We start from the raw sequence: 57671 nt of genomic DNA, 5'->3' as shown, positions 1-57671 counted from the left end.
TTTTTATGGCGTGGATTATTTTGCTCCTTTCCGGAGCGCTCGAAACCGTATGGGCAGCAGCCCTCGAAAAATCCGAACATTTTTCCAGGCGCGGGCCGGTCGCGGTCTTTCTCCTGGCACAAACACTCTCCCTGCTCGGCCTGGCCTGGGCCATGCGCGAAATCCCCACCGGCACGGCCTACGCGGTGTGGGTGGGCGTGGGCGCGAGCCTCACGCTGGTCTACGGCTGGCTGAGCGGCCAAGAAAGCACCTCGCGCGCTCGCGTGCTGCTGCTTATTGTGCTCGTCGCTTCGGTGGTGGGACTCAAGGTGGTGAGCTAATGGCCTGGGCGATTCTGGTGGGTTCCGGTATTTTCGAGGCAATATGGGCGACGGCGCTCGGCGATTCGCGCGGGCTCAGCCGCCCGCTGCCGGCGCTTGTGTTCGGCGTGGCGCTCATTGTATCCATGTGGGGGCTTTCCCGGGCGCTGCGCGAGATTCCGCTCGGCACAGCTTACGCGGTGTGGACGGGGACCGGCGCGGTGCTCACCGTAGCAATCGCGGCCGCGCGGGGAGTGGAGGAACTCAGCGTGCTGAAAGTGGTGTTCCTGTGCGGGGTCGTCGGCGCGGTGATCGGGCTGCGGGTGGTGGAGCGGCGGGAAGAGTTGGGCAAGAATGAAACGCGGGCGAAGCCAGAAAACTAGGTGTCAGGTCCGTACCGTGACAGGTGCATATTGTGAGATCATGAACACATGATTTCTCGTGATTTACACTCGCTGGGTTTTGACTTCCCCGAGTGGGAAGATCTTGTTCGAGCGGTTATTGATACACATTTCCCTACGATCATTCGCGAGGGTTCTTTTGCGGCCGTAGGTCTCTACCAGGATACTGAGGGTGCGGGGGTGCTCGTCACGCGCTATTACGACGGCGCCACTTACACTTTCCCGGCTCTGCGGGGTACTCCGGGGCATGACGTGGCCGCGGTGCTGGTAGATGACACCACAGCACTCTTCGAGCTTTACTCGCCCGACTATCCGGATATTCCGGCCCGCACCCTCATCGCATATGTGGATGATCCCTTCATGTATGACAAGTGGGAAAATGGTGAAGACGAAGAATATACCGGGTATGAGGACTATCGGTTGAGTGCCGTTGCTAAAAAAATGGCGGTGTATTCCTCCTGGGAGGAGTGGAACGGCGGTCGCGAAGTTAACGATAACGGCGTCATGCGGCCGGTGGCGAAGGACGATCCTCTTGTGGGTGAGCAACTGATTCTCAGTGTGAGTCTTGCGATACATGGTGAGGAACTCGAGGCTGGCGAGGTAGATAACCTCACTCCGGATATTATCCTGCGCGGAACGGTCCGTACCGCGGAGCTGGTCACTAATGCCTTAACCGGTCAAAAATGGTGGCGCTGCGAAGTGGATTGTGGATTCCTAATCACGCTCGCCCTGCCGGAGGATATCGATCCGGCACCGGCGCCTGGCAAACTCGTCGATGGTCAGGCGATCCTGCTAGGGTCCACGGGCTTTTGGGAGGATAAAGAGCCTGGCATCTACCAGCGGCGCGGCTAGGGTGAACTGTGAAGTGGTGTCCCTCGACGAGCGAAGAAAATGGTAGGCCCCGTGGGATTCGAACCCACAACCCTTGGTTTACTTGCTTGGCTCACCCCACCCTTTTTAAAATAATGCGACATTTTCACCACGTTCGCTAAAAGTGAACTATAGGGCGGAGAAAAGTTCAATCTTTCCGCCTAGCCATTGAGGCAAAACTGAAAAATGTACGCATGAACAAACTTAACAAATGGAACGTTCCCGCAGGATGGGAAGAAGCACTTTGCGATTGGGGAAAGACTCAAACTCTCGCTGGGCACCGCGAAAGTTCTCGCGCGTACCGCACCGCAACCCTGAGAAGCTTCGCAAGAACGGTTGATAAGCCGCCGAATGAGGTCACTGAACAAGACATCATCGACTGGGCAAGCGGCAAAGAAATAGCCCCCGAAACCCGGCACGGCTACTACATCGCGGTAAGAGCTTTCTTCGACTGGTTCTCCAAAGGAGGCAGCCCAGCAAAAGTGCTCGGGCCTGTGCACCGGCTACGAGCAACGGCACGGCCGACACCGGAAGCCGTATATGAAGACGCGCTCGACGGCGCGCCTCCCCGAACCCAGCTCATCCTCCGCCTCGCAGGTGAGGTCGGACTAAGAGCCAACGAAATTGCCCAGATCAAAAAAGAACACGTCGGAAAAGACCTCCTTGGATACTGCCTCCAAGTGTGCGGCAAAGGAGGAAAAACCCGCATGGTTCCCCTCCCCACAGATATCTATCTAGAGATGGAAGAAATGCTCAACATGACCGGAACATGGCTATTCCCAGGAAGCAAGAATGGACATCTCTCCGCAGCGTGGATCGGAAGACTCGCCCGCCGGGAACTCCCCGACCCCTGGACTCTCCACACTCTCCGGCACCGGTTCGCAACCCGCGCTTATCTTGAGGGCCACGACATTATGGCCGTGAAAGACCTCCTCGGGCACGAATCAGTAGCAACGACCCAACGCTACGTCGGTTCCGATCCCCATGCGATGCGAAACGCAATGCTCGGCGCGCGTCAAGACCGCTACAAATACTGTGCCCCGCTGCCAGCGGATACGGCAATGCCAGCGGGTACGGCAATGCCAGCGGGTACGGCAATGCCAGCAAATGCGGCCACGCTGGCCATGCCAGCACCAACCCACATCCCAGGACTATAGAGAAAGAAAACCAATGATTATTGCTATCTGTAACCAGAAAGGTGGCGTCGGTAAAACGACGATTGCCACGAATCTCGCACACCGCCTCGCGCGCGCCGCCGGTGCCCGCGTGTTGCTTGTGGATGCCGATCCGCAAGGGAGCGCGACGACGACGCTCGGCGTCGAAGTAGATGCCGATACTTTGACACTCAATGACGTGCTCGCAGCGACCGCCGCCGGCGCGCCACCCGAAACCGCCCGCCAAGCAATCCTGCCGGTGTCTGGTTGGGGTATTGACCTACTCCCCGCCGATAGAGCTTTGTGGGATCGGGAAAATGACACCGCCTTAGGGCGGGAATATAGGCTGAAGGCAATCCTCGCACCCCTAAGCGATGTCTACGACGTGATCGTGGTGGACTGCCCACCAAGCCTCGGGATGCTCACGACCGGCGCGCTCGTCGCCGCAGATACCGCGTTGATCGTGACGACCGCGCGGGAAACTGCCTGTGGTGGGGTTGCGGAGATGATCACCACCATCGCCACAATCAAAAACCTCTACAACGGTGGTCTGGAGCTTGCTGGCATCCTCGTGAACGCATACCAACGAGGCCGCCTCGACACCCGGAAATGGCTCACCGAGCTAGAAGCAACCTACGGAGACTACCTTCTCGCTCGGTATATGCCGGCCAGGGAAGCGTTCCCCCACACCGCAACTAACCACACGCCAATAAATGGCGGTGACCCGTTGATTGAGGAAGCATTCAAGACCCTACAAGCCACACTCGCCGGCAACGCCGTATCCGCTGGCGCTGCCGCACCTGCTGGCGTGGCCGTATCTGCTGGCAATGCCAGCAATGCCAGCAATGGCAGCACCGCTCTGTAAGGAGACCGCCATGAAAATGACGAAGAAAACCTTGCTCCGCCTGCTTACCAACCCCCACGACATCAACTTCCGGAACATGATCGCAAACGATACCGTGACGCTCTGGCACGCAGCAGCATCAAACGCAACCCTGCTCGAAATGCGCCTGGACTCCGACCCCTGGAGAATGTCGGGCAACGACATCATCAAACACGGCAGCGACCAGCAGCTCGTTGATCTGTACTTCACGCTCAACGAAACCTACGCCCAACTCGAACGGGCGATCAAACACCTCGACAAAGTCAAAGACACGCACAAAACAGAAACGGAAGAACAGTAATGAAAAAGCCTGACACCGCCGCTATGCAAACGCTCAAGAAAGCACCGATTACGAACCCTATCGTTGCGGGTGGAGAAGATATCATCCTCGCTGGCACCGCTGGCACCGCTGGCACCGCTGGCACCGCTGGCACCGCTGGCACCGCTGGCACCGCTGGCACCGCTGGCACCGCTGGCAAGGCCAGCAGCCAGCAGACCGCGAAAATCACCATCCGCCTCCCCCGCGAAGACGCTGACCGCATCCGGGGCGCTTGGCTCGCCGACTGCGCCACCGGCAACCGCATCTCACTCTCCGAATGGATAACCGCGATTCTCAACGCCCGCGTAGAAAAGTACACGAATGTCGTACCGGTTGTTGCCGGTGCTGCGCCCAAAGGCAACATCTAAACCCAAGACTGAAAGGAAAACCACCATGTACTACCTAGATCAATCCTCGAAGCTAACCACCCACGACGTGCGCTACGCGGTCCGGCAAGCGGTGATCAAAGCCGGGCTGGAAAGCCTGGAAAAGCAAGGGTTGAACGAGACCGACTACGACATGGATGAGGTGATCGGGAAACTAACCAGCGATGCCGACGCTGTTTTCGAGGCATGGACCGCTCGTATTATTACCGCCGCGCGTGAAGACCTAGCAGGCCAGATGCTTTCTCGTCTTTCCTGTAAGAGCGAGGAATACGACCGCGAAGCGGGTTCTGCCTATGAAGAATATGAGGAAGCCCGAGAAGAGTTCGACTACAAGCACGACGAGAGTGCCCCTGTATGGGATGCTTACGCGGAATACCAGCACCTAAAAGGCATGGACCTCGCCTGCGAGAAACACAAGACCTACATCCGCGAAATCCTCGCCAAAGTACCCTCTCTGGCTGACCTCGTCGTCCCAGACGACCACCCGAGCAACGCCGCCACGGTGGAGGAGGCTGAATAAATGCAACCAGAAGAAAACCTTGCCGGCAACGAGACAATTGCCGTATCTGCTGGCAATGCCAGCACCGCCAGCCAAGCTGGCATGGATCGCAACGCCGGTTGGGACATGCTCGCCAGCTTCATGAACCGCATGAAAGAACACGAACGCAACGGGACCTGGCGTAGCTACAGACCCGGTGAGAAGGAACCTGAAATAGGTGAGGAGGAGTGATGCAGTTATCTAAGGCTGATACCGCGCGGTTGGAAGCCGCCGCGAGCATGGCACTCCATGCCCCAATCACAATCAACCTCGACAACGGCGCGGTCGCCGTTGTCTCCCCGGGCGGACATATACGGATTGACGGCCAGGAATGGAAACCGGAAACATCCTCCGTGCCAGCCGTGCCAGCCGTGCCAGCCGTGCCAGCCGTGCCAGCCGTGCCAGCCGTGCCAGCCGTGCCAGCCGTGCCAGCAGTGCCAGCCGTGCCAGCCGTGCCAGCCGTGCCAGCCGTGCCAGCCCTGCCAGCCGTGCCAGCCCTGCCAGCACCGCCGGCCGATGCGGCCATGGGGGAGGGTGCATCGTCGTCAGAAGTCCCAGTACACTCGGAAACTACTGATGCCACTCCGCCCGCCCCTGTGGGCACGTTAGAAGATGGGCGTTTGCGTCTCCTTGAGCGGGAATACGCCAGCCTGCTCCTAGAAAAGCGAGCTTTGGAGACAGAGTGTGAAACCCTTAGAAACTCCCACGCCATTGACGAGCATGAGAGCGATTATTTAGTTGCTCAGCTTGATGGTCTGCAAGCCAGCCTTGAGAGTGCTCAGCGTGCAGCAACACAAGCCGAAGAACAACGCGACGGCCTTGAGTTAGAGGTTCGTCAGGTCCGTCAAGAATACTCAGACCTCCAAGCCGCCTATGCGAGCGAGCGCACTGTGTGGGAAGAACAAGTAGCCGCACATAACCTTGCTTTACAGCAGGCCCAGGCCGCTAGCTCGGCACTAGAAACCGAACTAGCCGCGGCGCGTAATGAACTGGACGCGGCACAACTGCGGGTAGGTGAACTTGAAGAACAAAACCGAGCCTTACAGCAATCGCTTGGCGATGCCGAGGTGACCCGTGAAGCCCTCACTGCCTGCCAGCAAGATCTAGCCCAAGCAAAAGAAGAAAACGAGAAACTCAAGACCGCCAACAGTGGTCTTGCGGGGCAGCTTGAGCAAGCCCAAGTCCAGGTATCGGTACTTTCGAGGCGGCTTGAAGAAGAGACCACCCGGGCAAAGGCGCTAGAAACCCAACAAGGAGAAGGCCGTGAGAAATTGAGCGATGCTCTCTTCCAACTCAAGCAAACCCAAACCGCACTGGTAGAGAAAACCACGGCCCTCCAACAGGCCGAGCAAGACCTGGCCACAGAGCGAGACGCGCACGCAGCCGAACGCCAAGAGTTAGAAGCGCTTCGGCGTGAGATAGAGGAAGGTACGCAAGAGGGTGAACAGGCTGAGGCTATGCGTCTTGAGCTTGCACAAGCCCGTGAAGAACAAACCCGACTCAGTCAGGTGTTAGACGAGCGCGTCGAATACGCACAGACGCTTGAGGCGGATAAAGACCGCTTGAAGCGCGAACGCAACACGGTGGCTGGTCAGGTGCGGGATCTACACACGGAGCTTACGGCTGCTGAGCTTGCCCTCGAGAAAGCCAAAATGCGAGAAGCAGAGCAAACCCGCATTCTTGAAGACTTACGGGCAGAAAACCAGCGCTTGAGCAATCAACTCCGCTCGGCACGCCTAACGGACACGGTGAGTTTGCCGGTGGTTCAGCGCCCACCCACCACCCCACCGGCGGAAGAAAACGCTACTTCCGGTGATGACAAGGAGGGCGACAGACGCTCCCGTGTCCTAAAATTCTTGGCTGCGATTGTTGCTTTGGTCTTGGCGTTAGCGGCTGGATACCTCGCACACCTCCTCCTAACCAGCACCGACGATGTGGCCGATCCTTCCCCAGTCGTGCCTAGTGTTACGGCAACGCCGCACCCGCGGAGCACTCCGTCCGAAGCGCCTTCGCCAGCCTTGCCGGCAACGCCAGCCGTGCCAGCGCCGCCAGCAGATACAGCACCCCCGCCGCCCCCGGTGAGCGAGGGCGGGAGCGCGCCTCAAGGCGGGCATGAAGAGCCAGTAGAGCGTCAACCGGGCTACCAGCCTCCAGTAGAGGAAGTGCCCGCGCCCGTACCCGCGCCTGAACCGGCACCGGTCCCGGAGCCGGCCTTCGTCACCGACCTCTCCGCCGGCGCTACTTCTAGCGGGCGTTCGGTCACCATCAGCGCGAACGTGAGCACGACCGGCGCGGTCCCGGTCTCGGTCTACGCGACCGTCGGCGGACGCTCCCTATCACTCGGATCCCAAACCGTCGCCGGTAGTGGCTCCTTCGAAGCCAGCATCACTATGGAACCTGGCACCTATTCGTGGTCTGTGAGCGCTGACGGGCTTGTGAATTCCGGGACAATCACCGTCTACTAAGAGGAGCCTTTTCGTGAAAAGCACTATCTATATAGGCGCAGCCGCACTCCTTGCCTTGCTTGCCCCGCTCATGATTATCCTGCTGGGCGGCGATAGCAAAGGCAGCGCGAGCCTTACTGGGGCTGCGAGTAATATCCCACCCGAATACGCCGCCGTGGTCGCACGCGCCGGTGGTATCTGTGAAGGCATCACCCCGGCTTTGCTTGCGGCGCAGATTGAAGCCGAATCAGCCTGGAACCCGAGCGCGGTATCTAGCGCGGGTGCCCTTGGTATCGCGCAATTCATGCCAACCACCTGGGCAGGCGCTGGTAAAGATGGCGACGGGGACGGAGTCGCCGATGTCAACAACCCGCAAGATGCTATCTGGAGCCAGGGGCATTATATGTGTGACCTCCTTGCCAGCGCGCGGGGCCTTGTGGAAGGAGGCCATGCGAAAGGTGATCCCGTCGATCTCGCCCTGGCCGCATACAACGCCGGCCTGGGCGCTGTCCAGTCGTTTGGTGGTATCCCGCCCTACCCGGAAACCATGAACTACGTAGAGAAAATCAAGAATCTAGCGGTGACCCGCTACGCACCCGCCGCTGCGGGTGGCTCAAACGCAAGCGTTGTTGCTTGGGCTATCTCCCAACGCGGCAAACCCTACCGCGGGGAAGGCAGCGGGGCGTGCGGGAGCATGGGACCCGATTGTTTCGATTGCTGCGGGCTAGTGTGGGCCGCATATAAGAACGGACGCGGCATTGACCTACCCATGTCTATCCCTGGTGAGACACCGGCCCGGCGTAAATGCGAAAACGCACTCTACAGCGCCACCCAGTTTGGTGGCACTTATGTGCCCGCCGACGTCGTACATCTCCAGCCCGGCGACATCCTCGCTTTCCAATCAACAAGCGTCGACCCCGATGTTGATTACATCACGCATGTCGCGCTCTATATCGGTAATGGCGAATTTATTGACGCAGCCCCAGGATACGGTGTGAATACCTACCCACTCGGGTGGGGAGAAGCCTCCGACCGCATGTTCCCGCAAGCACTAAGGATCCCATAATGACAACACAAAACAGAACCATCGGTTTATTTGCGACGCTGGTGCTTGTGGTGGCCGCTGGCTGCACCCACCCCGAACCAGACACAGCACCGACCATGCCCGCTCCGGCGTCGCCGGCCGCAATGATGCCACGCTGCCTCACAAACGCACCGACCGTCAACGAGGCGGATGCGGAAAGCGTCGCTGACACCGTCGCGCTCTTGCTTTCATGCCAAGACTCCCGAACCGATACCAGCCCGCTCGACGCTTATAAGCGTGCGAGTCCCTATCTCACTGAGTCTCTCCAACCCAGCGAAGAAGCACAGGTGCGTGGGGGAGCGGCCTGGGAAACCCTCAAAACAAACGACGCATACACAAGCGTTGCCGTCGAGCCACTGTGGGGACAAACCCCACCAGCCGCAGCCGTCGATGTCGCTTATGCCGACCGCCAAGTAACCATCACCCCGACGAGCGAGAGCAGCTGGAAAGGAAACCCCACGACGGCGTTCTACAACTTCCGCCTTGTCAAAGACAGGGAAGTATGGCGAGTTGGAGCTATTGCAACCACGAAATAGCAGGTAGGAGCAACCCCACAAGCCTATTGTAGTATAGTATCACAACCAGCCTTGGGGAGAGGGGAAATAGAAAAATGAGCCAATCAACCAACACCTACCCGCCACTACCGCCAGACCTGGCATACGGGTACCCGACCTACGACGCCAGCGTCTACATTCCAGAGCCAGCCCGCCCGAGGAGCCGAATCATGCGCACGTTTTCGTGGATTCGGCGCCACTACCGCACCGGCTTCCTGTTTACTGGAATATTGTTCGCGATCATGGCGCCTTTCTCCATGCCCGACCAGTACGGGTCGAGCTGGGGATGGTACTTCGTGTTCTTTTTCCTTGTATTCGGCTACCAGATTTACATGCACGGCATCTTCTTCGGGATTTTGCGGGGGATTATGTGGACCATCCTGTTCCCCATCCTGATCATCCTCATGTTCACGCCACTCATTGCAGCCGCGGCCCGCAACCCCTAAAACGGAAAAGCCGGTGTGCTTTGCACACGCACTAACTAGTGACCCCAAAAAACAATTCCCGGGTAGCGCCCGGGAGGATGGAGACACTTAGCTATGGTGCGACGCACAGTTGTTTCGAGTGGGCAAGAAGCCCTCTTCGACCTGACCTTCTACCTCAACACGACAACCACTACTCCTCAAGGAGACTCTCATGGGCAAGGAAACCCGCCAGAATCTGGAAGCGAACGTCAACGAAGCGATGCTGGAGACACAGAACACGCTCGAGCAGGCGCTCTTAGCGGCCTACCCGCCAGCCAGCGAGAACTGGGTCGATCAAGTAGCGGCCCGGCAGACGGCAGCAGCGACAGCCCGGATGGAAGCAGCATACGAGCGGGCAGCGATCATGGACGCTTACGAGGAGGAGGAATCCTTGGCGATTTGGAAGAGTCAGGACCTTCCCGAACCCTTGCCGACAATCCTCGCCAACGAATGGATGACTCAATACTGGGATATGTCGGACTGGACACTACGCGGGGATCAGCTGGAGGACCCGGAAGCGATAGCCGAGATGAGAGCCGAAATGATCGAGCAGGCCGAGATGCGGGTCGAGGAAGCGGCTCGCGATTGGTTGAACCGCCTAGTCGACGAGGTGATGGGCTTCGAGTCCAAAGAACTCCAAGCGACATTCACCCTGGCCTACCTCAAGGACGCATTCAAGAATCAACACGAGATGAACGACCTCGACCCGTTCATCCTGAGCTGGGAAGCGGTGGAGAAAGTCTTGATAGAACAAGCACCGTTCTACCTGAAAACCGAGTATTACCATCCCCAACCCTGGGCGGTCGAGCTGAAAGAAGCCGGCCTGCTTACCAACTAACCAACCAGCCTAGTCCGCGCGGTGAGAAAGCCCGGATAGAAGCGAACCTCGCCGCGCTAAGCCTCCTTACCCAACTAGAAGATCGCACCCCGAGTAGCTCCGAGCAGGAGGTGTTGGCGCGGTTTTCCGGGTGGGGAGGCCTCTCCACGCTTTTCGATACTCGTACCGACACTTACAAGCACGAACGCGAAGCTTTACAAGCCCTCATAGACGAAGACTCCTATAAGAGGGCGTTACAGTCCACAGCGAATGCCCACTACACCAACCCGACCATCGCCCGCACTTTGTGGGGCGCGCTGAGCAACCTCGGGCTGGTAGAGGGCGCGCGGGTGGTGGAACCCGGCTGCGGTGTTGGGATGTTCATCGGCACCGCGCCAGCAGCGGTGCGGATGGTGGGTGTTGAGATCGACCCGACCCCTGCCGCTATCGCCGCCAGGCTCTACCCCAACGCCGACATACGAGCACAGTCTTATACGGACACTGACCTTGACGAAGGCGGTTATTTCGACGCGGCTATCGGGAACGTTCCCTTCGGTAATTACCGCCCGTATGACCCGGTCTATAACCCCGGTGGCCACACCGTCCACAACTACTTTGTGAGTAAAGCGCTAGCGCAGGTGCGGCCCGGTGGCATCGTCGCCGTATTAACGTCGCGCTACACGATGGACTCGAAGAACCCGGGAGTGCGGCGCGAACTCTACGCTAGGGCCGACCTTGTGGGTGCTGTCCGTTTGCCGGCCGGCACGCATGAGGCAATGGCCGGCACTGATGTCGTCTCCGACATCTTGATCTTCCGGCGGCGGGAAAAAGGCGAAGAACCTCAGCCTTTCGATTGGGAATACACCCACCCACTCACTATTGGTGCGGGTGAGTTTCCTGTGAATGAATACTTCCACACCCACGCGGAGCATGTCTTGGGGGAGTGGGAAGAAACCACCAACCAATACGGCCCGGCGCTTAGCGTGAGTGGGAATATAGATGCGCTGGAGGGGCAACTTGCCACCACCCTCGCCACAATCACCTCCCAAGCAAGGGAGGCCGGTCTTGTATTCGCCCCACGACAAGACGCTTACGAGGGTGAGATTGAGTTGCGCCCGGTCGACCAGGAAAAGCTCGGCCGCATCACCAAGACCGAGGCTGGGTTCGAGCGCTACACCGCAAGTGGTAACAAGCCTGTGAAGGTTGCGAAAAACGCTACCGCTCAACTCACGACGTTGCTTGATTTGCGTGACCAAGTGCGGGCGCTGGTGGAGTTTGAGTCCCAAACCCAGGAAAACCCACCCACACTCACCCAAGCGCGCAACCGCCTCAAAGCCGCATATGAAGCGTATGTGGCCAAGTATGGTCCACTCAACTCCCAGCGGGAGCGTTGGTATACGGACCGGAAAACCGGGGAAGAAAAACTCTCCTGGGTTGACGTACCTGCGGTGCGGGTCTTCCGCTCTGACCCGGACGCGGCCTTGACCATGGCTATTGAAGTTTTCGATAAAGACGCCCGCACGGCACGCCCGGCCGGGATCCTTGAGCGCCGCCAAATCGGCATCACCTTCAAACCCCTGGGTGCCGATACTATCGAAGACGGCTTGGCTATCTGCATGGTTGAGAAAGGCCGAGTCGACACCGAATACATTGGCTATCTCACCGGCTTGGCCGATGAGGAAGTCACGGCCGGCTTGCGCGAGCATACCTTCTTCGACCCAGAGACTGGCGAGCTGGTAGAGCGCAGCGCTTATCTGTCGGGCAATATCCACGCCAAGGTGGTGGCCGCCCAAGACGCACTCGAAACCGATGCCCGCATGAGCGAGAATATCGCGGCTCTCAAGGCTGTCATGCCCGAACCACTCGCCCTATCGGATATCGAGATCAGCCCGGGGGCGCCGTGGATAAGCGTAGCCGACCACCACGCCTTCTACTCCGAGGTCGTCATGGGGTGGCACCAACAGCGCGTCGGGCAGGTTGGCTATAACCCGGTTACCGGTGCTTGGAAAGCCGTCCAGGACGGCTACCAGCCTTCCGCAAAGGCCCGCCGCATATGGAACACGGAACGCCGTAGCGGCACTCAGATTTTTGAGGCGCTTCTCAATCACACCCCTATCACGGTGAAATCTAAAACCATTGACGGTGAAGAATTCATCGACCGCGCCGAAACCGCCTCCGTCGCCCAGAAAATGGACGATATGGCCACCGCTTTCACCGAATGGGCCTGGGCAGACGGCGAGCGCGCCGCACGGCTCGAGGCCCGCTACAACGAGATGTTCAATTCATATCTGCCCCGCGACTACACAGGCATGGGCGAAAAACTCACCCTCCCGGGTCTGGCGAAAGACATCACCCCGTATTCACATCAACGCTCTGGCGTGGCACGCATGATCTACCAAGAATCCGTCGGGCTATTCCACCAGGTCGGGGCAGGCAAGACAAAGACCATGATTATGGGGGCGATGGAACTAAGGCGCCTCGGACTCATCCACAAACCCGTCATCACGGTGCCAGCGAACGTGCTTTACCAGTTTGCCTCGGAGTTTCAGCAAACCTACCCCGCAGCGCGTGTGCTCACCGCTACCTCGGATGATCTGACCAAAAGCGGGCGGCGCGAGTTCGTTGCGAAAGTCGCCACCAACGACTGGGATGCCGTCGTCATGACCCACGAGCAATTCAAGGCATTGGGCTGCTCAAATAAGACCCAAGCAGAATACATCGAGGCGCGCATTGATGAGCTGGAAGAAGCGATTAAGGCCAGCGATTCTTCCTCCACAATCAACGAAATGACCAACCAAATCAACTCGCTGGAAGGTACCTTGAAAAAGGCACTCGATCACCCCACCGACCCCGGTATCTCGTTTGAGGAAACCGGCATCGACTACATCATCGCCGACGAAGCACACCGCTACAAAAACCTCAAAATCATCACGAAACTTGAGGGTATCGGTACCGGCGACGGTAATGCCTACACGGCCGATTTGGACATGAAACTCCACTATCTGAGAGCCAAGAATCCGGGTGGGAGGATTTGCACCCTCGCCACTGCCACCCCCATCTCCAACTCCCTGGCCGAAGCACATACCATGATGCGATACCTCGCACCTAGCGTGCTCAAAGACGCCGGTATCGAGCCTTTCGACGCGTTCGCGGCGACCTTCACCCGCTCGGAACGCAAAGCTGAAATCTCACCCTCCGGGGGATTCCGCATGCGTACCCGCATCTCACGCTTCCACAACCTCCCCGAATTCCTGAGCCTGTGGGGTATCGCCGCCGACGTCAAAACATCGGCCGAACTCTCCCTCAACATCCCCCTGCTTGCGCCAAACGCGGATGGTGAGCGCGCCCCGCAAATCGTCTCCATCGACGGCGGAGAAAACATGAAAGCCTTCATGGACGATATCGCGAGGCGTGCTGATCGCATTGCCGCGGGGAGCAGCGGCAACGACAATATGCTCGCCTTGAGTACTGACGGGAGGCTTGGTGCGCTTGACCTTCGGCTGCGCGGCCGCGAACCTATCGACCACCCCGTCAGCGAAGTTGCCGCCCGTAACATCTACCGGATCTGGGAACAGACTAAAGACAACCGCTATAGCGGCATCGATGGTGAAGAATCCGCTATCCCGGGGGCGTTGCAGCTGGTCTTCTGCGACTACGACACACCCAAGCCTGGGTGGAATACTTACGATGCGCTCCGAAGCGAACTCTATGAGCTGGGTCTGCCGGAAGGCTCGGTGCGGTTCATCCACGAAGCACCCAATAATGCAGCAAAAGAAGAATTGTTCCGGGATTGCCGTGAGGGGAGGGTTGCGGTTTTGATTGGCTCAACCCAAAAAATGGGCACGGGTACGAACGTCCAAAAACGCTGCATCGCCACCCACCATCTTGACGTGCCGTGGCGGCCGACCGACATTACCCAGCGCGACGGACGTATGGTCCGCCAAGGCAATGAAAACCCGGAAGTCTACAATTATAGGTATGTGGTGACGGGTTCGTTTGCTGCCTATATGTGGCAGACGAATGAGCGTAAGGCGCGCTCGATCGCGCAGATCATGACCAACAAGACTGGTACGCGCTCTGTCGAGGATGTTTCGCCGGAGGAGATGGAGGCCGGGCGTGCGAAAGCAATCGCTACCGGAAACCCGCTCCTGCTCGAGAAATGCGAAGTGGACGCAACCCTGCAAAAATACAAGGCCCTGCACTCGTCTTGGCAGAGGACTCGTAACCGGGCCATCGACGACACCCGCACCCTCGACCTGCGCATTCGGGCGAGCGAGAAAACCATCGCCACGTTGGATCACCTCCAGGGCTACATACGTGATACGAGCGGGGATCGGTTCTCGATCCGTATCGACCTAGGCACCTTTACGGAGCGGACCGCGGCCGCCCAGGCCCTCTCACGGGCCGTCTCCGCACGCATATCGCCCTACATCATCGAGAACGTACGCCGCACGGGCGGCACGTATTCCGTGCCCCGGGGCGTGAGAATAGAACTCGGTGGCATCGAACTTGATATCGCCCGCGTTGAGGCCGACAGCCGCCTAGGCACGGTCTCCGATGTCTCTATCATCTTCACACCCGTGGACCTGAAAGAAGTGCGGTATGGGCCACGGGCCGGTATCCCGCTCTCTATCTTGCAGCGCGGCCAAAGTGGTCTCATCCAACGCCTAGAAAACCTCGTCGCTGGACTTCCCCAGCGTCTCGAGGAAGAAAAAGAAAACCTCGAGTTCCTACGGGAAGAAGCCCAAAGCGCCCAAGAACTCTCCACCAAAGCCTTCCCACACGAGGCAGAGTACGCGGCCGTGCGTACCCGTTCGAAAGAAATCACTCTTGCCCTCGAAGACCAAGGAGACACCAAAGCCCACCGCGAACAAGAGGCGCGTTTCCGGGAAGGCATTAAATATGAGGAACACGAGGGATTCTTCGAGGGGCTAGCCGGCTGGCCGCGTATCCCCCTCCCACCCAAACCAACCCCGATAGACACTATCGAGAATTGGAAAACCCTCCCGGCCGTCGCTAGATATGAGTCACGCGAATACACCTGGGAGGTGTTGGGGATTGTTGCCGGCAACCAAAACGGCCAAGCCCTCACGCGCCTAACAAGCAACGCGCAAACACACCTGTTTGTCGCGGACCTTCTCGAGCTGGAAGCCATGGCCGACCCACTCACCCACGCACCGGGCACGGTGGCGCAGCCACTCGTCCACCGCACCCCACTCGACGAGGGCCAAGGGGAAAGTAAAACGCTAGCGGCCACCGATAACCACAGCGAGCAAAGAGAGCTAAGCGATGCGGTGGAGGTGACTGGCGACGTCGCCGATCATGTAGACGACGAACAGCCAGCGGCCACGATACGACCGAGCATCCCTACTCTCTACGACGGTGTCGAGCGCAGCGCGCTCACTGAGGCCGCGCCCGGTGTATTCATTGCGAAGTACGGTGAGAGCGTCGTTACTTTCCTTGACGAAGAACGCAACGAGCAAGTCGGCTTTCCGTATCATAGGATCTTCCCTGAACCCGGCGAACCCGCCTTGTATGCCTACCCAGACCTGGATATTGAGCACACCGGCAACATTGCGGGGAGCGGGCAAGTCGCCCGTGCCTTGCTCCTCGACTCGCGCCAAGACGCCGCCTATCTCGACGAGGTAGCGCCCGGGTGGAGCGCCGACGTCGATGCACAAACCGAACCCGTGGCGCGTGATCTTGAGACCGCAGACGCGGATGACGTCACCAGTGAGGAGAGCGTGAACGTGCGGTATGTTCCACCTATCTACCGGGGTGAAACACCCGAGCGCGTGGAGGTGCTTGCCCCGGGTATTGAAACCGCAACCTATGAGAGCGCGGGAACGATAGTGTTCCTTGATCCTGAGGTGGATGCGCTCCTTCCGAGCCGTTTTCGCGCGTCCTTGTTTGCGTATCCCGGATCCGAAACAAGCGCTGCTTACCGTGAAGACCGACCACGCGAAGCACAGCTACGTGGCAGTGCACAACTGGTGCGCGCACTCTTGTTAGGCAGTAGGGAAGACGCACGCTACTGTCACCAAATTGACCCGGCATGGACCGACGACGCGGCGAGTGTGCGGGCCGAGTATCGGGCGTATTGCGCGGCGAACTATAAGCGCCAAGCGGCCGCTCCGATCTTCACTGCGGTGAGCCGAGCGGTAAACGCAGCACGCACTCTTAGCGCGCGTGAAGCAAGCGATCCGCGCGAGCACGGCAACGCACTCATGTAACTATCGCGTTGCTAAAACGCGAGACGGGCGGGACACCCACATGCACGGGGTCCCGCCCGCCGTGCATTTCGCAACGAACTACATCGCGCCACCTTGTTCGCTACTTGTTTGCTCCACGTTGTGCGCGTCTGCGCTCGCACTAGTCGTGCGTTTGGCGCGCGGCTTTTTACGCGGTTGAACCGGCGCAGTTAGCCCATAGTTTTTTAATTCGCGCTCACTCCACCCGGACTTCAAAGCCTGCGTCCACGCACCCCGATACTCACCCTCAAGCACGCGCAAGCGCGCCGCTATTTCTTGCAAACGCACACCTGCCCCAAGGCGCTTGGTGAAGCGTTCTTGCTCGGCCGCACGCAACGCCTCCACCTCTTTACTCGCGCATCCAGCGCTGCTTGTCATCGCGTTAGCGTCCATGTTTTCGTCCACGAAAATTCTCCTTACATCACTGCGCCGCTCTTTTTTGCGGTGCTACTAACTAGGGGGCTTTGCACGCACACGACCCCGACAAGAAACTTGGCAACAATTCGCACTGCCCACGCCACGCGTTACCCTTCCCCTGGCTGTTTGCGGGTGGGGTGAGGCTCTGCCTCACACTCCGCCAGGGGCACGGGTGCCCCTGGACCTCCGAGGCCCGTGCCAACAAAGTTGGCACGGATGAGAACGCGCCACCCGGCCCCTCTGCACACCCAATCCACCACCCGCCCAACCACACCCAGCGGCCCCGCAGGCGCGCGCCCAGGGCGCGCGCAAATCGGAGCGCCCGGCCGCTACGCGGCCACCCGCCCCGGCCAACCCGCTCAGCGCTGCGCGTAACCTCCACGCCACGAGTGGCGTGGAGCAAGCTAAAGATTCGTGTGCACGAATCAGCTTGAGGGGCTATACTAGCCACAAGGCCCAAGCAGAGTTCCGCGCTTTGCGCCCGGGCCGGGCCTCATTGTGAGCGAGGGAGGTGGAGCGGTGGCGAGCAACACGGAGTCGGTGCGCGCGCCGATCACGTACGCCTCGACCGCGCCGAAAGACGACCCGCGCCGCTCCTTCCACCTCAAACTCAAGCACTCTCAATATGAAGAACTGAAAATGAAAGCGGCCGGCGCGCGAGTGTCCATGTCGGACTACCTCGTGCGCTTCGGATTGGGCCGGAAGGTTGAGCAAGTCAGCGCCGGTGAGATACGCGAAGTGCTCGCTGAGCTACGCAAACTGCGTCGGCAAATCCAAGGCGAAGCCACCAACATTAACCAGATCGCACACTGGGCAAACAGTGAACAAGCCTTCCCCGCGGAGGCACGTGAAGTCGCTGCGCAACTGCGCTCCCAAGTCAACGCGATCAACTTACTGCGCATTAAGTTGGTGGAGCTTTTATGATCCCGAACATCATGCGCGGCGGAGATATCGGCGGCTTAGTGCGTTACTTGTTTGGGCCGGGGCGCGCCAACGAACACAGTGATCAGCATATTGTTGCGGGCAGTGAAGACATCGCTTCCGAGTGGGCTTATGGCGGGCGCGTCCTCGAGCAAGACGAAAAAAGAATCGTCGCGAAACTCCTCGACCAAAACCGCCTTGAGCACGGCACTCAGATTCTCGGTGAAGTCACCCGCTGGGACTATAAAGAAGAACGTGCTATCCCCGTGTCGAAAGAAAAAACACCCGCCCACGTCTGGCACTGCTCGCTCTCCTTGCATCCGGATGAAGAACCTTTGAGTGACGAAACATGGGCGAATATTGCGCGCGATTTTGTGGAGGGAATGGAATTCGACAACCGAGCAACAACCTCGAAGTCGCCGTGCCAGTGGATAGCTGTGCGCCACGGATTCACCAAGAACGGTGGCGACCACATTCATATCGCGCTCGTGCTCGTGCGTGAAGATGGGACCAAAGGCAATACTTGGCTCGACTATAAGCGCTCCCAAAAACTCTGCACGGCTTTGGAAGAAAAATACGGTCTCGCGGTCCTCGAATCACGCAAACACAACTACGCTTCCCGGGGCTACAAAACCGAAGACAACAAGGAGCTGCGTCTCGATTTAGAGGCAGCGATGCGCCTGGCAGCCGGTGCGGCCTCTACCGAAAGCGAATACCTCGAAGAACTCACGCGCCACGGCATACAGTTCCGGCCCCGCTACGCCAAGGGCCAAGGCGTTGTCGCCTACACCGTCACCAAAACCGAGCCCGGTAAACGCGCTATCTGGATTGGCGGAGGACGTGTGGCCCGCGACCTCACCCTCACCCGCCTACGCGCCCAGTGGAACGACACCCTAGAGGAGCGTCGCAAGGCAGCTGACCTATGGAACCCGCTCAGAGACCCGGCACCGCATACGCCCGCGCAAGCACGGATGCTTGAAGAAAAAATCCGAGACATCGCCGGCAGCGTCGCCAGTGAGAGCGACTTCGCCACCCGGTTGCGTGCATCGGGCCTGCTCGTATCCGCACGCCTCAACGACGAAGCAAGTGAAGCAATCTCGTATTCGGTGGCCGCTAAACCCGAACCCGGACACAAACCCACCTGGTACTCTTCAAGCCGTATGTCGGCCGACGTCGCTTTGTCGGTGTTGCGCGAGACGTGGTGGGACAACCCGCTTACGCGATCAAGCGCGGTAGCGATCTGGAAACCCGCCTCCCGCACACGTGACAATGATGAGGCACAGGTATGGAGTGAGTTCGGAAAAGCACTCACCCAAACCATTACCGACATTGAGCGCGCCGACACCAGCGATTGCATGGCAGTGGCCGATAGCTGCGCTCGTGCATCCGCACTCTTCGCCGGCCTCGCAAACGCCTACGGCCCAGAACAAGGCCGCGCCTTCGCCCGTGCATCCCAAGTCCTAGGCCGGCGCGCCCAAACCAAACACACACCTGCGCCTCATCGCTACTCGCCCGCGTTTACGAGCGGGTTGCGGGCGCTCAGCGCTTTGAGCCGGCCGCGTAGCCGCGCCGCATGGGTCAGCAACCAAGTCATGGACTCAATGGAACGTATCGTCACCGGTATTAACCGGCTCCAGACCGCCCACGGCGAACTAACACTCGCCCGCCGCACGCTAAAAGAAACCAAGACCGCCCTCGCAACACTCGCCGCGCCCGAACCACGCACCGACGCCGGTAGTCGGCTTCCTGGAGTGGAATACGGGCAGCCCGATTGGAGTGGGCTAACGCTGGATGGACAGATAGACCTGCGTAAAGGTAAGGGAAGCGAAGCTAGTTATGGAAATGCGCCAAGTCTCGGAGAAGGAAACTGGAATGCCTAAGGTTGCACGCCTGGCATGGTCGTTTCCAGTGACGCTTCCCCTTTACGAATATGGTGGTAACGCTAAGATTGCAATCAAGAACAGGAGGTGGCAACAACGATGAGTCAGCTAGCGGACATTCTTGCTCTCGCGCGTAAAACCAATAAGAAGATCACGCAACCGGTACGCCTCGCCACCCTGCTTTATGAGGGGATTGACGCAGCCTTTATGGAGGTCGACCCCGGAGCGCTCCAGCCATGCCAGATAGAGCGCGAACAAGCCACCCGCGATATTACTACCTGGCAAGAGCGTGGCATCAATATCCTCTCGGTCTTAGATCACGACTATCCCCAATACCTCGCCCAAGCACGCGATGCTCCCTTGCTCATCTACTACGAAGGCGAGATCAATCCTGTAGACCGAGCGGTCGCTATTGTTGGCTCACGCCAAGCCACACGAGAGGACTGTGAGCGCGCGCGAGTGATCGCCCACCTAGTGGTTGAGCAAGGCTATAGCGTCGCCAGCGGACTCGCGCGCGGTATCGACACCGCAGCTCACGAAGGCACCTTGGAGGCTGGTGGGCGCACCATCGCCGTCATGGGAACCGGTATCGACATTACATATCCGCCCGAGAACGGGCAGTTACGTTCGAGAATTGTTGAGAGTGGGGGCCTGGTTCTCACCCAATTCGAGCCAGGCGCTCCGCCAACCAAGGTGTCGTTCCCGATGCGCAATGCCACCATGTCCGGATATTCCCAAGCGACCATAGTGGTGGCCGCTGGCGAATACTCTGGAACCCGCAACCAAGTACGCGCCGCACTAGCGCACGGGCGCAGCGTTATCCTGCTCGCGCCCGTCGTTCGTCAAACACAATGGGCAAGCAAGCTCGCGGATAACCCGGGCGTGTATATCGCGTCGACCATGAAGGAAATTCGCCAGGCATTGGAGAATATCGCGCGTGCCTACAACCTCTTTGCCCTGACATGATTACCCGGCAGGAACTCTCCCTTATCTGGGCACAAGCCGGCCCGACCATTGGGAACCTTGACTATATTTCCGCTGATTTAGAACCATACGTATGTGCGGTGTGCCGCGGCCCTCTCGACCCTCGATACAAGTACTGCCCGCGCTGCCGTCACTACCCAAAGCTTATCGACGAGACTGGCTTTTGTACCTACGTATCTAAGGGTGGCCAGCTCTTGCGCTACATGTATGACTACAAGGCACGCGGGAATCAGATCAAGCAGGGCCTGGCACGACCAGCACTATGCATGATCCTGGGCATCCAGCTAAACAATCATCTAGATTGCACATGCGGGAAAATAATCCGAGGCTACGATGCCTGGACACTCGTTCCCTCAACTAAACGCGCTCCAGAAGAAGGCACTGCCCACCCCCTTTACCACATCCTCACCAACACTATCCGCCTGAATGAAGACCTTCCCTACCTGCCTATCCGAAGCCTCGACACCGGCAGCGATCCACGCCAAGTAAGTCCAAACAGATACGAATTCGCTATACGCCCAACCCCGCCGAGAGTCCTCGTCATCGACGACACCTGGGTATCCGGTTCCCATATCTTCTCGGTCGCAGCACGCCTGCGTGAATACGGAACCCGGCACGTCTCCACATTGTGTCTTGCACGCATGATTAATCCCGACTTCTATAACGGGAAAACCATCCTTGAGACGGCCGAAAAGACGCATATCGGCCACGCCGTTCACTACTGCCCATGGCTATAAGTTAAGTGAGGAGAGGATTTTCATGCCCGGAAAACAAAAATTCAAACCCATGTATGCCGATGAATTCGCTTTCTTCGAGAAATGGCTCGCCCCAAACTACCGCCGCTCCATCACCACCGGCTGCGTATGGTGCCCCTTATGGTGGGACCACCCCGAAGCTAGAACCCGGGTTAGGGCCATGTGGGAAGCCTGGGAAATCTACCGCTTCGAGCGGCCCGTAGGCGGCCTCGCGGCATGGTTCACCGACGTCGCAGACCCGATGATGCGCGTCCTCCTCGACCCGAACAACGTTTTCAAAGGATGTACCGCAACGACGCACTACGCACGCTCGGGCAGGGACCTTTCGTTGCCGTTCGTTTCTTTCACACAGGAAACAGGTGAAGAAATAGCAACCCGGCGCGAAAATGTTCCCGGGCAAAGGGAAACGGCACCAGCTATCTACTTTCCGGTAATGAGCTAGATCCGTCCTCGCGGTGCCGGGGTTCCTCGACCTATTCTTTCCCCTACGAAACCTTACAGGCAGTATGGATCCAAAGTAGCGGCTCATATTGGTTGGCTACTTAAAATGGTTCATCGCAAGCAATCACCATTTAGAAAGGCCAAAAATGATCGCCTGGGAAAACTTGCTCACCGGGTTCGGTTTTAAATTTCGAACCCTCGTAAACCTTGTGGTTTCGTCTTATCTCCTGGCTTCAATCTTGTCGTTTTTCAGATTCGGGGAATCCGGATTTTCTAATTTCGCCGGCGTTGCGCGTTCCTTTCAACTTGTCGCACTGGGAGACTGGATTGAGAACACTTACCAATCACTCAAATCTGAAATCCCCGAATCTGCGCTGGAGTTTGTTTTTACGATATGGCTCATTTTGATATGTTTTTCTTTTGTAGCTGATTACAAGAATGGAGCTCCATCAAACTTTGTACCGAATTCTGCTTTCGCAGCTGCCTGTATTTGGGCTCTCTGGGTCGATTTTATCTCCCCTGGGACAGCCTGCATTTATGCGCTGGGAGGCATTAGCGTGGCCCTCTACGTGCTTTTTCGGATAGACGGGGGAGAAACTCTATTAATGGCGATCATCGGAATCTTGGTTACTTTTGTCTACGTAGTACTGGCATTCCCGCTGTGGTTTGCAGGATCAGATGCAGCAAACCACAGCGGCGATTTCGAGCGCGGTTTCAGAGCTGGGCGCTCGCTTTCGGCTCGAAATCGAACGTAGGCTACTCCTGAGTGGCGGCTGACTCATCTCCTCCGTCTTTGCGTGAAAGCATTGCAGTTTGACCGTTTTCCTCGTTTAGGTCATATGCGAGATGGGTGTAGTAAACCAGTGCTTTATTGGTGTTTTCGGTGAAATGCCGGGTCGCGTAAGGCGTCAGCTGCGCCGTATGCATGACAATATTACGCAACGGCGATATCTTGCATTGAAAATCGTCCGTAACGCAGGAGTCTTCAAGCGAAGAAGAAGCTTCTTTCAGAAGGTCGGTGAATCCGAGATAGTACAGGTCTTCTTGCGGTGTACGACACGGTTCTACGTAGCCGGCATCTTTTTCGTTTTTCTTTTCCTGGTTGCGGTACTTTTCCACTCGGGTGCGCGATCTTTCACTGAGAGTTATCTGGAGTTTGCGGTGCAGGTCTCGGACTAGATTCTCTAACCGATAAAGGTCGCCATAATGCGCAAGATTCTGGTGCAGCCCCTCGGTCATGCGCGGGTTTTCAAGCTCTTTAACGATCCGGTCCTTGTATTCGGGCGAGCGTTTCGCGAACTCCTTATTCTCTTCCTTGATGTATTTATCGGCCGCACGCTGAGCAGCACTCCGGCGACCTGTCTGCTCGGGGTCGCCTTCTTCTTTGAGCTCGAGACGCCACTTATCCCATTGGTCGTACACTTTCCGACGTATGTCTTGTGCCCACTCGTCTAGGAATGCATTCAAGAGCGGCTCATCTTCCTGAACACCCTCACGCGAAGAGGTAAAAGGATCGGAATCCGAGAACTCGCCGTCAAGTGCGTCAAGGTGGATTTGTCCGTACAAGTATTGTTCCGGGACTCGTGCGGATGGTCGCCGCGATAGGATATCGCGTTCACGTAACCTACCGTTGACGAATAGATCTACTCCGATACGCTTACCGGTACCGAAAACATTGAGACTTTCAGGCTTTCTCACGCTAGCGATAAAACCACGTACATTCGCAACACTGGAGAACTCCAGGGTGTCATTACGGGAAGCCTGAATGCTGCTCACGAACGGGTCCTCAAAATCCTTCCCGATCCTCCATAAAAACTGCGTTGCGTCGCTGAGTTCGCGCGCATCGCCCGGCCCGATAGGCTTGCCCTTGAAAAATATCGTGAAGCTCGGATCTAGCAGTGAGAAGCGAAAATCTAAAGCCAGAGCCTTACGCAGAAAAATGTCGGTAGAGTTTTTCGCTTTATTGCCCTCGAATTTTAAAAGCGTTCCGTGCTTAAGGTAGTCGAAGTCGTCTCGGACTGAATCTGTAATACTCGGAAGATTCAGCTCGTACTGTGTTTTATCTTCCACGATAGCATTATCAACTACCTGGTTATCAATCACGCACCCAGAAACCGGCCCGCCTGCCGGTTTCGAGGACACCGTGACTTTATCGGCGCACGAAAGCAACGCCAATTTTCCGATACCTTTGGCTCCAATAAACGGGCGTTTCTTACCCGAAAGACGTCCGCGTTCCTTGCGCTTGGAATAACCAATCTTCAAGAACTTATTCTGGATGTCATCCGATGTCATCCCAATACCATCATCCTTGATGGTCATCACATCATTTTTCCGGTCAAACGTGATCCATACATTAGTGGCGTCGGCATCCCACGCATTAGAAATCGCCTCGCCCAGGATCGTGATGAAATTCCGGTAAAGACCACGACCTAAATGGTCAAGCGTCGTCAGGGAAAACACGAACTGATATTCAGCTTCTTGGTTCATAGCTCTAATCATGACATACCAGTGAACACGTCACCGGCGTCGTTGAAGATCGCGTGTGAAAAGCTCGCCGACCAACTTCCCAAAAACCGGAGGAACAGCGTTACCGATCATCTTTCCCAATCCCTTGAAAGTGATCTCGCTACCAGGCTCAACGAAACGATAATCGCGCGGGAAACCCTGCAAAATAGCAGCCTCCCGCGGCGTAATCGTACGTTCCTGGAAAGGATGACCAAAACGTCCAGACCCATAATTGAAGAACTGGGTCGTGATGGTTGGGGAAGGCTCGGCCGGGTTCATAACGCCGTAGAAGGATTTAAAACTCTGCCCACTATCCCGTCTCTGGCATGGCGCGCGTAAATCTTCAGGCCAGTCAAGCCATGTACCGCCCGGACGTGAGGCCCGACGGCGAGCAAGATTCAACGGGCTTAACGCGCGCGCTTTATGGAGTGGGTCGCTTTGATCATGTTCACCGGCCTTGAGCTTTGGAAGGCCGGCGAGGGCTTCGCCAACACTCACGGCCGCACCTTCTTGTGATGTTGGTAAAGACAGTGGCCCGTGGGCAGAGGCGGCTAAAACGAGTCGGCGTCGACGTTGGGGTAGCCCGAAATTTTCGCCCTTGAGAACCTTATAGTCCACCGAGTAACCCAACGATTCGAGTTTCGTCACGAAGCTAGCGAATACGGGCTGGCGTTGCAGGCCCGTAACGTTTTCCATTGTCACGTAATCGGGCAGCGTTTCTTCTACAAGGCGCTCAAACTCACCCAACAGCCCCCATTCTTTCTCACGGCTCGTGTCCGCACCGCGTCGCTGGGAAGAAAAAGGCTGGCATGGAGCACACCCTGCCAGGAGACGAACTTTGCTTTTACCCCAGAGTTTTTCCAGGTCTTTCTTGCTTACCTCGGTAACTGATTGGCATACGAATTTCGCGCCGATGTTCTCCTCGAAAGGAAACCGGCATTTCTCGTCCATATCCACTCCGCCGAGCACGCGGATACCGGCCTGGCTCAGGCCGCACGATAGTCCACCTGCCCCGCAAAACAGGTCCACGGCACCAATTCGAGGAATACTCACGATTCACATCCTAATAAAAATAGACACGTCAAGCCCTCACCTACCCGCGAGTAAATAGACCACAGCAACAAACACGCGAAAACTCACGGCTCAGTATTGTTATTGGGCTTTGGCGGCTTGCTCGCTCGCCACGTTTTCTGCCTTCGGCTTCTTCTTGCCAGGCATCGCGACAGCGGCCGCTCGCGCGGCAGGGTTACCCGGGCACGCGGCCTGGACGCTCAATTCTCCGATGATGGCGCCTTCGCCGGTAGCATCGCCGAAAGTAATGCCGGCTGCTGCGGCTTTCTCCCGCATCTGCGCTATCCTCTGTTTCATCGCTTCAATGCCCAAGACCGGGGCTACCGGTTCTACTGCTGCCTCGTGCTCCACACCAGCCCCCGGCATACCAACCCTCGGGGTGGTCGCGGCCGCACGAGTGGTGTCCGCTGGTGTCTTGTCCGACGTCGCTACGTCAGGACGGGAGTCGAGGGCTGCGGTGAGCCTGTCTACCTGCTCCTGGGAGAGTGAGTCGGTGTCGGCGCCGTCGATCATGTCGGGTGTGATTCCGTGGTCTTCCAGGAAAGACGCGACACGTGCATGTGCTTGCGCGGCCAATGGATCAGCCCCTGCATATTTCTTCGATAGGCCATACATGCGAGCAATATCCATCGCGCTAGCTGAGTCCCACCAGCGTTCATTACTTGCTTGGGCGAGGAAAGGACGCGCCACACCAAGCTGCGCAGTGAAAGCCTGCTGGGCGGTGGCTGCGCGCTGCGCCGAGCGCTGCAAATGCGCGGCATACTCCGTCTGTACGCGGGCGACAATCATCGACGCCGCCTTCACTAAGGCCGCAAGGGACTCAACGGTCTCGTCCATGACATCTTCAGTCTGTTCACTCATAATCTCTTACCTCTCTGTGTTGATGAAAAAATGTGGTTGTTGGTTAGTTGGTCCAGGCATCACGCACCCCACCAAGCGCAGCACTGCTACTAGGTGTGGCGTTCGAGCCGTAGCGGGCAATAGACTCCTCCACCAGCTCTTGATTTTCTCCCTCGAACCAGGGGAGGAGCTTTATGAGTGTGGGTCGGGATTTTGAAGCAAACAGCCAGGCACGCCACGCCGGCAACGCCGCTAGCTCGGCTTCACTCGCTATAGGTACTTCGAGCGAGTTTTGGGAGATGGAGGTCGATCGCACACCCTTCGACAGTGATGTGGAGCGTTGGGATGTGCGGTAAGTGCCGATGAGCTTCGATATTTTCGCCAGGATCTCCGTCTCTTTCACACCACCCGCATAAAGCACGTTATTCGCGGCCGACCAGAGCATGTTCATGCCCGCTTCGCCCCACACGCTCACGCCTTGCGACCAGGACTGCAAAATCGTGTGGAGGCAGATGCCTTTCGACCCGAAATGAGAATAAAGCCGCGGAAGCTCGCGCCACGGGCACACGTTCGCGGCTTCATCGAGCACGACCATCATCGGCGTGGCAAGCCGTCCGCCGTGCTGACTCTGCGCGTAGTTTTCAGCCGCCAAACACGTCACGGCCGTCAGCGCCGCGACCAAGGGTGAGATTGCTGCTCCGTCGACGGACATCGAGAACAAGGCTTCGCGGGTTTGCACGAAAGTGGCTGGGTTGAATTCTGCCCCACCCCCGGCCCACCAGGTCCTGGTTTCGGGGTCGCCCACCCATTCCAAGCCACTACGCGCATGTGCCCACATACCACCCTTAGTAACGCTGGGGAGGTCCATTTGTGCCCGGAGTAGCGCGGCGAGTTCGCTCATGCCGTGGTTACGCAGAATGTCGATAGGTGTTTCATCCAGGGTGGATTGCACCCATGCATAGACATCGGCCATGGAGCGGTGCTCGAGTGCGGCCGCGGCTAGCAGGCAGGCGCGGATTTGTTCTCCGCCGCCATCCCAAAAGCCGTCATATGCTTTGGTTGCGGTGCCGGCGCGGGCCGCGTCCCCCAATACTTTCGCTAGGTGGGTGGCGCGCGAGAAGAGGCTCCCGCCATAAGCAGGACTGGTGAGGTAGGTGAGGGGATTCCACCACATCGTGCCGGGCCGGCCGAGGATGTTGCAGGGGTCAAACACCCATGCTTTCTCGCCCAGTTGCTCGCGTGCATAGCGGGTGGCGTCGACGAGGTCGCGTTTATTCGACGTCGCCAATACGGCTCCCGGTGCTTCCAGAAGTAAGGGGATGGCGTAGCCGGCTGTTTTACCACCACGTGGCCCGGAGAGCATGAGCGAGACACTCTCAAAGTCGCCATAGAGTAGTTCGCCGGTGTCTACCGCCCGCCCAAGCTTGTACCCTACAGGGGTATCTCCGCTGATGCCGAGGCGCTGGGCTTTCTCAGCAACCACGCTGCGTTGGAGAGCTTGGCGAGCAGAGCGCCCGCCGGTCAATCTGGCTTTGTTGTCTCCTCGAACCCGCCGCCCCCGCACTTTCAACACGCGCCAGGAAACTAGGCCGGCAATGCTCATGACGATTGCGGAGAAAATCCCGGCTATCACCCACGTCACGCTGCTCAGGTGTAGCTTGCCGGTTGCGAGGTAGATGACGAGAACGAGCGGGTTAAACGGCACCGCTTCGCCGGTGATGAGGCCGGCGAGGAAAAGGGATGCACACAGACACGCGCCGACGCCAATAGCAGCCAACGTGGCGATGAGCGTGCCGGTATTCCCGGTTGTTCCAGGCTTATTATTCATGCCACCTCCACGAAGTATCACTAAGGTCGCGCTCACAGGGCGTGAGGACGCATTCGGCCGGAATACCGGGCTGCCGGCCGACTTTGATGAGGAACCGCCCACGCCCCACCGGCGCAGATAAGCGCCCCGTATCAGGGTCAAGGCTTCCCGGGTCTTGCCAGCTTGTGAGTACGTCTTCCTCCGCGGAATTCAGCCTCACCGCACCGCGCAGCAAACCCATTTCCCGTTCAGGTAGGCCGCCAAGGAGGCACACTCCGGCGCGCTCCACGAACCCGCGTGCCTTGGCCCGGGCTTGCTCGGACGCTAGGGCCTCGAGGTCGCTCATGGTGTGGGTGATCATGGCCTGGCCCACCGCCCATTGGCGGTTGAGGCGTGTGAGGGCGTCGACGGAGTCAACCATGCCCTCCCCGGCCCGCAGCACGCGCCATAACTCATCCATGACCACGAAAAACAGCCGACGGCTGGCGAGGTTGTTATCGGCGAGGGTGTTCGAGGTCGTGATATTCCCGAACCCGTACGACCAGCACGCCAAGAGCACTGCGGCTTGTAGGGCTTCATCCGCACCCGACACCGCGGAGACATCGAAGACGACGGACCGGTCCATCCGCATAGGAGTTGTGGTGGGGGCTGCGAATATTTGCCCAAAACGGCCCCCGAGTAGTGCCATGAGTGATGCCTCGAGAGCTTCCGTGACTTGCAAGTAGCGGTCGATGGAACCGCGATCAAGTGCCGCCAAACGTACGTCGTCGGGTGCCGCCCGAACAATAGCGAGGATGTCGCTAATGATGGGGACGGTGGTGGGGTTGTGGGTATCCCACACGCGCAGCGCCCGGTCAAGGATGGTCCTTTCCCGGTCGGTAATACGTTCCCCGCGCACCAGCTCAACAAGAGACGAAAGCATCGTAAGCTGGCGAGCATGAGCACTATTCAATAGATCGAGGCGGGCTTGGCCAGAGAGTGCTTGTGCTGCCTGGTGGGTGTTTCCGGTGTCTAGCGGATTCAGGCTCACCCCGCCGCGGCCGATAGTAATGCATTGGCCTCCCATAGCCTCCACCAAATCCACGTAATCCGGTTTCAAATCACCAAGAACCATTGTCGAGACACCGAACCCGGCCAGACCCAAACTAATGTGCCGCACTGCCGAAGACTTGCCTAGGCCGGGCAGGCCGAGGACGAACATGCTCGGGTTGGAGATCATGCCCGCCCGAAACCAACTAATCGGGTCGAAACAAACGGGGGAGAGGCTGCCGCCTTTCTCGCACTGCCCGAACGGCACCCCAATAAGCGGGGCTGGCGCGCCACTAGCAAACGGCCACAGGCCACATACCTGCACCGAGGTGCCGCGCCATTGGGGGAGTGCCGGAACATAGGATTGGCGGCCGCCCCCGCGTCCGGTAAACCCACGCGAACCAGGCCCCCGCCCGTTCATAGTGCTCGTGGTATTGCTTTGGCTGGTCATAGTGCCTCCCGAACACTCTCACTAATCACCGAATACCGGCCCGGAATCACCCCGAGCGGTAGAGAGATGGCGAAGGCGGAGTCTTGCCCGCCATAGCATTTCCGGATCCGAATCCGCGCCGACGATGCTAGTGAGCCGACCGCGTCGGCCATGTCTTTCACGTCTCCGGCATCGCGCATGGTGGTTGCGGTAATCACCATCCCGAAATTCTCCAGCCCCGCACCGGCCGCTTCCTCGGCAGCGGAGGCTACCGCGTGAGCAAGTGCGACCTCATCGCGTGCCCGCACATTCGCGGATGACGAGACCCGCACGGAAGCGGCGTTTTTATCTTTCTCCACGATCTCCCCGGCCCGCCCAGCCTCGATAGGTCGATAAAGCAAGGCGACCCGTTTGCGGGCAATACGAGGAGACGGCGCCAGCAGCGAGGCAAGGATGTTTGATTGGACGATGCCGCGTGGTGCGGCGCTCATAACCCACGACACCGACACCGCGTTGTCGTGGATGAGGTTGTCCCAGTTAGCTTGCGTGGCACTCGGGCCAACCTCATTCCACTCCAAGGTAACTGCCTCGCTGCTGGCTAGTGCGTCGTCGAAAATCTCTTGCGCATCCGGGTCATACGCCAAACGCACCACCCGCCCCACACCCGCGGCATCTAAAGGACGCACAAAGCCCGCACCCGTCCCAGTCAATGCCTGAGACAATGACGGTAGACGAGTCGCCAGTTCCTGACCGGCCGCCGCCAAATCGAGTGTTTTCCCGCTACCTTTACCCAAATGGTTTTCGAAGGTGAGGGTCACGTAGGCGCGCAGCGACGCGGACCCGTAGGGGTATAACTGGCTCACTTCGCTGAGCATCTGTTCGGCCAAGTTGGGGATGTTTTCTTGCTTGTTTGCGGTGATTTCACGCTGAAGGCGCGAGCCGGTATCGGGTGCGGATTCCACGACGACGCTCGCACCGATAAGGCCTGGTTCTTCGCCCAGGCGCGCTAAAAACTGCCCCCAGCGCGCCACCCACGTGTCGATCTGGTCTTGAGTGACCAGGGATGCTCCTTCACTTTCGCAGGCGAAGACGACAGCGAAGGTGCCCGTTTTTCCGGTGGTGATGACGGCGAAGTCACGCCCGAAACCATCCACAAAATCAGCCACCCTCGTAGGTGCGAGAATACCCGGGAGCATGAAAGGTCCACCTGTTACCCCGAGTGGGCCGGAGCGGTAGAGATTCTCACCGCGGCTGCGCGAGCGCCAAAATCGCATTCTTTCTCCAATCTTCCCCGCGAGTGACACCCCATGCATGTCTTTGCGGGCAAACAACAAACCAAGCGAGCCGCAGATGCTCCCGAGTACCAACGCGGGGATGATTCCGGCAATAATCTGCACAAGAACCATCAAGATCAGGAGGGCGAAGACGCCGACCGTCAGCGCCCCGGAAAGCCGCCCGATACCCGGGGCTTGGGGCCGCCGCCAGTGGCCATAGGTTCTGGGTGTGCTCATGCGTTTTCCTCGCTCTCACTATCTGCGCCGCTTGCTAGATTCGACGTGAAGGCGCCGGTCTGGCGGGCTTTATCGAAAGCGCCGCGCCCGGGCTGCTTTGTGGGTAGGGCGAAAGGTGAGGCCGGCTTGGATGGGGGTGTGGGGGCCGCGCCACTAGCCTGACTACCCGCCGACACCGAAGGCATGGGTGTCTGTGCCTGCTTCTTCGCCGCCCGCGCACGCCGCGGTGTTTTCTTCGCACTGCCTGTATTAGCGGGTGCGCTGGTAGCGCCACTAGCCGCGCCACTCCTACTCGCCGGGCCGCTCCTGCTTGTCCCGGTGGTTCCGGTGGTTGCTGCGCCGGTCGCACCCACACCACCACTACCACTCGCCGTGCTACTGGCACTTGTTTTTGTGGCGCGGGCAGCCCGGACTTTCGAGACCCCGCCCCGCGCTGCGGCTACCCCGCCGCGCGCAACCTTAATAGCACCCGACGCAACGAGTGCCCCGGCCGCGCCTCCCAGGCCGGCCGCTATCCCACTCATCCCAGCGCCGCTTGACATGGAGGCGGTTGCGGGGACCACAAAACGCATGAGCGCGGGCATAGCAAACCCCGCCAACACCAACACCCCGACGCCCACGAGAATAGTGGTGACGGAGTTCGTCAGCGAAGAGTCGTCTCCGATGGCGGTTTTCATCTGCTCCAGGACACACTTCTGGTACTCCTCGAGTTTCGCTTCGTCGAAGGTCCCGCAGGCTTGCTCCACGCGCGCGGTCATCGTCGGCGGACTACCAGAGGAAATCAGCCTCATACCGATAGAGAGGATGATCGCGAACGCCGGCTTATACAGCAAAAAAGCGATAATCCAGGTTTTTGTTTTCTCAAACCACTGCCGCCCCACGGCCGTGTTGGTGGCCGCTGCCGAAAGAGGCAAAATACCGATCAAGAGCACGAGGAAAGAATCCCGACACAACAGCAAAATCAATGCGAGGAGGGTGCCGAGCAGCATCGCCGCGAGCAAGAAGATCGTCAGGATCGCTAAATTTGTGCCCTCATCAATCATCACATTGATAGCGGCCTGAACGCTCTCCATCGACCCCGAAGAGCTGAGTAGCCAGCTTGAGAAAAGGGAGGATGCCTCCATCAAGAGTTGGATCACTGTCACGCCCGCACCCGAAACAATAACGAGTTGGATGACTGATTGGAGCATGTCGCGTAGGGGTTCGCCGCGTCGATGCCAAGCCATCGACCCCGCACCCACAAGCACCCCCAAGAGCATAAACAAGCCGGTTGCATAGGAAAGCGAGTCGTGGATCCAGGTGATCGCCTCCGTATCCTGCAAGTTCAGGCGCGGATTGGAGGATACGAAGCCTACGAGGAACTCCAGGAGCCACATGGAGGCGCTAGCCATTGCTTCAGCCAGTAGCTCAATGACGGAGCCGACGAGCGTTGAAAACCCTTTGCCGACCCAGGCGAGCGGGTTCAAAATATTCCAACCACACACATCCGTCACGCAGACCGTCGGTGTCGGGCCGCCGGGCACCCACGCAGGTAGAGGCGCGAGGTAATCAGCAAACACTACCGCGTCCATAACGTCCACCCCGTAGACAAGGGCCGATCAACCACCGTGAGTACCGTGGACATGTCCGCCACCGGCCGCGTCCGCCACATCTGTGTTTTCTTGTCGTAGGTGAGGTCGAGGCTGCGCCCAAACACCACGCCAGGCTGTGCGTCCAGCATGAACGCCACCCCAATACTCGCCCGCTCGAGGTCGTAGTCGAAGACCTGGAAACCCACCAGACGCGGGGCAGGGAGCACCCGCCCGGCCAGCTCACCGGCCGCCTCAAGCAACACCTTTTTGTCCGGGCCGTCCGCCAATAACTCGTCGAGGACAGCTTGTGCGTTTGGGCCGCCAACAGACGACAACGACACGTAATTAAGCGCCGCTAAAACTGCGGCTTTTGGGGTATTCGTATAGCCACGAGCCGCAGGGGTCTGCTCGCACGGCCCCGCGCCCGGGAGCGTGGCTAGGCGCACCCCAAGCGGGCCGTCCTGCCACACGGGCGTGAAATTCCGGTCTGGTAGCGACATGTCACTAAAATCCAGACCACACCCAGGCGTCGCCGACGCTGACGCCTGCGGCGAAGGCGGAGCAGTAGATATGGAGGGGACCGGCGTAGGGTCTGTGTGAGTATTCGCGGGTGCGATGAGCGCCCACACCACCGCCACAATGCCCGCAACCACGAGCAGACCGCCGATAGTTAGCCCTACACCCAGCCCCTTACTGCCTGGCTTATTGTCTTTACCCATGCCTGTCCCCTCCAATCCTTGTATCGTCTTTTTGCTGCGGGCTGCTTATAGGGTGATGAAAGCGCCGATAAGCGAGGTAGCCGAACCAATTAATACGAGCGCCGCCAAGACCCAAAGCAAGCCTTTGGCTTCCTCAAGACCTTCCCCATGCCTTGCGTTGATGGCGAGCTTGCCCGCAACAATGAAAATCCCGAGCAAACACAACACGCCTGCACCCCAGGCCACGTATCCCAAAATCTGGGTAATCTTCTCCGTTCCCGGAGGCTGAGTCGGCGTCACCTCAATAAACGGCAAAAGCGCCGCATGAAGGTAGGCTTCCAGGGTTGATAGTTGGGTAAACATGTTTTCTCCTTTAGATATCTAGGGACACCCCACCGACAGCGGGAATGTCATCAATAAAAACTTCTGGTTCTTCGCCCGCGCTTGCCAGGGAGCGCAGGTCTTGGACGGCCTTGTGTGCGGCGAGCTGAGGGTCGTCTCGCCCGAGCCTTAGTGCCTGGCTGTAAGGGAGGCGCCACACGGCCGGAAACACACTCTCGGTGAGCGCACGCGCACGCGCCAGCTCACGCGGCAAGCGCCCGGGCTGATCGGCAACAAGCACCAGCCCCAAGCACTCGACGCCGGCAACGCGCCCACCAAATACCGCGCCCGCGCACTCACGCGCCGCCGCCATACTGGTAGCGGTGGTACGGGCAACCACCACACACCGCGCCGCCTGCGGGGCTGAGACCGGCCACGCACGCCCATAATCAACCAACCCACACAACGCGGCGATAGTCGTCGTGCCCACGCCACCACTCGCACCCACCGCAAACACCGCCGTGCTCGGATCCGTCCATACACACGGCAGGACGCTCCCTTCACCGGGAAGGTCAGGAAGCTGACCCCAGGGCAAGGCAAGACCAGCCCGCGCGGGTTGAGTTTTGTGTTTACGCAAGGCAACCCACCCCCTGGGAAAACTCATTGGTCGTGTGCGTGCAAAGCCCCCTAGTTAGTAGCACCGCAAAACAGAGCAGTGCATCAAGAAAAGGAAGATGCTCATGAGTCAGGAAAAAATGGGATGGCCACGCGAGGTCGAAACCACCATCGAAACGATCTACGCCGTCACCGTCGACCGGCTCCCGCCCTTCGTTCAGGAAGCCACCTGGTATACGAGCCTGGACGAGGCCCGAGCCGCAGCACGCAAAACCGCCGGGGTTGTGTGGACGACCAGCCTGGTCACCACCGTTTCTATCAGCGAATGGGAGATTCACGAAACCACCCCCGATGCGGGAGAATCTAAAGAGAGTTGAGAAGGACACCCTTCCACAATGATCTTCAACCGGAATTCTTCCTTCTCCGTGAACGAGCGGCGCCCACGCGCGAAACCTAGTAAAAAAGAACCTTTCGCGCCTTCCCGACGTGACCCGTTAATAAGCCCCATCCACGCCCCGATAGCATTTTTGCTAATCCCTAAACGCGCCAACTCACGGTCTTCCCGAGCATGAGTCGTCCGAGTGTGAAAACCCCACTGTGCGGAAAGCTCAAGCATCCGCCGCATTCCATGCCAGGCGACACCCTGGTCAACACCGCGTGCCACCAGCTCGCCGACCAAGAACTGCGCGCCCGCACTCCACCCCGCAGCATCCTCAAGCAAAACCCGAGAATCCCCATGCTCGTAATCTGCCCCACCCGAAGCACTCCCACCTGCCTGTTCCTCGAAACCAGTGCCCTCATAGTCCACCGGCTCGGCCGGCATATCGGCTTCCAAGAATTGCCGTACCGCCCGGCTGATCGCATACGCCCACCGAAAACGCGCACCCACCACCTCACGCGTACGCGTACGCATAACCTCCCACACCCGCGAGATGAGATCCCCTACCACTTCATCAAAACCAAGCCACGGGTACTGCCTAACAAGAACCGCCAGCCGAGAGCGCGCCCGTACCCTAATCGCCATCGAAAGGCGCTCCACAACAGCCTCATCACCCCAACCACACCCATCCAAATACTTCAAAACCATGGCCAAGCCGTCATTCGTAAGCGGATCCGCCACCTTGACATGCGCGGGCGTGGTAGGCGCGTGGTCAGTGCCAGCAGTGCCAGCAGTGCCAGCAGTGCCAGCAGTGCCAGCAGTGCCAGCAGTGCCAGCAGTGCCGGCCATGCCAGCGTCGCTGGCGGCCGTGGTGGACAGTGTTGTCGAAATAATCCGCAAACCACGCTCTAACTCACCCGCAGCCGAGACCGGCGCGGTGGCATCGTCTAAATACTCGCGAGGCGCAAGAACACTAAAAGCAGTGCCGGTGGTGGATTCTTGCACCGCAATAAGACCCGCATCAACAAGCTCGGTAAGCGCTGCATTAAAGCCGTTGTCGCTCAGGCCAGCGCGGGCCTGTAAATCCGTAGGCGTCAGGATACATACCCCAGCCGGATCCGCAAACAACGCCACAATGCCGAGGAGGGCGAGAGCATTTGCGGTGGTGCGTCCGCCTTGCTCAAGTGCCCACACGCCAAGCCGCTCACCCACCAGCGCCACCTCCTCACACGGATACACAGGGTTAATAAAAAGGAAAGAAAAAGATAAAGAAAAGAAAGGGAAAGAATAGTGTGGTCACCCCACCGAGGACGGGGGAGGGTGTGCCCGCACCCACAACAGAGTGCGGGCACACCACTACCACTTACCTACTGATGTAGGTGGATTTTTTGGTTAGTTGTTACGACGACGCAGCACCGCAGCCGCGCCAACACCGATAAACCCAAGCGCTAGCACGCCGCCGCCGAGGACGCTTGCCCCGGTACGGGTTAGCCGCCGCTTCGACCGGTCATTATCCCCATCGCCGGGAATCTCCACCGACACGGTCTGCTCGGAGTCCTTCAGGTCATGGTGAACCGAGACGGTGCGGCCGTCTTGTTGGACGGTCTCGAAAACGACGACGCGCTTACCCGCCAGCTTGCTCGCATCGAAACTGATGTCAATGCTCGCGCAGTCATTCGCGGCCGCCGGAATGAACTTCGAGGTGACCGTCACGGGCTTGCCGTTCGCGTCAAGCAGCGCGTCGCCGTTATCCAGCATGAGAGCCGCAGTGACTTCATACTCTGTGCCCGGCACGAGAGTGCCGGCGACATCGCACACCCGGTCGGTGATTACGGTGTTAGGCACCGGCGCGATGGTCTTGTCACCATCGCTCTTATCGGTTGCAGTCGTCTGGAGCTTCGAGAACACAACGGTCTGGTTCTCGTCGTTGATGTCCGTATGTACGGCGATTTCACGACCGTCTTGCGTGAGCTTCTCGAAAGCCACGGTCTGCTTACCCGCAAACAGCGAACCATCCACCACGAAAGTCACCGTGGCGGTACCGTTCGGAGTCTCCGGCACAAAAGTAGCCTGAGAAGTCACCTTGTCGCCATTCGCGTCCACGAGCGCTTCGCCGGTCGCCTTATCCATCAACGTACCCTCGAGCTGGTATTCCTTACCAGGCGTCAGGTTCTGATAAGAAACGGTATCGACAAGCTCCACCTTGTCGGTATTCGGCGCCACGTGCGTGTTCTCATGCGTCAAAGTGGTGTGAATCGACGGCTCAGGGGTGATGGTGAACTGCTCACGCGTGTCCTCAACGCTCGTCGTGAGCGGTTGGACGCGATCATCACCAGCAAACGACGAAACGAAAACATAGGTGCCGGGCACGTTCTTACCGTTAGCGTCTTGCTTCACCAACCACGAGGTCTCACCGATAGACGGGTAGAATCCGTTCTTCGCCGGAATGCTCACGGTCTCGCCAATCTTCTCAGCCTGGCTCCGGTTTGCTTCTGTCACGGCGAGACCGTGCGGGAAGAACAACACCTCATGCTCAATCACCTGAGCATCGGCCTTGAAACCCATCCCACCTTGGAAGTCAGGATGGTTCTTCGGAAGGCCCGTCACGAAAACATCATCCACGAGATACGTGCCGCTCTTGGTGTCGCGAATCGAGAGCGTCGAGTCGATCTGTGCGGGGTAACGCACCGACGTGGTCTCGTCCGGGAGGCCGAACTGGTCGGCCCATCCGGCCTTAATCCACTTCGCGGAATCCGCGGGCTGGTCTTCAGCCTTGACTTCCCAAACCCACGTCACGAACCCGGCCTTTACTGTGGGCTGCGATAGCTGTGCTTTGATCTGGCCCGGCCCATTAGCTACGACGGTGACAGACTCAATCAGCTCCGCACTGGCCGGCACGGAATCCGTGGTGGCCGGGAGTTCGGTCGGGGAAACATAGTAAGCGGAAGCACGGTAGGTCACGGGGACGAACTGGCCGTCGTCAAACGAACCGTTCGCGGGCACGATGCGTGTCCATTCACCATCCCGATACGCCGGGTCAGCCTTGGCATCGAACGTGTCAGAGAGAACAGTGCCCTTGTCGATTACTTTCGCGGTGTCCACGTTCGAGATGCCCAGGGGACGGAAGTCGAAATTCTCCGATGTCGTTTCTGCTTCCAGGCCGTACGAATCCGCCCAGTTCTGGTGAACATACTGCGAGTTATTGCCTTGCTTGGCCTTATCAACCGACCAAACCCAGCTCACGTAACCACGCTTGGGTGTGGTGAGCTTCGCTTCGAGTTTCTGGCCCTCGCCCGTGGCTGTCACATCAACGCTGCCGAGGACTTCCGCGCCTGCCGGGATGGTGGTGCTGGTGGCGGGTTTGGTGCGGCCGGCCCAATACGCAGTCGCCGTATAAACCACAGGCACGGGCTGGCCGTTTACCTGCGTCCACTGCCCATCACCATAGGACTTATCGACCGACGTCGTTAGAGTGTCGCTGATCGACCCGTCGAGGTTAATCTCCTGCGAAACTGCTTGGCTGGTGCCGGTGGGTTGGAAATCAAAAATCACACGCCACGACGGTCCCGGAACCGTAACCGTCTCCGGGTCAGAAGCGAGATCACGATTACCAGTAGTGATCATGTCTTGAATCGACCCATCCGAACCGTACTTTGTCAGAGTCCGCCGACCGGAAGTTGCTGCTTGCATCGAATAGGACACATCACCGTTTCCCGTGGCAGTCCACTTCAGGGTGATCGGTTCCGCAGCCGAAGTCCCTGCCCAGGAGCTCGTGCCAGTAGCGTCAAAGACGGCAGGGCCGGAAAGTTGCAAAGAAACTGGAACGCCCGCGACTGGAACTCCGTTGCCATTCGTGACGACGATTCCGTGAATATTACCGGTGCGTTGGCCATCGCCTTCCACCTGGCCACCTTCGTAGCCGACGGCTGCACTGTTACGGGCCTCGGAAACGTACTGTAATGCGCGCGCCCAGACATCGGGCTGTTGGGTTTGCGTAGCTCCGGCGATTTCATGAGCCACCGCCGGAGTGTTCTCGAAGTTCGAATGCATCAGCAGACCCAGGGCAGCCAAATTCACGTTATCTGTCGTGTTGCCCTGGTATTTATTCAAAAGCCAGGCTGCCTGCGGCGTCGTCAAAGCCAGTTCTGGCACATGCTGTGCGGAATCCGTCAGGGTCGCAATCGAAGTCAAATCGTTCGGGCCCGGGTCGGCTTTCTTGCCATCAATGCACCATTGAGGGGATGCATCAATAGCTGTCCCGCCAATCTGCGGAGTCTGATTAATGTGCGGGCCAAGCCGCAACGCACCCGACGCATTAATACCGACGAGATCGATACCGCGCCCGACCGTTGAGTCATAAGCCGCCATGGCGCTACCGCCAAGCAAACTTGAAATTATCAGAGTAAATGCCGCAAGGAGCGCGGCGAGAGTCCGGCCACCTGGCCGGGCGTGTGTGGTCGCTGCCATAATAGGAAACGAGTCCTTTCATTGAGTCGAATGTTGGAGCATTACGAAAAATTGAGGGGATTCCGGCTCGGTGCTTGCGCCAACAAGCACCGAGCCACCTTTACTTTTACGGACAGGGGACAAACCACGAGTTGCCGTTGGTATCACCCTCGCTGCAAACAGGGGGGCCGTCCATCGTCCAGCCGCTGTCTACCCATCCGCCGCCGTTGTCTGCGGGAGCCGGATCAGGTGCAGGAGCGGCCGGCTCGGGTGCGGGTGCCTCATACGAACTATCTGACCACGACGAGCGGCTTTCCGTTGCGGAATACCCTGAATCGGAATACCCGCTAGTGGCTTCCGAACCACCACCGGACGATACCGCCGGCGCGGGAACCGCCGCCGGAGTTTGTGCGGCCGCCACCTTGTTGTTCAAAGCATCAACACGGGCTTGGAGAGCTGCTGTCTTTTCCTTGAGGACGGACAACCGCGCGCTCCCCTCGGAAGCCGCGAAGCTCTTGCAATCCGCAGCTAACCCATCAGCCTCGCCGGCAAGACTTTCGACACCGCGGGCGGTGGTCGTGGCAGCCTCGCAGGACGCCGCGAAACTCGCCGCATCGCCACTCAAGTACGCCGACGTGGCAGCCTCGAACTGTTCGTTGAGCTTGCCGGTCGCATCCTTGATCTGGGCCGCCTGCGCCTCAAAATCCTTGGCCGTAGCCCGCAAAGCCTCGGCCTGGGAACGCGCTGAATCAGCGTCCAGATCCTTAGCGTCTGCCGCCTTGAAAGGCTCAGCAAGCCCGGCGCGTGCAGCTTCCACAGCCTGTGCCAAAGCCTGGCAGTCCGCGGGCGCGCCACCATCAGCCACGCATTGCTCGGTTGTGAACCCGATACCGTCAACGGCTGTCTGCAGCGCGGCGCGGGCTTGCTCGTTGAGCGTCACGGCCTCGCTGTAGGCCACGCGAGCCTCATCGAGGCCGTTGCTCCGCTGCGCTAGATACACACCAGCGCCGGCCACGATCGCCGCAGCGATAGCCACGCTCGGCCACAGCCACACACGCCTACCACGCGCCCGGCCCTGCTCGGTAGTGACCTCGTCGCCGGCAACAGCAACAGCGCCGTCGGGTGTGGTTGTTTGCTCGCTCATGGCTTGCCCTCCTTTTCGCTAAAAACTTTCAAGTCTGTGGGTTGTTTTTCTTCAGCCTAACCCGGCGCTAGGTCTCGCCAGAACCCCTACATCGCACCGCACCGGCCTCGCCCGGCGGCCCCGTCGAGGCCGGCTGCACTACGGCTGCCGGCGGGCGGGAAACCCTCGCCCGTAGTCCCTCAGGCATCGCACGCACCTCGGCCGGATCCGGCCGAGTATCCACCACCACGGCAGTGCGCGGACGTGGTGGCCTGGGCGGGCTGGCCAGCGCGATATCCCGGATGCGATGTGCGATGACACCGCCCGGATTGTGGGCATCGCCCAAAGCGTTGCCGGCTAGCTGGGCGCGTATCTCGGCCCGCTCCCACCCCGCATCAAGCGCAACTTGGAGATCCCGGGCAACCGCCACAAACCGGGCGGGTGCCAGGAAACGTACCAAATCACGGGGCACGCATTCACCGATCAAGCTAGCTGCCCGCGCTTGCCGTGAACGCTGGTCCTGCCGCGAGCCTGGCTGGCTCACGCCGCGCGGCGGTTGCCCGCTACCAGACGGCGCGGTCGCCTGCCCGGCATCCGGACGCCCCGAACCTCCCGGCGCTGGCTCACGCCGGGCTTGATCTTCGACGACTGGGACAGGCTCACGGCGAACCGGAGTTACCGCGGCCGGCGCGGGGTGTGGGGTAGTCCCGCCAGGGACACCCCCACCCGCCTGCTCGGGATGCTCTGGCTTGGAATCCACCACTCCAACCATGCCAGACGCTTCCGACAAAATTTCGGGCTGCGTTGGTTGGTTGGTTAATTCCGAACGTAGTGAGGAATTGTTGGATATATCTTTAGATATATGCGCCGCGGCTGACCGTGCTCCGGTCCACCGTGCTCCGGTAATCCCCGCACGGTGAGAACCTGTGGATAACTCACTACCAGGTTCAACTACCGCGGAATCTCGCGGTTCCCACCGTGCCGAGGTTTTCCAGGCACGGTGAAAATCGCCCTCGTTTTCGTTACCTGGGCCACTTCCACTATTGGTAACTGTAGGACAGTTTAAGTCTGTGATCTTGTGGTTATCCACAGGACTAGCAGCGTCCGGAACACCCTCGCCCACAGCCTCCATGGGGACGGGTGACACTCCTTGCGCGGAGTCCACTGGCATGGCTGGCGCATCGTCAAGGAACGCATCCTCGTCTATGCCGGCACCAGCCGGGGCGGCGGGGGTGAACTCGGCCGGGTGGCTCGGGCACGCCACTACCTGGCGGGCGGTGATCGCACCGCTCTCCATCCGCCCCTGGATTTCACAAAGCGCCTCACCCACGCTTACTGGGGTGTCGAACATGACGACGAGTTCGCGTATCTGCCCGCTGGCTCTGGTGCGGAAACGGAACCGATAATGCTCCGCTTCGAGGAGTGCCAAAGCTTTCCTGGCGCGGTGTTCGCCCATATCCCGGCCCATGAGATCGCGATAACCCACCGGAGCATTCGGCGGTAACGAGAGCGACACGGTTGCCAACGCCAATGCGTCATACGTGAGCGCGCGGTTGAAGATCATGGAGTTCGGTAGCGCCGTAGCACCCCGCCGCACCGCAAAATACTCACCCATGACACACCCCCAGATCACTACCAGCAACCACAGGCGTATTTGTGCCGGGCGTGTGTGCGGCGGCCAGGCTAGCCCGCAACTCACCAACATCCACGCCCACTACTGATAAGCATTCGGTGACAAACGGGCGGATTTTCACCGGCAAACACCGAAACGCCGACAGCGGCACCGCTGGACGCTCGAACACCTGCGTGAGCAACCCGTGGCCCTCAGGCACGCGCCTCTCCCAGCGATAAACCAGCCCATAACGTTCAAGCTCGCTTATCGCGCGGGTAACCCGGTCGCGCCCAAAACCACGCCCAACCAAAGCATTCACGGTGCGTTCGCTGTTTTTAGGCATGGCCAGCAATACCACCCACACACTAAGCGCCTCATAAGAAAGATCAGGGTCAAGAACCACCTCGCGCTCAAGAAGAACCGGATAAGAACGAACCGAGAAAAACAGTCCCGTGTCGGTCATGCTGCCACCTCCTTGCGGCGCACTGGGCGCGGGCCGCCGTAATAAGGCCGAGGCCGGCCGGTACGAACCAGATTGTCCGCACCGACCCTGCCCATGCCCGCCCGCCGCCATGGAGACCGCGGCGAGCCACACCACCACTGGTGGTGCCTCCCTTTCTTCACCAAAACACGGGACGAAAGTCCTCCCGAATTGTGCAGTGCACAATCACTAGTCAGTTGGGAGGGAAAAATCGACACTCTTTTCCTCCCAGCATGGGCGAACCCGCCCGTGCTTCCGTCAAAGATCCCGAAAGGGGAGATTGTGGAAATCATTTTCCTGTTTGTCAGCGCTGTTAGTAACGCCATGTCCGCCTGGGCAGGCACCCTCACCTTGTGGGGATACGGACCAAAACCCGCCACACCGACCGCATCGCAGACGCCACCCATATCGGAGACATCACGCGTGCCGGACATGCCAATCACGCCAGGCGTATACAGTCCTGGGATGGTTATCAACGCCGAGCACATCATTATTAATGGCCCGGTATTCATCACCAACAGCCCGAACGCGGACGAGACACAGCCCATCCGGGATGCTAATCCGGACGACGAAGACCCCGCACCTAAAGCATCGAGGTAGTCGGGCGTAGCGGGAAGAATAGGGTCGGCTGACTCTCTAGGAGTACCAAGAGTCAGCCGACCCGCGCGCCAAACGACGCGCACCCCAACCACCACCCGCATAATAAGAGTGAAGAAAAAACCTCTATCAACGGAGATGGAAGGGAAGAACATATGCGAACTGCTCGACTCAAAGACGATGAAGAATACCTCACGGTTCAGGAATTCAAAGAAAGAGGCCTGGACATCGCGGAGATGATCTGCGGTGGGCGCGATCTTCGCGGAAATCTTTGCCCTACCGGGGTTATTGCCGTCAACACCAAGGATGCTGACATTGGTGGATGGGGTAACACTCCGCATTGGCGCGGCAAAGGACACATCGACGACTGCAACAAATCCTCGAAAAGCCCTACTTATAAAAAGCCGGAAGATGAGAACGAAGAAAGGGTCATCAAACGATATAAAAACGCGCAAGACATCAATATCGCAATCGATCTCAGACGCGAAGCCGATACGGACGGCGGTGGTACTGCCGGCAAAGATGGTAGTGGTGACATCGCGGCTACGGATACTCAAGCCAAGAAGCGCGGACACCAAACAGCCAGGGAGGGTAAAGGACGAAAACGGCAAGTAGGGTGCCTGAAAAACCTCTTGACCCTGGCCATAGAGGGAATCCTTGACCAGCACCAAGATGCTCAGATTAACGTATTGCTTGACGAGGGCCTTATCAAAGGAACCGTCGCCGAGTGTGTGCACAACTGCGGTACTCAAGCTCCCAAACCAGGGAAACTCGGTATTTACTACGGAGTTGTTGAGGACGTGCGTGAAGCCGACTACGGGAAGGCGTTCTTGAATTTCCGTTACGGATTCACAGTATTCCTCAGCGCAGACATCTACACGTCCATCGAAGCGGTCAAAAGCTATAAGAACCGCGCGGTTGCTGTCATTGGAACGCCCCGTGAAAAGAAGGGCGGCTCTGGAACGCTTATCCGGGTTGACGACATTGAGTACCTGCGCGCCAGTAAAAAGAAATTCGGGCGCAGCCGGCGCTTGTAGTGTTCTTACCATGGGATGATCTCCAGCCACTCACTGAGATCCTCATCAATCTTCGATGAAGAGGGCGGGAAAACCGACCCCCGGGTAAGAATGCCCGGCGACGTGAAAGCCGCTACTTTCAGGCATTCTCCGCCCAACCACGTACCAATGCAGGTGTCCGTGTGGTTCGCGACTATAAGCCCCACAAGCGGGTCAATCTGAGAGTGGGAAACATACACATCCTCACCATCGCTAGCGTTTGGTCCGAAAGCCGGGGTCGTGCGAAAGGCTAGGCCACACACTAGCCACGGCAAACACCAACCCCATAGTTCCTTGGGGAGTGTGTCGAGGTTGTAGCCCAGGCGAATCTCGCGGCCCTCCACGCGCACCTTGAAATGCTCAATAACCCGGCAGGCTTTATCAAAGTGTTCTTCGGGTACACCGTCCACGTCGAAAACGACATACACCCACGGGTCACACACTCGCGCGCCCAGCTCTGGCGAATACACGCCCTCATCGGCGATATTCAAATTCCAGCACTGAATAACAACCGACTGCCCCAACTCCAACGTCGTGTCCATTGGATACCTACCCGAAAATTTCCAACTGGCCAGGAACCTCTGTGGATGCATCCTTAGTAGTCGTTGGTGAGTCTGTCTTGGAAACGGGTGCGAGAATGCGATCCAATTCTGACTTTGGAATGCGCCACTGCCCGCCGGGCAATTGCACCGCGGAAATCCGGCCCGACCTACACCAGTTCCACACCGAAGCGCGGCTTACGCCGATTGCCTCGGCGAATTCTACTGAAGTCAAAAGACCCATGATCAGACCGCCTAAGTAAGTTCATTCTGACTAATCTTGATGATCTTATTTTGCGGTGTCGGAAACTTTAAGTCAAACGGGAGAGTTTGGTCAAAATAGACCTATTTGGTACACTCGTCCCATGAGTGTTATTAATGATTCCTACTTAGAGAGCGTGAATACCGATCAGTACATCGGCGAGCGGGTAATGGTCTGGCTTAAGAGGTGCGGGAAAACGCAGGTTCAGCTAGGTGAATATCTGGGTCTAAAAAAGGCGGTTATTAGCCTGAAAGTGAATGGTCGTGTCGGCTGGTCCGCTAGAGATCTCGCGTGGACGGCCGCATTCTTGGGTGTTCCGTTAAGTGAGCTTATGCCGGAAGAGTCGGTGGAGATCGCTCAAAAAGAGCGCGACCGCTCGCTGGAAGAAAATGGTAGGCCCCGTGGGATTCGAACCCACAACCCTTGGATTAAAAGTCCAGTGCTCTGACCGTTGGAGCTAGAGGCCCACGAAGTAGTGTAGCGCGCTTTGGCCCGCTGGTAAAAAATCGGGGCGAATCTGTGTGGAAAACCGCACTTGCGCGCTGTCGCTCATCCCGCAACTCCTTTACGTAATCGGCGGAAAACAGCTCAAAGCCGCACTAAGGCCCGCCCTGAGGTGCGACAATAGAAGAGTGAGCGAGCGCACTGGCGCGCCCCGAGCGAGTGGAGGAAAAATTATGGCTAGTAGTTTTCGCCGTCCGGCCCAGATGAAACCGGACCAGCTCGAGTCCATCGAAGGTGAAGCGGACGTCGCCTACCACAGCGAGCTCGCCCACACCGCGGCCCAGGCCCTCCTGCCCGGCGCCGGTTACCACACCGAGGACCCGGAGGTGCGCGCCCGCGTGCTGGACCTCGTCGCCACCGAAGGCATCGATGTCATCGCCGAAGCCTGGGCGCGTTCCCCGGAAAGCACTCTCCCCGGAATGCTGTGGCGCGGCTACTTGCTGCGCGAATGGTTGCGGCGTTTCCCGAACGACGCCGCCGCGCGGCTCACTGCCGCGCGGGAAAAGCTCGGCTCCCAAGGAGCTGACGGCGCGGAGAAACTGGAGAAAACCCCCACTCTCGGGGAAGTGCAATCCAGTTGGGATGAGGTGTTTGCCGGTTCCTTCAGCGGGGACTTCGCGGAGGTGCTGGCCAGCTCTGCCCGCCTGTGTGACACCCTTGCCGAAGTGGATCCGCTCTGGATCCCCAGTGATGAGCACCCGCTGGCCACGCCGGTCACGCGCCGCGATGCGGCGCTGCTGGAAACGGCGCGGGAATTCCGCGCTGCCGGGGCTCGGGCGGTGCGCGGCACGCTTTCGTAGCGGTTTCGTAGCGGAGCGGGGCCGTTCCTGGAGGAGCGCCGGCCGACACTTGCGGGAAGGCTTGCCCGTTCCGGTAGCGGCGCCAGCCGGCTCGAAATTCACGGTATCGGGGAGGAAGCCCTTGGCTGAGGGGAACTGCGCCGTCGTTCGTTTGCTTGGACGTAACTTTTCTGTCGTAGTCATCGACTACGGTTAAGAGGTAGCAGGAAAAAGGAGCCCTCCTATGAGTATCGTTGCCGGAACACCGCAGCCGGATCAGGCCGCGCTTTTTAACCAGCTCGCCCAAGAATGCTTCGCGGCGGATGGCGTCGCGCCGTTCAGCGAGCAAACGCTTCTGGATATTGCCGCGGGCGCGGAAAGTTCGCGGGTGTGGACTCTCGGGGATCCCGTGGTCGGGGTGGCTCATTCCGGGCGCACCGGGGATGTGGAATTGGCCGTGCGTCCGGAAGCCCGCGGCAAGGGTGCCGGTACGGAATTGCTGCGCACCGTTCTGGATGCGGGGGAAACCGCAGTATGGGCGCACGGGGATTTGCCGGCCGCCCAGGAACTCGCGGCATCATCCCAGCTCTACCCAGGGCGCACCCTCCTCGTGTTGGAGCGCCCGGTTACGGAAGAAAATCCTGCCCCGGCCCTGTGGACTCTGCCGGGAATCGTGCTGGCTCCGGTGGATCCGGCCGCGGATTTGGAGGATATTGCGCGTCTCAACGCGGAAGCTTTTGCGGATCTGCCCGATCAGGGCCAGCTCACCGCGGAGGATCTGCGCGAACGCATGGAAGCGCCCTGGTTCACTCCGGAGCTCCTGGTAACCGCGCGCTGCCAAGGTGAACTCGTTGGCTTTGTGTGGCTCAAGCCGAATGTGCTTGGGGGTGCCACGGCTGAATCCGGTGCGGGCAGCGAATCCGGCGCAGCCGAAGTGAACGCGGCCAGTGATCCCGGCGCAGCCAGCGAACCGAGCGAAGCGAATGTGCTGGAACTCTACGTGCTCGCGGTGGCCCCGGAACACCGCGGCAAGGGCATCGGGAAACTGCTGACGGCCTGGGCGCTTGTCACCACCGGCTCGCGGGGTTTCTCGCGCTGCATCCTCTATGTTGATGCCGCGAATTCCGCCGCGGTGCATGTCTACGGGAAGGCCGGTTTCACGCAGGCCGAACGGCATGTCCGCTATGAACTGCAACCCGAACCAGCCGTTTCGGCTACCCGCGCCCGCCTGGCGGCCCGGGAGGGCGCCAGTGCCGTGGAACCCACCCCGCATGAAACTTTCTTGCAGGCGGTGCGGCTCGGTTCGCCGGTCTCCACCAAATCCCTCACGGATATGGCCAAGGAATCGCGCAAACTCGCCAAGCGTTCCGCGAAAGCCCCGGAAGAATCCCAGCTTCCCGAAGGGCGCTTCGCGGATCGGGAACTCTCCTGGTTGGCTTTCAATGAGCGAGTGCTGGAACAGGCGGAAGATGAAACCCTGCCGCTCCTGGAACGTGCTTGGTTCCTCTCCATTTTCTCCTCGAACCTCGATGAGTTCTTCATGGTGCGGGTGGCCGGCCTCAAGCGCCGTATTGATACCGGCATCGGAGTGGTGGCAGCATCCGGCCTCACCCCGCGCCAGGTCATGAAGGGTATCGCGGAACGCACCCATGAACTCACCGCGCGCCAAGCCAAGGTCTACTCGGAAGATATCAAGCCCAAGCTTGAAGGCCAGGGCGTTTTTATCCGCCGCTGGAATGAGCTGGATGCGCAGGTGCAGCAGCGCTTCTCCAAGCTCTTCAAGGATGAGATTTTCCCCGTCCTCACCCCGCTCGCCGTGGATCCTTCCCATCCCTTCCCTTATATTTCCGGGCTTTCTCTCAACCTCGCCGTGGTCCTCAAAGATCGGCGCGGTTCTTCCGCTTTCGCGCGGGTGAAAGTGCCGGATCTGCTCCCGCGATTCCTCATGATCGGGGAAGATGGCACCGCCTACAGCCCGGAAAACGTTCCGGTGGAAGCCGGCAGTGATATTGAATTCCTGCCCCTGGAGGAACTCATCGGGCACCACCTGGGTGAACTCTTCCCCGGGATGGATGTGCAAAGCTACGCCACCTTCCGCGTCACCCGCAATGAGGACCTAGAAGTCGAAGAAGACGACGCAGAAAACCTCCTCACCGCCCTGGAACGCGAACTGCTTCGGCGCCGCTTCGGGCCGGTGGTGCGCCTGGAAGTAGATGAGGATATGGATGATGCCACCCTCAGCTTCCTCCAGAAGGAAATGAGCGTGAGCCCTTCGGATACCTACCGGCTGCCCGCGCCTCTGGACCTGCAATCCCTCGAGCAACTCCACGATCTGGACCGGCCCGGGCTCAAATACCCGAAGTATGTGCCCGTCACGCCCACCGGGCTCACGGATGCCGAATCAGCCAAACCGGCTGATTTCTTCGCGAAGCTGCGCGATCATGATGTGCTGCTCCACCACCCCTACGAATCCTTCTCCACCTCGGTGCAGCAATTCATTGCCCAGGCGGCCGCGGATCCGCAGGTCCTCGCCATCAAACAAACCCTCTACCGCACTTCGGGGGATTCCCCCATCGTGAACTCGCTTATCCGGGCGGCCCGGGCCGGCAAACAGGTCCTCGCCATCGTGGAAATCAAGGCGCGTTTCGATGAGCAGCGCAATATCGAATGGGCGCGCAAACTCGAGCGGGCCGGGGTACATGTGGTCTACGGAATGATCGGGCTGAAAACCCACTGCAAGCTCGCGCTGGTGGTTCGCCAAGAATCCGACGGCCTGCGCCGCTACTGCCACGTGGGCACCGGCAACTACAACCCGAAAACCGCCCGCGGCTATGAAGACCTGGGCCTGCTCACCTCCAACCGGGATGTGGGCCAGGATCTCACCCGGCTCTTCAACCAGCTCTCTGGCTACTCTCGGCAGGAACGCTTCCACCGGCTCCTCGTGGCGCCCACCGGCATCCGCTCCGGACTCATCGACCGGATCGAACGCGAAATTGAAAACAAGAACGCTGGCAAACCCGCCTGGGTGAAATTCAAAGTCAATTCCATCGTGGACGAAGCCACCATCGACGCCCTCTACCGGGCCAGCCAAGCCGGCGTGAAAGTCAGCATCCAGGTGCGCGGTATTTGCGCCCTACGCGCCGGCATCCCCGGGCTTTCCGATAACATCAAAGCTCGTTCCATCTTGGGTCGCTACCTCGAACACTCGCGTATCTACGCTTTTTGTAACGACGGCGACGCAGATGTCTTCATCGGCTCTGCCGATCTCATGCATCGCAACCTGGATCGGCGCATCGAAGCCCTCATCAAGATCACGGACCCGGATATGGTGGACCGCCTGGTGGAACTGGTGGATGTGGCCACCGCGGATACCACTAGCTCGTGGCACCTGGGCCCGGACGGATGGGTACGCCACAACCTCAGCCCCAAGGGCCGCCCGCTCGTCGATATCCAGGAGCTGCTCATGAAACAAGCACGCTCCCGCGTGGCAGGAGGGGACTAGGAAGCCCGGGCCGGGCAAACCGGGGCCAGCACATATCCGTACCAACTATGCCGAAGGGGGAGTGATGAGCAGCGTTCATGCTGCGGGCGCCGTTGTGTGGCGCAAAAAAGGTGGCGAATTCCAGGTGCTACTCGTACGCCGGGATAGCTACAAAGACTGGTCCTTCCCCAAGGGCAAATACAAGCCCGGCGAAGGCCCGCGCATGGCAGCCGTGCGGGAAGTCTACGAAGAAACCGGCGAGCATATCGCCCTGCAGCGGCCCCTGCCCTCCATCGGCTACACCCTCTCCTCGGGTAAGAAAAAACGAGTTTTTTACTGGGTGGCCCGCCCGCTCACCCCGCGCTCGCGGCCGGTTGCCGCCCGCCCCGAATTCCCCACAGCCCACCCCGGGGAAATCACCCGGTCGCGCTGGATGAACGCGGAAACCGCCCTCGAAAAACTCAGCTATAAAGACGAACGCACCATGCTCAAACGCGTCCTGAAATATTGGGAACGCGGGGAACTCACCACCCGTGCGGTGCTGCTAGTTCGCCACGCCCGCGCCCAAAAACGTTCGGCGTGGAACGGAAGTGAAAAAACCCGGCCCCTCACCCCGCACGGCGCCTCCCGGGCTCGCACCATCAGCTCGGTGCTCAGCGTCTACGGCGTGGACCGCCTCGTATCCTCCCCCTGGCAGCGCTGCACCGCCACCATCGCCCCCTACGCGCAAGCCTCCGGAGTTTCCCTTACCTGCGTCGCTGCCCTCACCGAACACTCCCACGCGAAGAACCCCGCCGGAGTACGTAAAACCATCGAGGCTGTCCTGACCGATGCCGGAGCTCCCACGGCGGTCAGCTTGCATCGCCCCACCCTGGGTACCGTTATCGACGTCGTTAAAAAACACGGTGGCCACCACGTGAAAGAAAAGCTCCCCGACGGCGACCCCTACCTCAAAACCGGAGAAATCCTCGTCGTCCATATGAAAGGCGACCACGCGGTGGATGTCGAACGCTTCCGTCCCGTCCACACCGAACACTAGCGGCCCGTGACCAGCGGCCGCATCCTGTGAGACATGCTACAAGCCCGTTAACCTTCTGTTTACCTCCGGTGTGGGCCACCGTAACCCTCGCTTCCTAGGCTCGAACCAGCGAGCGCCGAAACGGGCGTTCCTGAACACGCAAGGATTAAACAGTGAAGACCATGAAGATCTCGGCACTTGCTGGTGCCACCGCTCTTGCTCTGACCCTTTCCGCCTGTGGTGGGGACGCAACGACTTCTGCCACCACCGAAGCTGCCAAGGGTGACGCCACCACCCAGGCCGCGGACAGCGGCTCGAACCTCTCGGGCACCATCTCCGGCTCCGGTGCTTCCTCGCAGCAGAAGGCCCAGCAGGCCTGGCGCGATAACTTCACCATCGCGAACTCGGGCGTGACCGTGAACTACGAGCCCACCGGCTCCGGCACCGGCCGCCAGCAGTTCCTCTCCGGCCAGGTGCAGTACGCCGGTACGGACTCGGCCCTCAAGTCGGAAGAACTCGCCCAGGTCTCCAATACCTGCAAGACCGACGTTGCCGTGGAACTGCCCGTCTACATTTCCCCCATTGCGATCGCCGTGAACCTCGAAGGTGTCAAGGAGCTCAAGCTCGACGCTCCCACCATCGCGAAGATCTTCTCCGGCCAGATCGAAAAGTGGAACGACCCGGCCATTGCCGCCACCAACTCCGGCGTCAAGCTCCCGGACGAAACCATTATCCCGATCCACCGCGCGGAAAAGTCCGGCACCACCGGTAACTTCCAGTCCTACCTGGAAGAAGCCGCCCCCGAGGTCTGGACCTACGGCTCGGAAGAAACCTGGCCGATCCAGGGCGGTCAGTCCGCAGAATCCACCTCCGGTGTGGTCCAGCTGGCCCTCTCCACCCCGAACTCCATCATCTACGCCGACTACTCCCAGATCGAAACCCTCACCCCGGTGAAGGTCAAGGTTGGCGATGAGTTCATCGGCCCCGAACCGGAAGCCGCCGCCCGCGTGGTGGATGACTCCCCGGCCGCCGAAGGCGCCACGGACACCCTCCTCAACAAGGACCTCAAGCGCGATGGCTCCGTCAAGGGTGCCTACCCGGTCGTCATGCTTTCCTACCTCATCGGCTGCCAGGAATACAAGGATGCCTCCACCGGTGAACTGGTCAAGGCCTTCTTCACCTACGTCGTCTCCGAAGAAGGCCAGAAGGCCGCCTTCGCGGCCAACGGTGGTAACGCTCCGATCTCGGACACCCTGCGCAAGCAGGCCATGGCCGTCATCGATACCATCAAGTAAACCAGCGGTTAGACAACCGAATACCCCTATCTGAAAGTCGATATGACTGAACGAGATAACGCAGCCGGGGAGGTTCTTGAGCGTACCGCTCAGGAAACCTCCCCGGAGGTGGGTCAGACTGCAGTGCCGGCCCGCCCGACCAAACGCGCGCGTCGCCGCGTTGCAGACACTACCTTCAACGGCCTAGCCATCGGAGCTGGAGCATTCATCATCCTCATCCTGGGCGCCGTTTTCATCTTCCTGCTCCTCGAGTCATATCCGGCATTCATTGCCGGTAAGGAAGAAATCTCCGGGACAGCAGATTTCACGAAGGGCATGGGCTTCTGGCAGTACGCCGGGGCGGCCCTCTTCGGGACCGTGCTCTCCGCACTCCTGGCCCTGGCCCTCGCCGTACCCTTCGCGGTAGCGATTGCGCTGTTCATCTCGCATTTCGCGCACCGGCGTTTCGCCTCCGTCCTCGGCTACATTATTGACCTGCTCGCGGCCATCCCCTCCGTGGTCTTCGGCCTGTGGGGTATTCGCACCCTCGAACCGATTGTGCGCCCCGTTTTCGAATGGGTCTCCAATGTGCTCACTCCGCCGCTCCAGTGGTGGGTGGATCACGTTCCGTTCATGGGTGAAGAAGGCGGACTGGCCCAATTCGATTGGTGGCCCCTCCAGCCCAGCCTGGTGGCCTTCACGCCGCCGGCCCGAAACATCATGATGGGCGGCCTGGTGCTGGCCATTATGATCCTGCCGATTATCACCTCGCTGTGCCGCGAAGTATTCCTCCAGACCCCGAAGCTGCTGGAAGAAGCAGCCCTCGGCCTGGGCGCCACCCGCTGGGAAATGATTAAGATGACCGTGCTCCCGGTGGGCCGTTCCGGTATCGTCTCCGCGGCCATGCTGGGCCTGGGGCGCGCCCTGGGCGAAACGATGGCACTTCTCATGGTGCTCTCGGCCGGCCTGCAGGTGAACTTCAACCTCTTCTCCCCGGGGCAGCACTCCACCATCGCCTCGCAGATCGCCCTGAACTTCCCTGAAGCTCATCCCGGTCTGCAGCGCCAGGTCCTTATCGGTATCGGCCTCATGCTCTTTGCCCTGACCTTCGTGGTCAATTGGTTGGCGCGGCGCGTTCTGGCCCGGTACGCAGAATTCTCAGGAGCGAATGCCTAATGAGTACTGACGTAACACAGACCCCCGCCGGCCAGCCCGACGGCGGCGCGCACGCACTGCCCGGTAGCGGCACGCTGCCCGGCGGCAATGGCGGCAACGGCGGCAACGGCGGCAACGGCGGCAACGCCCGCGCCGGCAGCACGGACACCGTCACCGAAGGCACCCCGATCTTCGCCTCTGAATACGGCCGCCTGCCCAAGTTCTTCAACTGGGCCGTGCTCGTGGTGTGCATGCTGGCCTCCTGGCTGCTCTTCCACTTCGGCTTCAAAGCGGATTCGCTTTTCGGCGCGGTCCTGGTGGGCTTGCTCGTCTTCTTCCTCGTGATTCGGATCGTCGGGTACGCGGTGGAAGGCCCGCGCCGCGGCGCCAACCGCATGGCCACCGTGCTCATCACCAGTGCTTTCGTGCTCGCGGTGCTCCCGCTGCTCTCGCTGCTCTACACCGTGATCGTGGAAGCCCTCCCGATCCTCAGCTACTCGTTCCTCAATAACTCCACCCTCGGCATGTCCCTGCCCGGCGCTCAGCCCGGCCTCGGCCACGCCATCGTAGGTACGCTCATTATCACCGGCATCACGGCGCTCATCGCCATCCCGCTCGGTATTCTGACGGCCATCTACCTGGTGGAATACAACAGGGGTGGCTGGTTCGGCCGCTCGGTGACCTTCCTGGTCGATATTATGACGGGCATCCCCTCCATCGTGGCCGGCCTCTTCGCCGCCGCGATTGTCCCGGTGCTCGCCCCCGCGCTCGGGTTCCGCAATGGCATCATGGGCGCCGTCGCCCTTGTTGTTCTGATGACGCCGATTGTGGTCCGCAATACCGAAGAAATGCTGCGCATCGTCTCCAATGAATTGCGCGAAGCTTCCTACGCGCTCGGCGTGACGAAGTCTCGCACCATCATCAAGGTGGTGCTGCGGACCGCGCTGCCGGGTATCGTTTCCGGTTGCGTGATCGCCATCGCCCGCGTGATCGGCGAATCGGCCCCGCTGATGATTACCGCCTCCGTCTCGGATACGTTCAACTACTCCTTGTTCAACGGCCCGATGATGACGCTCCCGGTGTTCGTCTACTCGCAGTTCAAGGCCAATAACCTCGACCTGGCCTGGGGCGGCGCGCTCGTCTTGGTGTTTATCGTGCTGGTATTCAACTTGCTGGCGCGCTTGATTGCTCATATCTTCGCCCCGAAGGGCCGCTAACGCGGCAGCCGAAAGGAAAAACAGTGCCTCAGGGAATTAGTGTTCGTAACGAGAACATTTACTACGGTGATTTTCTCGCCGTGGAGAACGTTAATGTGGATATCAAACCGAATTCGGTGACCGCGCTGATCGGCCCGTCCGGTTGCGGCAAATCCACGTTCCTGCGTTCCCTCAACCGTATGCATGAAGTGATCGACGGCGCCTACGTGACCGGCGACGTCTTCATCGACGGCAATAATATTTACGGCCCCGGGGTGGACCCGGTGACCGTCCGCCAGCACGTGGGCATGGTCTTCCAGCGTGCCAATCCCTTCCCCACCATGTCCATTCGCGACAATGTGCTGGCGGGGATGCGGCTCAATTCACAGAAGATCAAGAAGTCCGACGCGGAGGAAATCGTGGAGCGCTCGCTGCGCGGCTCCAACCTCTGGGAGGAAGTGAAGGACCGCCTCGATAAGCCGGGCTCCTCACTTTCCGGCGGGCAGCAGCAGCGCCTGTGCATCGCCCGCGCCATCGCGGTCAAGCCCGAGGTGCTCCTCATGGACGAACCGTGCTCGGCCCTCGACCCGATCTCCACCCTCGCGATTGAGGACCTCATGAACAGCCTCAAAGAGGAATACACGATCGTGATCGTGACGCACAATATGCAGCAGGCGGCGCGCGTCTCGGAAATGACCGGCTTCTTCAATATCGCCGGGACCGGCAAGCCCGGCCACCTCGTGGAGTTCGACCAGACGGAGAAGATTTTCTCCAACCCGACCCACAAGGAAACCGAAGATTACGTCTCCGGGCGCTTCGGCTAAACCGGTTAACAGCTCCGCTGTTTACCTTGCGAACTGTGCCGCGCGGGAACTATCCTGCGCGGCACAGTTGTGTTTCGGGAGGTGATGCGCGCGGGTGAGGTTATGTGCCCGGGCGCGGCTAGGTGCGCGGGCGCGGCTATGTTCACGCTGCGCATTAAGTACGACGACGCCGCATCGGCCCGCCGCCTCACTTCTGTGCGGCGTGCGGGTAGCGGGCAAGCAGCTTAGATAAGCACCAGGCGCAGCAGCCAGGTGGCCACCGCTGCCAGGGCGCCGGCCGCCGGGATCGTGAGGATCCAGGCGGTGGCAATATTGCCGGCCACGGACCAGCGCACTGCCGAACGCCGCTTCGTGGCCCCGACCCCCATGATCGCGCAGGTGATGGTATGTGTTGTGGAAATCGGGGCGGCCCAGACAAACGCCGTCGTATAAAGAACACTCGCGGCCACGCTTTCCGCAACGAAACCGCGGGCCGGATCCAAATCAATAATTTTTGAGCCGAGCGTTTTCAGAATGCGGAAGCCACCGGTCGCGGTCCCCAAAGAAATCGCGGCGGCCGCGGCCAGTTTCACCCAGGTGGGGATGCCGTCTTCAAGATTGTGGAAACCGCCGGCGGTGAGGGCCAGCACGATCACACCCATGGTTTTCTGGGCGTCCTGGAGGCCGTGCCCGAGGGCCACCATCGCGGCGGAAACCGTCTGAGCGTAGCGGAAACGGTGCATGGTGGTGTGGTAGGGCGCCTCGGTGAGCAGACGCAACACCACTTTCATAATGAGGTAGGCGAGCAGGAAACCAACCGCGGGGGAAACAACCATCGGCACCACCACGCGGTCGAAAATAACCGCCCAGTGTACGGTGGCCAGCGAAGCGATACCCGCGCCGGCTAGCCCGCCAATGAGCGCGTGCGAAGATGACGAGGGCAGCCCGCGCCACCAGGTAATAAGATTCCAGCCAATCGCGCCGGCCAGCCCGCCGAGCACCAGGGTGAGGCCGGTTATTTTTTCCAGCTCGGTAATATCAACGATGCCCGAGCCGATTGTTTCGGCCACTTTCGTGCCGAGCATCGCGCCGAGGAAGTTCATGACGGCCGCCATCGCGAGGGCCACCCCCGGGGTTAACGCGCGGGTGGCTACCGAGGTGGCGATGGCATTTGCGGCGTCGTGAAAACCGTTAGTGAAGTCAAAAATGAGGCTAATGACGACGACGGTGCCCACCAAAAAGAGCAACTCGGACAAAATCAGGACTCCTTGAGGGCAATGCGCTCGACCACGGCGGCGAGCGTCTCGAAAGCGTCGACGGTGTCCTCGAGAGTGTCCACAACCAGTTTGACGCGCAGCAATTCAATGGCATCGGTGGCGTTTTCAAAAAGCGCGGCGAGGGTGGAACGGTAGAGGGAATCGCCCTTGTTTTCCAGCTGGTTAATTTCCACCCAGTATTCGCGGGTATCCGGGGAAGTGGGGTTGAAATGCGCGAGGATATCCGAGGAGAGGCGGGCGCAGCTCTTGAGAATATCCACCACCGTAGGCACGCTATCGGGGAGGGTGAGCGGGCGCATGAAGGCCACGTTTTCCCCGACCTCGTCCATGAGGTCCACGCAATTATCAACCGCGGTGGTCAGGGCATAAAGATCCTCCCTATCAAAAGGGAGGACAAAAGACCTATTTACCACTTTGAGGAGCGCGTGATTTGACTCATCTGCATTGTTTTCGATGGTATGCAACTGCTGCTGCAACTCCGCGCGCTCATGAACCGGTGCGGTCATCAGCTGCGCGAGGCCCGCGGCGGCGATAGGAAGATGCGCCGCCTGGGCGCCAATTAGGTCGAAAACCCGCGTGGAACGCGAGAATTTAGAGAATAACCCCACGTGAATTCCTCGTTTCGGGGACATGAACAATCGATGAACGACTCTCCTCAAGGATAGTTCATTATGGGGCGAAACGTGTATGACAGCGCGGTGAGATCGGGCAAGCGTGCGGCACCAGCGAAGCGCGCAGGATGTGCCCTCTCGGCATGAGGCCCCCACAAAAAGCAACCTCTCGACGGGCATCTCTTCAAGATGCAACACCCTGACAGTAGGCTCCACAAAAAGCAACGCCACGACAGTGGGTTCCGCAGGATGCAACGCTGTGACAGTGGGTGCCACAGGATGTAACCTCACGACATCAAAACAATTTCTTAACGTAGCTGCCGTTGCATTTTGATTTCGGGCAGACGCGGCGGGCTTCACTTGAGAGCCTCACGGGCCTCACGAACTTCAATAGTCACACCAGCACCTGGGGAGGGGGTATCTGTTTTCAGAGCTGTACTTCATATGTCGTACATGCGAAGTACATCCCGGAAAAATATACCTTCCTCGCCGGAGCCGCGGGTCGGCGAGGCAAAGTGTGAGTCCGGGACATCGCCTCCCACAGGATGTGCATAAGAGACACGAAATTACCCTGAAACGGTACTCTTGCGCACACTTTGTTTCTGCGCACGGTTCATACGGTTCCGGACCGAATCCAAACCAACGCCACGCAGCCCCGCCCGCAGCCCCTTTTGTCTATTAACCCCACGCAGCGGTAGAAAAGTGGCGGAAAAGTGACGAGTGGTAGGAAAAAGGGTGCCGGAGGGTTAATAGACAAATGGTGGGTCTTATATCCGGGGTTTGCCCCGCCATAGCAACGAAAAGTCGGCCTTATTGAGG

At 59.3% G+C, this 57671-nt stretch carries 51 protein-coding genes and 1 tRNA gene; 32 read left to right on the top strand and 20 right to left on the bottom strand.

The window, feature by feature from the left end:
- Window positions 1–5 precede the first annotated feature (5 nt).
- The 15 genes from ACRQDJ_RS06535 to ACRQDJ_RS06465 all read left to right on the top strand — a co-directional run bounded on the left by ACRQDJ_RS06535 (window position 6) and on the right by ACRQDJ_RS06465 (window position 16446).
- Window positions 6–320, top strand: a complete 315-nt coding sequence (locus ACRQDJ_RS06535) for a DMT family transporter (protein ID WP_284904744.1) — start codon at window positions 6–8, stop codon at window positions 318–320.
- Window positions 320–682: a DMT family transporter gene (locus tag ACRQDJ_RS06530; RefSeq protein WP_435717893.1), complete on the top strand. Its 363-nt coding sequence runs from the start codon at window positions 320–322 to the stop codon at window positions 680–682. Before ACRQDJ_RS06535 ends, ACRQDJ_RS06530 begins: the two co-directional genes overlap by 1 nt.
- A gap of 48 nt (window positions 683–730) precedes the next feature.
- Complete coding sequence (locus ACRQDJ_RS06525) at window positions 731–1552, top strand: hypothetical protein (RefSeq protein WP_284904746.1); 822 nt, start codon at window positions 731–733, stop codon at window positions 1550–1552.
- Between the two features lie 212 nt (window positions 1553–1764).
- Window positions 1765–2727, top strand: a complete 963-nt coding sequence (locus ACRQDJ_RS06520) for a tyrosine-type recombinase/integrase (RefSeq protein ID WP_435717892.1) — start codon at window positions 1765–1767, stop codon at window positions 2725–2727.
- A 13-nt stretch (window positions 2728–2740) separates the two neighbouring features.
- Window positions 2741–3589 carry a ParA family protein gene (locus ACRQDJ_RS06515; RefSeq protein ID WP_274734107.1) on the top strand — a complete coding sequence of 283 codons (849 nt, stop codon included), beginning with the start codon at window positions 2741–2743 and terminating at the stop codon, window positions 3587–3589.
- A gap of 10 nt (window positions 3590–3599) precedes the next feature.
- Complete coding sequence (locus ACRQDJ_RS06510; RefSeq protein ID WP_274734106.1) at window positions 3600–3908, top strand: hypothetical protein; 309 nt, start codon at window positions 3600–3602, stop codon at window positions 3906–3908.
- Window positions 3908–4294, top strand: a complete 387-nt coding sequence (locus ACRQDJ_RS06505; RefSeq protein WP_435706430.1) for a hypothetical protein — start codon at window positions 3908–3910, stop codon at window positions 4292–4294. The genes ACRQDJ_RS06510 and ACRQDJ_RS06505 overlap by 1 nt, the downstream gene beginning before the upstream one ends.
- A 25-nt stretch (window positions 4295–4319) precedes the next feature.
- A complete protein-coding gene (locus tag ACRQDJ_RS06500; RefSeq protein WP_284905998.1) occupies window positions 4320–4832 on the top strand; it encodes a hypothetical protein in 513 nt (170 codons plus the stop codon).
- Window positions 4833–5042, top strand: coding sequence for a hypothetical protein (locus tag ACRQDJ_RS06495; RefSeq protein ID WP_284906000.1), 210 nt, complete (start codon window positions 4833–4835; stop codon window positions 5040–5042).
- 404 nt (window positions 5043–5446) lie between these two features.
- Window positions 5447–7315: a hypothetical protein gene (locus ACRQDJ_RS06490; protein WP_435706433.1), complete on the top strand. Its 1869-nt coding sequence runs from the start codon at window positions 5447–5449 to the stop codon at window positions 7313–7315.
- A gap of 13 nt (window positions 7316–7328) precedes the next feature.
- The gene (locus ACRQDJ_RS06485) at window positions 7329–8360 is read left to right on the top strand and encodes a transglycosylase SLT domain-containing protein (protein ID WP_284905819.1); all 1032 of its coding nucleotides are present in this window, start codon (window positions 7329–7331) and stop codon (window positions 8358–8360) included.
- On the top strand, window positions 8360–8914 hold the full coding sequence (locus tag ACRQDJ_RS06480; RefSeq protein WP_274733751.1) for a hypothetical protein: 555 nt from the start codon (window positions 8360–8362) through the stop codon (window positions 8912–8914). Before ACRQDJ_RS06485 ends, ACRQDJ_RS06480 begins: the two co-directional genes overlap by 1 nt.
- Before the next feature lie 188 nt (window positions 8915–9102).
- Window positions 9103–9378: a hypothetical protein gene (locus ACRQDJ_RS06475; RefSeq protein ID WP_274733749.1), complete on the top strand. Its 276-nt coding sequence runs from the start codon at window positions 9103–9105 to the stop codon at window positions 9376–9378.
- Window positions 9379–9568: 190 nt separating this feature from the next.
- Window positions 9569–10234: a hypothetical protein gene (locus tag ACRQDJ_RS06470; protein ID WP_284905821.1), complete on the top strand. Its 666-nt coding sequence runs from the start codon at window positions 9569–9571 to the stop codon at window positions 10232–10234.
- Between the two features lie 113 nt (window positions 10235–10347).
- Window positions 10348–16446, top strand: coding sequence for a helicase-like domain-containing protein (locus ACRQDJ_RS06465; protein ID WP_284905822.1), 6099 nt, complete (start codon window positions 10348–10350; stop codon window positions 16444–16446).
- 78 nt (window positions 16447–16524) lie between these two features.
- On the opposite strand, the gene ACRQDJ_RS06460 is transcribed toward ACRQDJ_RS06465, so the two are convergent.
- Window positions 16525–16869: a hypothetical protein gene (locus ACRQDJ_RS06460; protein ID WP_284905823.1), complete on the bottom strand. Its 345-nt coding sequence runs from the start codon at window positions 16867–16869 to the stop codon at window positions 16525–16527.
- Window positions 16870–17400: 531 nt separating this feature from the next.
- Here ACRQDJ_RS06460 and mobC point away from each other — a divergent pair.
- From mobC to ACRQDJ_RS06430, 6 genes are all read left to right on the top strand, one after another.
- The gene (gene mobC, locus ACRQDJ_RS06455; protein ID WP_284905825.1) at window positions 17401–17805 is read left to right on the top strand and encodes a MobC family plasmid mobilization relaxosome protein; all 405 of its coding nucleotides are present in this window, start codon (window positions 17401–17403) and stop codon (window positions 17803–17805) included.
- Window positions 17802–19682, top strand: coding sequence for a relaxase/mobilization nuclease domain-containing protein (locus tag ACRQDJ_RS06450; RefSeq protein ID WP_284905827.1), 1881 nt, complete (start codon window positions 17802–17804; stop codon window positions 19680–19682). Before mobC ends, ACRQDJ_RS06450 begins: the two co-directional genes overlap by 4 nt.
- Window positions 19683–19781: 99 nt before the next feature.
- Window positions 19782–20648 (top strand): DNA-processing protein DprA, encoded by an 867-nt coding sequence (locus ACRQDJ_RS06445; protein ID WP_435706437.1) that lies wholly within the window; start codon window positions 19782–19784, stop codon window positions 20646–20648.
- Complete coding sequence (locus tag ACRQDJ_RS06440; protein WP_284905830.1) at window positions 20645–21403, top strand: hypothetical protein; 759 nt, start codon at window positions 20645–20647, stop codon at window positions 21401–21403. The genes ACRQDJ_RS06445 and ACRQDJ_RS06440 overlap by 4 nt, the downstream gene beginning before the upstream one ends.
- Window positions 21404–21425: 22 nt before the next feature.
- A complete protein-coding gene (locus ACRQDJ_RS06435; protein WP_284905832.1) occupies window positions 21426–21863 on the top strand; it encodes a DUF4913 domain-containing protein in 438 nt (145 codons plus the stop codon).
- A gap of 145 nt (window positions 21864–22008) precedes the next feature.
- Window positions 22009–22617 carry a hypothetical protein gene (locus ACRQDJ_RS06430; protein WP_284905834.1) on the top strand — a complete coding sequence of 203 codons (609 nt, stop codon included), beginning with the start codon at window positions 22009–22011 and terminating at the stop codon, window positions 22615–22617.
- A 1-nt stretch (window position 22618) separates the two neighbouring features.
- Here the strand turns inward: ACRQDJ_RS06430 and ACRQDJ_RS06425 are convergent, their stop codons facing one another.
- The 10 genes from ACRQDJ_RS06425 to ACRQDJ_RS06380 all read right to left on the bottom strand — a co-directional run bounded on the left by ACRQDJ_RS06425 (window position 22619) and on the right by ACRQDJ_RS06380 (window position 34282).
- The gene (locus ACRQDJ_RS06425; RefSeq protein WP_284905836.1) at window positions 22619–24349 is read right to left on the bottom strand and encodes an ATP-binding protein; all 1731 of its coding nucleotides are present in this window, start codon (window positions 24347–24349) and stop codon (window positions 22619–22621) included.
- A gap of 30 nt (window positions 24350–24379) precedes the next feature.
- Window positions 24380–25420: a DNA cytosine methyltransferase gene (locus tag ACRQDJ_RS06420; RefSeq protein ID WP_284905838.1), complete on the bottom strand. Its 1041-nt coding sequence runs from the start codon at window positions 25418–25420 to the stop codon at window positions 24380–24382.
- A gap of 99 nt (window positions 25421–25519) precedes the next feature.
- On the bottom strand, window positions 25520–26299 hold the full coding sequence (locus ACRQDJ_RS06415; RefSeq protein ID WP_284905839.1) for a hypothetical protein: 780 nt from the start codon (window positions 26297–26299) through the stop codon (window positions 25520–25522).
- 43 nt (window positions 26300–26342) lie between these two features.
- A complete protein-coding gene (locus ACRQDJ_RS06410) occupies window positions 26343–28142 on the bottom strand; it encodes a type IV secretory system conjugative DNA transfer family protein (protein WP_435706438.1) in 1800 nt (599 codons plus the stop codon).
- Complete coding sequence (locus ACRQDJ_RS06405; RefSeq protein WP_435717891.1) at window positions 28099–29565, bottom strand: putative type IV secretion/conjugal transfer ATPase; 1467 nt, start codon at window positions 29563–29565, stop codon at window positions 28099–28101. Before ACRQDJ_RS06405 ends, ACRQDJ_RS06410 begins: the two co-directional genes overlap by 44 nt.
- Complete coding sequence (locus ACRQDJ_RS06400; RefSeq protein ID WP_284905844.1) at window positions 29562–31055, bottom strand: SCO6880 family protein; 1494 nt, start codon at window positions 31053–31055, stop codon at window positions 29562–29564. The genes ACRQDJ_RS06405 and ACRQDJ_RS06400 overlap by 4 nt, the downstream gene beginning before the upstream one ends.
- The gene (locus ACRQDJ_RS06395) at window positions 31052–32626 is read right to left on the bottom strand and encodes a hypothetical protein (RefSeq protein ID WP_284905846.1); all 1575 of its coding nucleotides are present in this window, start codon (window positions 32624–32626) and stop codon (window positions 31052–31054) included. The genes ACRQDJ_RS06400 and ACRQDJ_RS06395 overlap by 4 nt, the downstream gene beginning before the upstream one ends.
- Complete coding sequence (locus tag ACRQDJ_RS06390) at window positions 32614–33345, bottom strand: DUF8175 domain-containg protein (RefSeq protein ID WP_435730769.1); 732 nt, start codon at window positions 33343–33345, stop codon at window positions 32614–32616. The genes ACRQDJ_RS06395 and ACRQDJ_RS06390 overlap by 13 nt, the downstream gene beginning before the upstream one ends.
- A 45-nt stretch (window positions 33346–33390) precedes the next feature.
- Entirely contained in the window at window positions 33391–33687 is a 297-nt protein-coding gene (locus ACRQDJ_RS06385; protein ID WP_284905850.1) for a hypothetical protein, read from the bottom strand.
- A gap of 10 nt (window positions 33688–33697) precedes the next feature.
- Window positions 33698–34282, bottom strand: a complete 585-nt coding sequence (locus tag ACRQDJ_RS06380; protein ID WP_435717890.1) for a DUF6668 family protein — start codon at window positions 34280–34282, stop codon at window positions 33698–33700.
- 103 nt (window positions 34283–34385) lie between these two features.
- Here ACRQDJ_RS06380 and ACRQDJ_RS06375 point away from each other — a divergent pair, with 103 nt between their 5' ends.
- Complete coding sequence (locus tag ACRQDJ_RS06375; RefSeq protein ID WP_274733720.1) at window positions 34386–34637, top strand: hypothetical protein; 252 nt, start codon at window positions 34386–34388, stop codon at window positions 34635–34637.
- On the opposite strand, the gene ACRQDJ_RS06370 is transcribed toward ACRQDJ_RS06375, so the two are convergent.
- The 3 genes from ACRQDJ_RS06370 to ACRQDJ_RS06360 all read right to left on the bottom strand — a co-directional run bounded on the left by ACRQDJ_RS06370 (window position 34595) and on the right by ACRQDJ_RS06360 (window position 40229).
- Window positions 34595–35878, bottom strand: coding sequence for a hypothetical protein (locus tag ACRQDJ_RS06370; RefSeq protein WP_435717889.1), 1284 nt, complete (start codon window positions 35876–35878; stop codon window positions 34595–34597). The genes ACRQDJ_RS06375 and ACRQDJ_RS06370 overlap by 43 nt on opposite strands.
- A 153-nt stretch (window positions 35879–36031) precedes the next feature.
- Window positions 36032–39007, bottom strand: a complete 2976-nt coding sequence (locus ACRQDJ_RS06365; protein WP_435717888.1) for a VaFE repeat-containing surface-anchored protein — start codon at window positions 39005–39007, stop codon at window positions 36032–36034.
- A 205-nt stretch (window positions 39008–39212) separates the two neighbouring features.
- Window positions 39213–40229, bottom strand: a complete 1017-nt coding sequence (locus ACRQDJ_RS06360; RefSeq protein WP_274733715.1) for a hypothetical protein — start codon at window positions 40227–40229, stop codon at window positions 39213–39215.
- A 1129-nt stretch (window positions 40230–41358) separates the two neighbouring features.
- Between ACRQDJ_RS06360 and ACRQDJ_RS06355 the strand changes: the two genes are divergently transcribed.
- Entirely contained in the window at window positions 41359–41712 is a 354-nt protein-coding gene (locus ACRQDJ_RS06355; RefSeq protein WP_284898558.1) for a hypothetical protein, read from the top strand.
- A gap of 103 nt (window positions 41713–41815) precedes the next feature.
- Here ACRQDJ_RS06355 and ACRQDJ_RS06350 read toward each other — a convergent pair whose 3' ends face one another.
- A complete protein-coding gene (locus ACRQDJ_RS06350) occupies window positions 41816–42283 on the bottom strand; it encodes a hypothetical protein (RefSeq protein WP_274733711.1) in 468 nt (155 codons plus the stop codon).
- Between the two features lie 300 nt (window positions 42284–42583).
- Between ACRQDJ_RS06350 and ACRQDJ_RS06345 the strand changes: the two genes are divergently transcribed.
- Both ACRQDJ_RS06345 and ACRQDJ_RS06340 read left to right on the top strand, forming a co-directional pair.
- Entirely contained in the window at window positions 42584–42901 is a 318-nt protein-coding gene (locus ACRQDJ_RS06345) for a hypothetical protein (protein WP_274733710.1), read from the top strand.
- A 152-nt stretch (window positions 42902–43053) separates the two neighbouring features.
- Entirely contained in the window at window positions 43054–43935 is an 882-nt protein-coding gene (locus ACRQDJ_RS06340; protein WP_274733709.1) for a hypothetical protein, read from the top strand.
- Between the two features lie 5 nt (window positions 43936–43940).
- Here the strand turns inward: ACRQDJ_RS06340 and ACRQDJ_RS06335 are convergent, their stop codons facing one another.
- From ACRQDJ_RS06335 to ACRQDJ_RS06325, 3 genes are all read right to left on the bottom strand, one after another.
- On the bottom strand, window positions 43941–44495 hold the full coding sequence (locus tag ACRQDJ_RS06335) for a hypothetical protein (RefSeq protein WP_274733708.1): 555 nt from the start codon (window positions 44493–44495) through the stop codon (window positions 43941–43943).
- A gap of 7 nt (window positions 44496–44502) precedes the next feature.
- Window positions 44503–44736 (bottom strand): helix-turn-helix domain-containing protein, encoded by a 234-nt coding sequence (locus ACRQDJ_RS06330; RefSeq protein WP_420914259.1) that lies wholly within the window; start codon window positions 44734–44736, stop codon window positions 44503–44505.
- A gap of 408 nt (window positions 44737–45144) precedes the next feature.
- Window positions 45145–45221 (bottom strand) — tRNA-Lys (locus ACRQDJ_RS06325).
- 210 nt (window positions 45222–45431) lie between these two features.
- Between ACRQDJ_RS06325 and ACRQDJ_RS06320 the strand changes: the two genes are divergently transcribed.
- The 7 genes from ACRQDJ_RS06320 (at window position 45432) to pstB (ending at window position 54985) form a co-directional block, all read left to right on the top strand.
- A complete protein-coding gene (locus ACRQDJ_RS06320) occupies window positions 45432–46058 on the top strand; it encodes a hypothetical protein (protein WP_087069757.1) in 627 nt (208 codons plus the stop codon).
- A 223-nt stretch (window positions 46059–46281) separates the two neighbouring features.
- On the top strand, window positions 46282–49539 hold the full coding sequence (locus tag ACRQDJ_RS06315; protein ID WP_284904919.1) for an RNA degradosome polyphosphate kinase: 3258 nt from the start codon (window positions 46282–46284) through the stop codon (window positions 49537–49539).
- 64 nt (window positions 49540–49603) lie between these two features.
- Window positions 49604–50557 carry an NUDIX hydrolase gene (locus tag ACRQDJ_RS06310; protein ID WP_284904918.1) on the top strand — a complete coding sequence of 318 codons (954 nt, stop codon included), beginning with the start codon at window positions 49604–49606 and terminating at the stop codon, window positions 50555–50557.
- 161 nt (window positions 50558–50718) lie between these two features.
- The gene (gene pstS / locus ACRQDJ_RS06305; protein ID WP_035276844.1) at window positions 50719–51831 is read left to right on the top strand and encodes a phosphate ABC transporter substrate-binding protein PstS; all 1113 of its coding nucleotides are present in this window, start codon (window positions 50719–50721) and stop codon (window positions 51829–51831) included.
- A 42-nt stretch (window positions 51832–51873) separates the two neighbouring features.
- On the top strand, window positions 51874–52986 hold the full coding sequence (gene pstC, locus ACRQDJ_RS06300; protein WP_180948672.1) for a phosphate ABC transporter permease subunit PstC: 1113 nt from the start codon (window positions 51874–51876) through the stop codon (window positions 52984–52986).
- Entirely contained in the window at window positions 52986–54182 is a 1197-nt protein-coding gene (gene pstA, locus ACRQDJ_RS06295; protein ID WP_284904917.1) for a phosphate ABC transporter permease PstA, read from the top strand. Before pstC ends, pstA begins: the two co-directional genes overlap by 1 nt.
- Window positions 54183–54205: 23 nt before the next feature.
- Window positions 54206–54985 (top strand): phosphate ABC transporter ATP-binding protein PstB, encoded by a 780-nt coding sequence (gene pstB, locus ACRQDJ_RS06290; protein ID WP_026428731.1) that lies wholly within the window; start codon window positions 54206–54208, stop codon window positions 54983–54985.
- A 224-nt stretch (window positions 54986–55209) separates the two neighbouring features.
- Here pstB and ACRQDJ_RS06285 read toward each other — a convergent pair whose 3' ends face one another.
- Together ACRQDJ_RS06285 and ACRQDJ_RS06280 are read right to left on the bottom strand one after the other, a co-directional pair.
- Window positions 55210–56220 carry an inorganic phosphate transporter gene (locus ACRQDJ_RS06285; protein WP_435717887.1) on the bottom strand — a complete coding sequence of 337 codons (1011 nt, stop codon included), beginning with the start codon at window positions 56218–56220 and terminating at the stop codon, window positions 55210–55212.
- Between the two features lie 2 nt (window positions 56221–56222).
- Window positions 56223–56849 (bottom strand): DUF47 domain-containing protein, encoded by a 627-nt coding sequence (locus ACRQDJ_RS06280; protein WP_026428733.1) that lies wholly within the window; start codon window positions 56847–56849, stop codon window positions 56223–56225.
- Window positions 56850–57671 lie beyond the last annotated feature (822 nt).

Source organism: Actinotignum urematis (genome assembly GCF_051264595.1).
Classification (GTDB): domain Bacteria; phylum Actinomycetota; class Actinomycetes; order Actinomycetales; family Actinomycetaceae; genus Actinotignum; species Actinotignum timonense_A.
The sequence above is the reverse complement of the archived record's forward strand: the minus strand, read 5'-3'. Positions and strand labels throughout refer to the sequence as shown.

Coding starts and splice junctions, on each gene's coding strand:
- ACRQDJ_RS06535 (WP_284904744.1), top strand. CDS start 6: ATGGCGTGGATTATTTTGCTCCTTTCCGGAGCGCTCGAAACCGTATGG.
- ACRQDJ_RS06390 (WP_435730769.1), bottom strand. CDS start 33,345: ATGGGTAAAGACAATAAGCCAGGCAGTAAGGGGCTGGGTGTAGGGCTA.
- ACRQDJ_RS06480 (WP_274733751.1), top strand. CDS start 8,360: ATGACAACACAAAACAGAACCATCGGTTTATTTGCGACGCTGGTGCTT.
- ACRQDJ_RS06360 (WP_274733715.1), bottom strand. CDS start 40,229: ATGAGCGAGCAAACAACCACACCCGACGGCGCTGTTGCTGTTGCCGGC.
- ACRQDJ_RS06395 (WP_284905846.1), bottom strand. CDS start 32,626: ATGGACGCGGTAGTGTTTGCTGATTACCTCGCGCCTCTACCTGCGTGG.
- ACRQDJ_RS06425 (WP_284905836.1), bottom strand. CDS start 24,349: ATGAACCAAGAAGCTGAATATCAGTTCGTGTTTTCCCTGACGACGCTT.
- ACRQDJ_RS06315 (WP_284904919.1), top strand. CDS start 46,282: ATGAGTATCGTTGCCGGAACACCGCAGCCGGATCAGGCCGCGCTTTTT.
- ACRQDJ_RS06505 (WP_435706430.1), top strand. CDS start 3,908: ATGAAAAAGCCTGACACCGCCGCTATGCAAACGCTCAAGAAAGCACCG.
- ACRQDJ_RS06350 (WP_274733711.1), bottom strand. CDS start 42,283: ATGACCGACACGGGACTGTTTTTCTCGGTTCGTTCTTATCCGGTTCTT.
- ACRQDJ_RS06335 (WP_274733708.1), bottom strand. CDS start 44,495: ATGGACACGACGTTGGAGTTGGGGCAGTCGGTTGTTATTCAGTGCTGG.
- ACRQDJ_RS06310 (WP_284904918.1), top strand. CDS start 49,604: ATGAGCAGCGTTCATGCTGCGGGCGCCGTTGTGTGGCGCAAAAAAGGT.
- ACRQDJ_RS06475 (WP_274733749.1), top strand. CDS start 9,103: ATGCGCACGTTTTCGTGGATTCGGCGCCACTACCGCACCGGCTTCCTG.
- ACRQDJ_RS06400 (WP_284905844.1), bottom strand. CDS start 31,055: ATGAGCACACCCAGAACCTATGGCCACTGGCGGCGGCCCCAAGCCCCG.
- ACRQDJ_RS06405 (WP_435717891.1), bottom strand. CDS start 29,565: ATGACCAGCCAAAGCAATACCACGAGCACTATGAACGGGCGGGGGCCT.
- ACRQDJ_RS06525 (WP_284904746.1), top strand. CDS start 731: ATGATTTCTCGTGATTTACACTCGCTGGGTTTTGACTTCCCCGAGTGG.
- ACRQDJ_RS06500 (WP_284905998.1), top strand. CDS start 4,320: ATGTACTACCTAGATCAATCCTCGAAGCTAACCACCCACGACGTGCGC.
- ACRQDJ_RS06530 (WP_435717893.1), top strand. CDS start 320: ATGGCCTGGGCGATTCTGGTGGGTTCCGGTATTTTCGAGGCAATATGG.
- pstC (WP_180948672.1), top strand. CDS start 51,874: ATGACTGAACGAGATAACGCAGCCGGGGAGGTTCTTGAGCGTACCGCT.
- ACRQDJ_RS06470 (WP_284905821.1), top strand. CDS start 9,569: ATGGGCAAGGAAACCCGCCAGAATCTGGAAGCGAACGTCAACGAAGCG.
- ACRQDJ_RS06520 (WP_435717892.1), top strand. CDS start 1,765: ATGAACAAACTTAACAAATGGAACGTTCCCGCAGGATGGGAAGAAGCA.
- ACRQDJ_RS06330 (WP_420914259.1), bottom strand. CDS start 44,736: ATGGGTCTTTTGACTTCAGTAGAATTCGCCGAGGCAATCGGCGTAAGC.
- ACRQDJ_RS06440 (WP_284905830.1), top strand. CDS start 20,645: ATGATTACCCGGCAGGAACTCTCCCTTATCTGGGCACAAGCCGGCCCG.
- ACRQDJ_RS06430 (WP_284905834.1), top strand. CDS start 22,009: ATGATCGCCTGGGAAAACTTGCTCACCGGGTTCGGTTTTAAATTTCGA.
- pstS (WP_035276844.1), top strand. CDS start 50,719: ATGAAGATCTCGGCACTTGCTGGTGCCACCGCTCTTGCTCTGACCCTT.
- ACRQDJ_RS06515 (WP_274734107.1), top strand. CDS start 2,741: ATGATTATTGCTATCTGTAACCAGAAAGGTGGCGTCGGTAAAACGACG.
- ACRQDJ_RS06450 (WP_284905827.1), top strand. CDS start 17,802: ATGATCCCGAACATCATGCGCGGCGGAGATATCGGCGGCTTAGTGCGT.
- ACRQDJ_RS06365 (WP_435717888.1), bottom strand. CDS start 39,007: ATGGCGGCTTATGACTCAACGGTCGGGCGCGGTATCGATCTCGTCGGT.
- ACRQDJ_RS06375 (WP_274733720.1), top strand. CDS start 34,386: ATGAGTCAGGAAAAAATGGGATGGCCACGCGAGGTCGAAACCACCATC.
- pstA (WP_284904917.1), top strand. CDS start 52,986: ATGAGTACTGACGTAACACAGACCCCCGCCGGCCAGCCCGACGGCGGC.
- ACRQDJ_RS06340 (WP_274733709.1), top strand. CDS start 43,054: ATGCGAACTGCTCGACTCAAAGACGATGAAGAATACCTCACGGTTCAG.
- ACRQDJ_RS06445 (WP_435706437.1), top strand. CDS start 19,782: ATGAGTCAGCTAGCGGACATTCTTGCTCTCGCGCGTAAAACCAATAAG.
- ACRQDJ_RS06385 (WP_284905850.1), bottom strand. CDS start 33,687: ATGTTTACCCAACTATCAACCCTGGAAGCCTACCTTCATGCGGCGCTT.
- ACRQDJ_RS06435 (WP_284905832.1), top strand. CDS start 21,426: ATGCCCGGAAAACAAAAATTCAAACCCATGTATGCCGATGAATTCGCT.
- ACRQDJ_RS06495 (WP_284906000.1), top strand. CDS start 4,833: ATGCAACCAGAAGAAAACCTTGCCGGCAACGAGACAATTGCCGTATCT.
- ACRQDJ_RS06320 (WP_087069757.1), top strand. CDS start 45,432: ATGGCTAGTAGTTTTCGCCGTCCGGCCCAGATGAAACCGGACCAGCTC.
- ACRQDJ_RS06415 (WP_284905839.1), bottom strand. CDS start 26,299: ATGAGTGAACAGACTGAAGATGTCATGGACGAGACCGTTGAGTCCCTT.
- ACRQDJ_RS06510 (WP_274734106.1), top strand. CDS start 3,600: ATGAAAATGACGAAGAAAACCTTGCTCCGCCTGCTTACCAACCCCCAC.